This is a genomic window from Curtobacterium sp. YC1 (assembly GCF_016267665.1).
In the GTDB taxonomy this organism is placed as follows: domain Bacteria; phylum Actinomycetota; class Actinomycetes; order Actinomycetales; family Microbacteriaceae; genus Curtobacterium.
Genome location: NZ_CP066341.1, coordinates 2,118,577 through 2,176,247 on the forward strand (window position 1 = coordinate 2,118,577; position 57,671 = coordinate 2,176,247).

General features: G+C 72.8%; 50 protein-coding genes and 1 tRNA gene (2 of these 51 only partly in view). 20 read left to right on the forward strand and 31 right to left on the reverse strand.

The genetic code is table 11. The features are described from left to right. Together I8920_RS09920 and I8920_RS09925 are read left to right on the forward strand one after the other, a co-directional pair. On the forward strand, positions 1-2,326 hold the 3' portion of the coding sequence (locus I8920_RS09920; RefSeq protein ID WP_198656200.1) for a hypothetical protein. 512 nt of this gene lie to the left of the window's left edge; 2,326 of the gene's 2,838 nt are visible here — the last part of the coding sequence; its start codon lies off the left edge, out of view; its stop codon occupies positions 2,324-2,326. Positions 2,327-2,390: 64 nt separating this feature from the next. After that, a complete protein-coding gene (locus I8920_RS09925; RefSeq protein WP_198656201.1) occupies positions 2,391-3,362 on the forward strand; it encodes a magnesium transporter CorA family protein in 972 nt (323 codons plus the stop codon). 109 nt (positions 3,363-3,471) lie between these two features. Here I8920_RS09925 and I8920_RS09930 read toward each other — a convergent pair whose 3' ends face one another. Further along, complete coding sequence (locus tag I8920_RS09930) at positions 3,472-4,623, reverse strand: SLC13 family permease (protein WP_198656202.1); 1,152 nt, start codon at positions 4,621-4,623, stop codon at positions 3,472-3,474. A 93-nt stretch (positions 4,624-4,716) separates the two neighbouring features. On the opposite strand from I8920_RS09930, the gene I8920_RS09935 reads away from it, so the two are divergent. After that, on the forward strand, positions 4,717-4,905 hold the full coding sequence (locus I8920_RS09935) for a hypothetical protein (RefSeq protein ID WP_198656203.1): 189 nt from the start codon (positions 4,717-4,719) through the stop codon (positions 4,903-4,905). 104 nt (positions 4,906-5,009) lie between these two features. Here I8920_RS09935 and I8920_RS09940 read toward each other — a convergent pair whose 3' ends face one another. Beyond that, positions 5,010-6,176, reverse strand: coding sequence for a mechanosensitive ion channel family protein (locus I8920_RS09940; protein ID WP_198656204.1), 1,167 nt, complete (start codon positions 6,174-6,176; stop codon positions 5,010-5,012). Between the two features lie 142 nt (positions 6,177-6,318). Between I8920_RS09940 and I8920_RS09945 the strand changes: the two genes are divergently transcribed. Then, the gene (locus tag I8920_RS09945; RefSeq protein ID WP_198656205.1) at positions 6,319-7,860 is read left to right on the forward strand and encodes an amino acid permease; all 1,542 of its coding nucleotides are present in this window, start codon (positions 6,319-6,321) and stop codon (positions 7,858-7,860) included. A 78-nt stretch (positions 7,861-7,938) separates the two neighbouring features. Next, on the forward strand, positions 7,939-8,241 hold the full coding sequence (locus I8920_RS09950; protein ID WP_198656206.1) for a hypothetical protein: 303 nt from the start codon (positions 7,939-7,941) through the stop codon (positions 8,239-8,241). A 6-nt stretch (positions 8,242-8,247) separates the two neighbouring features. Here the strand turns inward: I8920_RS09950 and I8920_RS09955 are convergent, their stop codons facing one another. The 7 genes from I8920_RS09955 to I8920_RS09985 all read right to left on the reverse strand — a co-directional run bounded on the left by I8920_RS09955 (position 8,248) and on the right by I8920_RS09985 (position 13,304). Then, complete coding sequence (locus I8920_RS09955) at positions 8,248-8,934, reverse strand: PepSY domain-containing protein (protein WP_198656207.1); 687 nt, start codon at positions 8,932-8,934, stop codon at positions 8,248-8,250. 49 nt (positions 8,935-8,983) lie between these two features. Next, positions 8,984-10,345, reverse strand: a complete 1,362-nt coding sequence (locus I8920_RS09960) for a sensor histidine kinase (RefSeq protein ID WP_198656208.1) — start codon at positions 10,343-10,345, stop codon at positions 8,984-8,986. Beyond that, positions 10,338-11,015 (reverse strand): response regulator transcription factor, encoded by a 678-nt coding sequence (locus I8920_RS09965; protein WP_198656209.1) that lies wholly within the window; start codon positions 11,013-11,015, stop codon positions 10,338-10,340. Before I8920_RS09965 ends, I8920_RS09960 begins: the two co-directional genes overlap by 8 nt. Positions 11,016-11,101: 86 nt before the next feature. Continuing rightward, positions 11,102-11,314 (reverse strand): SCO4848 family membrane protein, encoded by a 213-nt coding sequence (locus I8920_RS09970; protein ID WP_198656210.1) that lies wholly within the window; start codon positions 11,312-11,314, stop codon positions 11,102-11,104. A 165-nt stretch (positions 11,315-11,479) separates the two neighbouring features. Continuing rightward, a complete protein-coding gene (locus I8920_RS09975) occupies positions 11,480-12,406 on the reverse strand; it encodes a hypothetical protein (RefSeq protein ID WP_198656211.1) in 927 nt (308 codons plus the stop codon). After that, the gene (locus I8920_RS09980) at positions 12,403-12,867 is read right to left on the reverse strand and encodes an ImmA/IrrE family metallo-endopeptidase (protein WP_198656212.1); all 465 of its coding nucleotides are present in this window, start codon (positions 12,865-12,867) and stop codon (positions 12,403-12,405) included. Before I8920_RS09980 ends, I8920_RS09975 begins: the two co-directional genes overlap by 4 nt. After that, a complete protein-coding gene (locus I8920_RS09985; protein ID WP_198656213.1) occupies positions 12,864-13,304 on the reverse strand; it encodes a hypothetical protein in 441 nt (146 codons plus the stop codon). Before I8920_RS09985 ends, I8920_RS09980 begins: the two co-directional genes overlap by 4 nt. Before the next feature lie 99 nt (positions 13,305-13,403). On the opposite strand from I8920_RS09985, the gene I8920_RS09990 reads away from it, so the two are divergent. Next, complete coding sequence (locus I8920_RS09990) at positions 13,404-14,054, forward strand: YigZ family protein (protein ID WP_198656214.1); 651 nt, start codon at positions 13,404-13,406, stop codon at positions 14,052-14,054. A 105-nt stretch (positions 14,055-14,159) separates the two neighbouring features. On the opposite strand, the gene I8920_RS09995 is transcribed toward I8920_RS09990, so the two are convergent. Next, positions 14,160-14,232 (reverse strand) — tRNA-Lys (locus I8920_RS09995). A gap of 95 nt (positions 14,233-14,327) precedes the next feature. On the opposite strand from I8920_RS09995, the gene bcp reads away from it, so the two are divergent. After that, positions 14,328-14,798 carry a thioredoxin-dependent thiol peroxidase gene (gene bcp, locus I8920_RS10000; RefSeq protein WP_198656215.1) on the forward strand — a complete coding sequence of 157 codons (471 nt, stop codon included), beginning with the start codon at positions 14,328-14,330 and terminating at the stop codon, positions 14,796-14,798. Between the two features lie 78 nt (positions 14,799-14,876). Here bcp and I8920_RS10005 read toward each other — a convergent pair whose 3' ends face one another. After that, on the reverse strand, positions 14,877-15,308 hold the full coding sequence (locus tag I8920_RS10005; RefSeq protein ID WP_198656216.1) for a hypothetical protein: 432 nt from the start codon (positions 15,306-15,308) through the stop codon (positions 14,877-14,879). Between the two features lie 260 nt (positions 15,309-15,568). Between I8920_RS10005 and I8920_RS10010 the strand changes: the two genes are divergently transcribed. Next, positions 15,569-15,817 (forward strand): WhiB family transcriptional regulator, encoded by a 249-nt coding sequence (locus I8920_RS10010; protein WP_022904217.1) that lies wholly within the window; start codon positions 15,569-15,571, stop codon positions 15,815-15,817. A 65-nt stretch (positions 15,818-15,882) separates the two neighbouring features. Here the strand turns inward: I8920_RS10010 and I8920_RS10015 are convergent, their stop codons facing one another. Beyond that, positions 15,883-17,382, reverse strand: a complete 1,500-nt coding sequence (locus I8920_RS10015) for a sensor histidine kinase (RefSeq protein WP_198656217.1) — start codon at positions 17,380-17,382, stop codon at positions 15,883-15,885. A gap of 119 nt (positions 17,383-17,501) precedes the next feature. On the opposite strand from I8920_RS10015, the gene I8920_RS10020 reads away from it, so the two are divergent. Beyond that, positions 17,502-18,017, forward strand: coding sequence for an Rv3235 family protein (locus tag I8920_RS10020; protein ID WP_198656218.1), 516 nt, complete (start codon positions 17,502-17,504; stop codon positions 18,015-18,017). A 69-nt stretch (positions 18,018-18,086) separates the two neighbouring features. Here the strand turns inward: I8920_RS10020 and secA are convergent, their stop codons facing one another. The 6 genes from secA to mtrA all read right to left on the reverse strand — a co-directional run bounded on the left by secA (position 18,087) and on the right by mtrA (position 26,858). After that, positions 18,087-20,870 (reverse strand): preprotein translocase subunit SecA, encoded by a 2,784-nt coding sequence (secA, locus tag I8920_RS10025; protein WP_198656219.1) that lies wholly within the window; start codon positions 20,868-20,870, stop codon positions 18,087-18,089. Between the two features lie 179 nt (positions 20,871-21,049). Beyond that, positions 21,050-21,748 (reverse strand): ribosome hibernation-promoting factor, HPF/YfiA family, encoded by a 699-nt coding sequence (gene hpf, locus I8920_RS10030; RefSeq protein WP_198656220.1) that lies wholly within the window; start codon positions 21,746-21,748, stop codon positions 21,050-21,052. Positions 21,749-21,908: 160 nt separating this feature from the next. Further along, positions 21,909-22,697: a ComF family protein gene (locus tag I8920_RS10035; protein ID WP_198656221.1), complete on the reverse strand. Its 789-nt coding sequence runs from the start codon at positions 22,695-22,697 to the stop codon at positions 21,909-21,911. Positions 22,698-22,792: 95 nt separating this feature from the next. After that, positions 22,793-24,481, reverse strand: coding sequence for a GerMN domain-containing protein (locus I8920_RS10040; RefSeq protein WP_198656222.1), 1,689 nt, complete (start codon positions 24,479-24,481; stop codon positions 22,793-22,795). Continuing rightward, positions 24,481-26,178 carry an MtrAB system histidine kinase MtrB gene (gene mtrB, locus I8920_RS10045; RefSeq protein WP_198656223.1) on the reverse strand — a complete coding sequence of 566 codons (1,698 nt, stop codon included), beginning with the start codon at positions 26,176-26,178 and terminating at the stop codon, positions 24,481-24,483. Before mtrB ends, I8920_RS10040 begins: the two co-directional genes overlap by 1 nt. Before the next feature lie 5 nt (positions 26,179-26,183). Continuing rightward, a complete protein-coding gene (mtrA, locus tag I8920_RS10050) occupies positions 26,184-26,858 on the reverse strand; it encodes an MtrAB system response regulator MtrA (RefSeq protein ID WP_198656224.1) in 675 nt (224 codons plus the stop codon). Between the two features lie 353 nt (positions 26,859-27,211). On the opposite strand from mtrA, the gene I8920_RS10055 reads away from it, so the two are divergent. The 5 genes from I8920_RS10055 to I8920_RS10075 are packed head-to-tail and all read left to right on the forward strand — an operon-like array spanning position 27,212 to position 32,694. After that, entirely contained in the window at positions 27,212-28,471 is a 1,260-nt protein-coding gene (locus I8920_RS10055) for a glycerophosphoryl diester phosphodiesterase membrane domain-containing protein (protein ID WP_198656225.1), read from the forward strand. After that, positions 28,426-29,109, forward strand: coding sequence for a DUF4129 domain-containing protein (locus tag I8920_RS10060; RefSeq protein WP_198656226.1), 684 nt, complete (start codon positions 28,426-28,428; stop codon positions 29,107-29,109). The genes I8920_RS10055 and I8920_RS10060 overlap by 46 nt, the downstream gene beginning before the upstream one ends. Continuing rightward, positions 29,106-30,329: a DUF4350 domain-containing protein gene (locus tag I8920_RS10065; RefSeq protein WP_198656227.1), complete on the forward strand. Its 1,224-nt coding sequence runs from the start codon at positions 29,106-29,108 to the stop codon at positions 30,327-30,329. The genes I8920_RS10060 and I8920_RS10065 overlap by 4 nt, the downstream gene beginning before the upstream one ends. Positions 30,330-30,334: 5 nt before the next feature. Beyond that, positions 30,335-31,342, forward strand: a complete 1,008-nt coding sequence (locus I8920_RS10070; RefSeq protein WP_225558874.1) for an AAA family ATPase — start codon at positions 30,335-30,337, stop codon at positions 31,340-31,342. Beyond that, the gene (locus I8920_RS10075) at positions 31,342-32,694 is read left to right on the forward strand and encodes a DUF58 domain-containing protein (protein WP_198656228.1); all 1,353 of its coding nucleotides are present in this window, start codon (positions 31,342-31,344) and stop codon (positions 32,692-32,694) included. The genes I8920_RS10070 and I8920_RS10075 overlap by 1 nt, the downstream gene beginning before the upstream one ends. Positions 32,695-32,707: 13 nt before the next feature. Here the strand turns inward: I8920_RS10075 and I8920_RS10080 are convergent, their stop codons facing one another. Further along, positions 32,708-33,706 (reverse strand): stage II sporulation protein M, encoded by a 999-nt coding sequence (locus I8920_RS10080; RefSeq protein WP_198656229.1) that lies wholly within the window; start codon positions 33,704-33,706, stop codon positions 32,708-32,710. A gap of 42 nt (positions 33,707-33,748) precedes the next feature. Between I8920_RS10080 and I8920_RS10085 the strand changes: the two genes are divergently transcribed. Then, positions 33,749-34,618: an RDD family protein gene (locus I8920_RS10085; protein ID WP_198656230.1), complete on the forward strand. Its 870-nt coding sequence runs from the start codon at positions 33,749-33,751 to the stop codon at positions 34,616-34,618. A 302-nt stretch (positions 34,619-34,920) separates the two neighbouring features. On the opposite strand, the gene ahcY is transcribed toward I8920_RS10085, so the two are convergent. Both ahcY and I8920_RS10095 read right to left on the reverse strand, forming a co-directional pair. Then, positions 34,921-36,399: an adenosylhomocysteinase gene (gene ahcY / locus I8920_RS10090; RefSeq protein WP_198656231.1), complete on the reverse strand. Its 1,479-nt coding sequence runs from the start codon at positions 36,397-36,399 to the stop codon at positions 34,921-34,923. A 105-nt stretch (positions 36,400-36,504) separates the two neighbouring features. After that, the gene (locus I8920_RS10095) at positions 36,505-36,720 is read right to left on the reverse strand and encodes a DUF3499 family protein (protein ID WP_198656232.1); all 216 of its coding nucleotides are present in this window, start codon (positions 36,718-36,720) and stop codon (positions 36,505-36,507) included. Between the two features lie 59 nt (positions 36,721-36,779). Between I8920_RS10095 and I8920_RS10100 the strand changes: the two genes are divergently transcribed. After that, positions 36,780-37,220 (forward strand): metallopeptidase family protein, encoded by a 441-nt coding sequence (locus tag I8920_RS10100; protein ID WP_198656233.1) that lies wholly within the window; start codon positions 36,780-36,782, stop codon positions 37,218-37,220. Positions 37,221-37,269: 49 nt separating this feature from the next. On the opposite strand, the gene I8920_RS10105 is transcribed toward I8920_RS10100, so the two are convergent. The 5 genes from I8920_RS10105 to manA form a co-directional block, all read right to left on the reverse strand. Then, positions 37,270-38,679 (reverse strand): DUF5719 family protein, encoded by a 1,410-nt coding sequence (locus I8920_RS10105; RefSeq protein WP_198656234.1) that lies wholly within the window; start codon positions 38,677-38,679, stop codon positions 37,270-37,272. Continuing rightward, a complete protein-coding gene (locus I8920_RS10110; protein WP_198656235.1) occupies positions 38,676-41,528 on the reverse strand; it encodes a glycosyltransferase family 2 protein in 2,853 nt (950 codons plus the stop codon). Before I8920_RS10110 ends, I8920_RS10105 begins: the two co-directional genes overlap by 4 nt. 118 nt (positions 41,529-41,646) lie before the next feature. Next, positions 41,647-41,979 carry a WhiB family transcriptional regulator gene (locus I8920_RS10115; RefSeq protein ID WP_442873586.1) on the reverse strand — a complete coding sequence of 111 codons (333 nt, stop codon included), beginning with the start codon at positions 41,977-41,979 and terminating at the stop codon, positions 41,647-41,649. 189 nt (positions 41,980-42,168) lie between these two features. Then, entirely contained in the window at positions 42,169-43,131 is a 963-nt protein-coding gene (gene galE, locus I8920_RS10120; RefSeq protein WP_198656236.1) for a UDP-glucose 4-epimerase GalE, read from the reverse strand. Between the two features lie 63 nt (positions 43,132-43,194). After that, the gene (manA, locus tag I8920_RS10125; RefSeq protein ID WP_198656237.1) at positions 43,195-44,403 is read right to left on the reverse strand and encodes a mannose-6-phosphate isomerase, class I; all 1,209 of its coding nucleotides are present in this window, start codon (positions 44,401-44,403) and stop codon (positions 43,195-43,197) included. A gap of 67 nt (positions 44,404-44,470) precedes the next feature. On the opposite strand from manA, the gene I8920_RS10130 reads away from it, so the two are divergent. Beyond that, complete coding sequence (locus tag I8920_RS10130; RefSeq protein ID WP_198656238.1) at positions 44,471-45,850, forward strand: O-antigen ligase family protein; 1,380 nt, start codon at positions 44,471-44,473, stop codon at positions 45,848-45,850. Here I8920_RS10130 and I8920_RS10135 read toward each other — a convergent pair. Continuing rightward, positions 45,842-46,765, reverse strand: coding sequence for an EamA family transporter (locus I8920_RS10135; protein WP_198656239.1), 924 nt, complete (start codon positions 46,763-46,765; stop codon positions 45,842-45,844). The two genes, I8920_RS10130 and I8920_RS10135, sit on opposite strands and share 9 nt — an antisense overlap. A 73-nt stretch (positions 46,766-46,838) precedes the next feature. On the opposite strand from I8920_RS10135, the gene I8920_RS10140 reads away from it, so the two are divergent. Further along, positions 46,839-47,408 carry a CGNR zinc finger domain-containing protein gene (locus I8920_RS10140; RefSeq protein WP_198656240.1) on the forward strand — a complete coding sequence of 190 codons (570 nt, stop codon included), beginning with the start codon at positions 46,839-46,841 and terminating at the stop codon, positions 47,406-47,408. 27 nt (positions 47,409-47,435) lie between these two features. Here I8920_RS10140 and I8920_RS10145 read toward each other — a convergent pair whose 3' ends face one another. Then, entirely contained in the window at positions 47,436-48,791 is a 1,356-nt protein-coding gene (locus I8920_RS10145; RefSeq protein ID WP_198656241.1) for a hypothetical protein, read from the reverse strand. Between the two features lie 107 nt (positions 48,792-48,898). Between I8920_RS10145 and I8920_RS10150 the strand changes: the two genes are divergently transcribed. After that, on the forward strand, positions 48,899-50,185 hold the full coding sequence (locus tag I8920_RS10150; RefSeq protein WP_198656242.1) for an O-antigen ligase family protein: 1,287 nt from the start codon (positions 48,899-48,901) through the stop codon (positions 50,183-50,185). A gap of 168 nt (positions 50,186-50,353) precedes the next feature. Here I8920_RS10150 and I8920_RS10155 read toward each other — a convergent pair whose 3' ends face one another. Both I8920_RS10155 and I8920_RS10160 read right to left on the reverse strand, forming a co-directional pair. Continuing rightward, positions 50,354-51,100, reverse strand: coding sequence for a polyprenol monophosphomannose synthase (locus tag I8920_RS10155; protein ID WP_198656243.1), 747 nt, complete (start codon positions 51,098-51,100; stop codon positions 50,354-50,356). Further along, complete coding sequence (locus I8920_RS10160; protein ID WP_198656244.1) at positions 51,097-53,583, reverse strand: glycosyltransferase; 2,487 nt, start codon at positions 53,581-53,583, stop codon at positions 51,097-51,099. Before I8920_RS10160 ends, I8920_RS10155 begins: the two co-directional genes overlap by 4 nt. Positions 53,584-53,719: 136 nt before the next feature. On the opposite strand from I8920_RS10160, the gene I8920_RS10165 reads away from it, so the two are divergent. Next, positions 53,720-55,006: a glycosyltransferase family protein gene (locus tag I8920_RS10165; RefSeq protein WP_198656245.1), complete on the forward strand. Its 1,287-nt coding sequence runs from the start codon at positions 53,720-53,722 to the stop codon at positions 55,004-55,006. 222 nt (positions 55,007-55,228) lie between these two features. Here I8920_RS10165 and I8920_RS10170 read toward each other — a convergent pair whose 3' ends face one another. Next, a protein-coding gene (locus I8920_RS10170; protein WP_198656246.1) for a hypothetical protein crosses the window boundary here: on the reverse strand, positions 55,229-57,671 show its 3' portion. 47 nt of this gene lie beyond the right edge of the window; only the last 2,443 of its 2,490 coding nucleotides appear in the window; its start codon lies beyond the right edge, outside the window; the stop codon is at positions 55,229-55,231.

The following is a 57,671-nucleotide window of genomic DNA, read 5'->3' on the forward strand; positions in this document are numbered from 1 at the left end:
CGCCCCGGCCCAGCTGGTCGCCCTCGCCGACCTCGGCCGACTCCACCTGTCCGGCTCGATCGGCCTGCTCGGGTCCGGGTCCGGCGCGCTCGCGGTCGTCCCGGCGCTCGTCCTGACCGCGCAGGTCGTACTCGCCGTCGTGCTCACCCGACGCATCCGCACCCGTGCCCTGGGCCGACCGCAGGTGCTCCTCACCGCCGTGGTCAGCGGCCTCGTCACCACCGTCCTGACGAACGGTGCGGCCGGCCTGTTCGCCATCCGGTTCCCCTCGGTCGCCGGTGCGGCGATCGAGCCGGTGCACGCGGTCGGTGTCGGCAGCGTGCTCGGTGCGTTCGTCATCGGCGCCCTGGCCGCTGCGCTCGCCCGCCCGTCGGTGCTCGTCGGCGGCAACCTGCTGGCCGCACGGCTGCTCGGCACGCTCCGGATCGCCGCGTCGCAGCTCACGCTCGTGGTCGTCCCGGTCGCGCTGGTCGTCGTCGTCGCCGCACTGGTCGCCCAGCCCGAGTACGGGGCGGCCCTGCCGCTCCTGCTCGGCAACGTCGCGGTCGCCCTCACCGCGCTCGGCTTCCTCGGCGGTGTCGGGACGTCCGGCCTCGGCTCGGTCTCGGACACCGCCTCGGTGTTCGGCGGAGCCGGCGGCTGGACGTGGCTGGTCGTGCTGCTCGTCGTCGTGACCTCGGTCGCGGCCGGCCTCGCCCTCGCCGTCCGCCGCAACGACCGCGTCCGGACCACGCTCGACTGGATCGTCACGCCCCTGGTGTGGTTCGCGTTCGGACTGCTGCTGTTCGTGCTCGGCACGGGCATCGTGTCCTACCGGGTCGACGGGGTCAGTTCGGCGGCCGGCGCCGGGTCGGTCGGCGTGGCGCCGTGGACGCCCCTGGTGTTCGCGGTGTGGGGCGGCGCGATCGAGGTCGTCGCACGCTTCCTCGCCCCGGTGCTGCTCCCCCGGCTCGGCGGCGCCGTGGTGCTGCGGACGTCGCGGCTGGTGGGTGCCGACCCGCGCCCGGTCGCACCGACGGTGTCCCCCGGCGCGCCCGGGACGTTCCCGGGCGCTCCGGCGACGGCGTCCCCGGCTGCAGCGGCGGCGGGCCAGGCGCCGGCGTTCCCGGCCGGCTCCGCCCCTGCCGCACCGACCGGCCCGTCCGGGCCGACCGCGCAGGTCCCGCCGACGGACGGCCACTGGACGGGCACGCCGGGCGCAGCCGCGCAGCAGCCGAGCGCGCAGCCGGGGACCGGGCTACCCGGCAGCACGCAGCCCGGGTACGGCGCGCAGTCCGGAGCCGCACAGCCGGGGTACCCGCAGCCCCTGTACCTCGCGCAGCCGGCGCAGCCCTTCATCGGCGGCGGCGCTCCCGCCCCGGCACCGATGTCCCCGAAGGCGAAGCGGATCCTGGTGCGGTCGCTCATCGCCGGTGGCGCCGTGGTCGTCGTCGTCATCGCCGGCGCCGTCACGACGAGCGTCCTCCGCGCGAACGTGTGGGGTCCGGCCCCGACCGTCAAGTCCTACGTCCAGGCGATCGCCAGCGGTGACGCCGACACCGCCGCCGACCTGAGCGAGGTCCCCTCCGACGCGGCGATGCTCGACTCCACCGTGCTGGAGAGCGCGGAGGACCGCCCTTCGGACATCCGCGTCGGTCGCGTCCAGCGGTCCGGTGACAACGCCATCGCCACGCTGAGCTACACCCAGGACGGCGAGAACCGCTCCGGTCAGGTGACGCTCCGCCGGACCGGTACCGCGTTCCTGGTCAAGGACGAGTGGCGGGTCACGCAGCCGCTCGCGCAGACCGTGACGCTGACCGCCACCGACGTGCTCGAGGGCGCGCCGGTGACCATCGGCGGCAAGGAGATCGGCGAGATCACGGACGGCAAGTTCACCTCGCTCGCCTACCCGGGCACGTACGAGATCACGGTCGGCGGGACGGAGTACTTCACCGGGGGCACGCAGGAGCTCGCCGTCGGTGCGGCGACCTCGGGCTACGTCGACTTCTCGCCGAAGGCCACGAAGGCGCTGCAGCAGGACGCCGAGCAGTACGTCGACGACCTGCTCGAGGAGTGCGCGGCGCAGACCGACATCGGTGCGCTGAGCGACTGCCCCTGGTACGGCCCGTACGACGCCGAGGGCTCGGTGCGGTACGACGTCACGACGAAGCCCGAGCTCGAGGTCGAGGCCACGGGTTCCGGTACCGTCCTGGTGACGAGCACCCGTGACGGCGCGGTCGCGTACGACTACACCTCGTACACGGGCGACAGGAAGCACGGCGAGGACACGTTCGTGGTGAACGAGTACCTGAAGGTCGAGGACGGGAAGCTCGTCCCCGGCTACTGAGCGCCCGCGCAGCACGACGGCCGATCCGGGATCCCCGGGTCGGCCGTCTCACTAGGCTGACGCCATGGTCAGGACACGGGCGTGGTGCGACGGGGACGCGGTCGAACAGGACTTCCCCGTCGACCGGGTCTCCGACCTCGTCGGACAGCACGGCACCTTCGTCTGGCTCGACTACACGGACCCCACAGCAGCCGACCTCGAGCAGGTCGAGGAGGAGCTCGGCATCCACGCCCTCGCCGTCGAGGACGCCGTGGAGCACGGCCAGCGACCGAAGCTCGACCGGTACCGGGACAGTCTGTTCCTGGTGGTCTACGACGTCGGCGGGACCGACGACTCCGGCGACCTCGTCACGCACGAGGTGAAGGCGTTCGTCACCCGGCACGCGCTCGTGACGATCCACGGCGCCGACGTCGACACGACGGCGATGGAACGCCGGCTGACGGCGAACGCCGACCTCGCCGAGCACGGCGTGCCCTGGTTGGTCTGGGCGCTGCTCGACGCCGTGGTCGACCACGCCACCGACACCGTCGAGGACCTGGAGCGGCAGATCGACGCGCTCGAGGACGACCTGTTCGAACCCGGCGACCCCCGGGAGCACCAGATCCAGCGGCGCTCGTTCCGACTGCGGAAGAGCCTGGGCCTGCTCCGGCGCCTGGTCGTCCCGACGCGGGACAGCGTCGCGTCGCTGTTGCACGGCGACGCGGAGACGATCGCCGACGGGGTCCGCCCGTACTTCCGCGACGTCGAGGACCACCTGGTGTCGATCGCCGACTCGGTCGAGCAGCTCCGCGACGCCGTGTCGAGCGTCCTCGACACCACGCTGAACCTGGCGTCGAACCGGCAGAACACCGTGATGAAGAAGGTGACGAGCTGGGCGGCGATCATCGCCATCCCGACCGGGGTGACGAGCTTCTTCGGGCAGAACGTGAAGTTCCCGGGCGAGGGCGCCTGGAGCGGACTCGGTGCCTCGCTCGCCATCATCATCGCGTCGTCGCTCGTGCTCTACCGCGTGTTCAAGACCCGCGACTGGCTCTGAGGCGCAGCCTCCACGAGCACGCCGGCGCAGCCTCCACGAGCACGCCGGCGCAGCCTCCACGAGCACGCCGGCGCAGCCTCCACGAGCACGCCGGCGCAGTTCGCCCGCGTCAGAGCTGCAGGGCCAGCACGCCGGCGACCACGGTCAGCGGTGCGACGACGCACCCGAGCGCGATGTACCGCCCCCACGACAGGTGCACCCCCTCGGCCGACAGTCGTGCGTGCCACAGCAGGGTCGCGAGCGACGCCCACGGCGTGATGAGGCAGCCGGCGTTCACCCCGATCAGCAGGGCCGCGTACCGCACGGCCTCATGCCCGGCGGCCGGCTCGAGCACCAGGTAGGCGGGCAGGTTGTCGATCACGTTGGCGGCGACGGCACCGGCCCCGCCGAGCAGCAGGAGCGGACCGGTGCCCGTGCCGCCCTCGAGCGCCTGCACGACCGGGTCGGTCAGCCCGGTGCTGTGCAGCGTCTCGACCACGACGAACAGTCCGGCGGCGAACAGCAGCGTCGACCACGGCACCCGCGACGGACGGAGCTCGGACGGGGACCGCACCGCCGCGACCACGACGAGCACGAGGGCCGCCGCGATCGCCGCGATCCACACGGTCACGCCGGCGGTGAGCGCCACGACGAGCGCCACGAGCACGGCCGACGCCGCCCAGAACGACACCGGGTCGGCCGGGCTCCGCACCGACACGGGCGTGTACCGGCCGAACAGCTGCCGACGGTGGAGGACGAGCAGGACGGCACACGGCACGACCACCCCGGCGACGGCGGGCCAGGCCATCAGCCCGGCGAACGGAAGCGGTCCGCCCAGTCCCATCCGGTCGACGGCGAGCAGGTTGGTGAGGTTCGAGACCGGCAGCAGCAGCGATGCCGTGTTCGCGAGCCAGACGGTGGTGAGCGCGAACGGCATCGGCGGCAGACCCACCCGGCGCGCGAGCGAGATGACGATGGGGGTGAGGAGCACGGCGGTGGTGTCGATCGACAGGAAGACGGTGCAGAGGACCGCGAGCACGACGACCGCGCCCCAGAGCCCGATCGTGCGACCCCCGCCGACCCGCGCGGCGACGTCGGCCAGACGGTCGAACACGCCGGCGTCCGCCGCCAGTTCGGCGACGACGGTCAGCCCGAGCACGAAGCCGAGGACGGGCAGCACCCGCTCCGCCAGAGCGCCGAGGTCGTCGAGGGGCAGGAGTCCGAACACGACGCACACCGCGCCCACGACGAGCAGGGCTGCTCCGATGACCGCCTGACGCACGCGTCCTCCTCCTCCGGGCGCCGGCCCAGGGTGACCGGCGGCGCTCCAATGTATTGGCCGGTAGCGTGGTCGGCACGACGACAGGAGGCCTCTGTGCGCAAGTTCATGTTCAACGGTGCCGTGTGGAGTTCGCTCATCAGCGGCTACAGCGTGCTGCAGACCACGCGGCAGGGCCCGCGTGACTGGCGGCTCGCACTGACGTGGATCGCGTGGCTCGCCACGACGATCGTCGCGATCGGCACGGTCGTCGAGGACGACCGCGCCGTCAAGGCGCGCCAGTAGGCCGGAGCGCGGCAGGGGCCGCAGTCGCGACCCCCTGACGGACGGGAGGCCCGGTGCCAGCTGGCACCGGGCCTCCCGTCCGTCGCACGTGCGGTCCAGGGCGGTCAGCGCTCCGACTCGGGGATGCCGGACGTCTGGATCGGGCCCGTGAAGAGCGCGCCGCGCTCGTCGGCGTCGCCGAAGAGCTGCGAGTCCCCCTCCGCCGCACGGCCGCGACGGCGCAGCGCGGGCGCGCCGGGCTCGGTGAGCTGCACGCGCTGCACCGGCAGAGCGTCGGGGTGGGTCCGCTGGATCCACTCGACCATCTCCTCGCGCACGTAGCAGCGCAGGTCGAACAGGCCACCGGCGTCCGGGGCCGTCACCAGGATGCGCACCCGTACCGTCCCGCCGACCGCGTCGGTGACCTGCAGGACCTTGACCCGGCCGTCCCAGATCGTCGAGGTCGCGAGGATCCGGTCCAGCTCGGCACGCATGTCGGCCGGGCTCACCCGCCAGTCCAGGTCGAACTCGACGGCGCCGAGCAGTTCGCTGCCGGTGCGCGTCCAGTTCTCGAACGGCGTCGACGTGAAGTAGGTGGACGGGAGCACGAAGCGGCGGTCGTCCCACAGGTGCACGACGACGTAGGTCAGGGTGATCTCCTCGATCCGGCCCCACTGCTGCTCCACGACGACCACGTCGTCCACCCGGATCGAGCCCGAGAACGCGAGCTGCATGCCGGCGAACACGTTGCCGAGCGTCGACTGCGCGGCGAGACCCGCGACCACCGAGATGAGCCCGGCGCTCGCCAGGACGCTCGCACCGGCCGCCTCGACGCCGTCGAAGGTCAGCAGGATCGCACCGACGGCGATGATGACGAGCACGGCGATCGTGAGCCGCCGGATGATGAGCACCTGGGTGCGGATCCGCCGTGCCTGCCGGTTGTCCGGGACGTCGATGCGGAAGCGGTGCAGCCCGAGGTCCTCCAGGAAGATCGCCACCTGGCAGGCGAGCCAGCAGCCGACGGCGATCGTCACGATGAGGAAGCCGTGCACGACCTCGTCCCGCCAGGGGTACGCGTCCGGGTCGCGCGGGATGCTCGAGGTGAACGCGATCCACAGCAGCACCACCAGGAGCGTGGTGCGGAAGGGGTGCTTCGTCCGGCGCGAGAGCACACCGGCCCACCGTTCCCGGCGGGCGATGGTCCGCAGCACCAGGTGCAGGACGAGGGCGGCGAGGGCGGTGACGAGCAGGGCGAACCCGATCGCGACGAGGAGTCGGAGGAGGATGTCCATCCCTCCATGCAAGCAACGGACGTCGGCCGCCGTCCAGGAACCCGCCCGAGCGCCGTCCCTGTCGGGTCGCTCAGGCGTCCGGAGCCGACCGGACCGGGGCCGGTGTACGAGCCGGGCCCCGTGCGCATGTAGGTTGTCGCGCATGACAGCGCAGAACGACACGGGCGCGAGCCGCGCACCGGCCAACGACTTCTCGCACGAGCAAGAGGGCTACCAGCACGGCCTGAAGCCCCGGCAACTGCAGATGATCGCGATCGGTGGGGCCATCGGCACCGGACTCTTCCTCGGCGCGGGCGGACGCCTGCACACCGCGGGTCCGGCGCTCGCGCTGACCTACCTGGTCGCCGGGATCTTCGCCTTCTTCATCCTGCGGGCCCTGGGCGAGCTGGTGCTGCACCGCCCGTCCTCGGGCTCGTTCATCTCGTACGCCCGCGAGTTCTACGGCGAGAAGTTCGCCTACGCCGCCGGGTGGATGTACTTCCTGAACTGGGCGATGACGTCGATCGTGGACACCACCGCCGTCGCCATCTACCTGCAGTACTGGTCGGCCTTCACGGCTGCGCCGCAGTGGTTGCTGGCCCTGGTGGCGCTGCTGGTCGTCCTCGCCGCGAACATGGTGGCGGTCAAGGTGTTCGGCGAGCTCGAGTTCTGGTTCGCGCTCATCAAGGTCGCCGCGCTCGTGGCGTTCCTGGTCGTCGCGATCGTCTGGCTGGTCTTCGCGTTCCCGGTCGAGGCCGGCGGCGAAGCGGTCCGCACGGGCTTCATGATCTGGGGTGACAACGGCGGACTGTTCCCGAACGGGCTGCTGCCGGCGGTCATCGTGATCCAGGGCGTCGTCTTCGCCTACGCGGCCATCGAGCTCGTCGGCACCGCGTCGGGCGAGACGCAGAACGCCGAGAAGGTCATCCCCCGCGCGATCAACTCCGTCGTCTTCCGCATCGCGGTCTTCTACGTCGGTTCGATCGTCCTGCTCTCCCTGCTGCTGCCGTACACGGCCTACAAGGAGGGCGAGAGCCCCTTCGTGACGTTCTTCTCGTCGCTCGGCAACCCGCAGGTCGGGTCGATCGTCGGCGGGATCATGAACTTCGTCGTCCTCACCGCCGCGCTGTCCTCGCTGAACGCCGGCCTCTACTCGACCGGTCGGGCGCTCCACTCGATGGGCATGAACGGGTCGGCACCGAAGTGGACCACGAAGATGTCGAAGGGCGGTGTGCCGTACGCCGGCATCCTGCTCACCGCGGCGTTCACCGTCGCCGGCGTCGTGCTGAACTACTTCGTCCCGAAGCAGGCGTTCGAGATCGCGCTGAACATCGCGAGCCTCGGCATCATCACCGCGTGGGGCACGATCATCCTCTGCCAGATGCGCCTGCGGCAGTGGGCCAAGCAGGGACTCGCCAAGGAGCCCTCGTTCAAGCTGCCCGGTGCCCCGGTGACCTCGTGGCTCACCCTGGCGTTCCTGGCGTCGGTCATCGTCCTGATGGCGATCGACTACCCCATCGGGACGTACACGATCGCGTCGCTCGTGATCGTGATCCCGCTGCTCGTGGTCGGCTGGTTCCTGCAGCGCGACCGGATCCTGCGCATCGCCGCGCTGCGCGAGGGCGTCACGGGTCCGTTCCCGATCGGCGTCCGCAACCCGGCCGCCCCGGTCCGCCGCGACGGCGACGGCGACGACGGGGTCTGACCCGAGGATTGTCCCCGGAACGCGAGCCCTGCGGCCGCGCGATGTCAGGAGTCCGGCACCCGTCGCTACGATCGGCGGGTGCCGGACTCCTCTGTCTCCCCCACGCTCGACCTGCAGCTCAGCTGGCGAGGCGCCTACGGTCGTCTCCGGGCGTTCCCCGGTCGCCTCGAGGCGGAGACCGACTACCAGCGTCCGGCGCGCACCGCGGTGCCGATGGACGAGGTGCAGGCCTGGCGGCTGGGGCCGTGCGACGAGGACGCGGTGTGCGTCGAGTTCGTCACCCCGCAGGAGACCTACCGGGTCCTGCTCGACACGCCCGACGAACGCGTCGCCGAGCTGGCGGTCCGGAAGGTGCTCGGACCGCCGCAGCAGGAGGGCTGAGCGGAGTCAGTCGTCAGAGTCGGCGCGGTCGGTGTCGACACGGTCGGTGACGACGTCACCGCTCCCGGCATCGATCCGCACGCTCTGCTTCGTGCCGGACGACTCGAGCACGTCGCCCTCCCAGACGACCGCGCCGGCGTGGTCGTCGAGCCCGATCTCGGTGACGGTGCCGGTGTGCAGGTCACGGAGGGCGTCGACGGCCTGCTGCACGCTCAGGTCGGCGCCGGCGACGAGACGCTCGTGCTCCGCCGTGTCGTCCGCGTCGGCGGCCTCGGTCTGCGGCGTCCCGGCGACCGCGGTGCCGTCGGCGTTCGTGTGCACCTCGTGCTCGGTGCCGTCCTTCGTGACGACGAGGACCTCGTAGGCCGACCCGCCCTGCTCGTGCTCGGCGGACATGACGGTGCCCGAGCCGACCTCGCCGCGCGCGGTCGCGACGGCGGCGAGCAGCGCCTCGTTCGAGGCCGCCGACGTCGCACCGGCACCGGCACCGGCACCGGCACCGGAGGAGGACGAGCCGCTGCCGGACGCCTCGGTGGCCGACGAGCCGGCCGAGCCGGAGCCGACCGAACGGGTGTCGTCGTCGGCGTCGTCGCCGGCGCAGCCGGTGAGGGCGAGTGCCGCCACGATCGGCAGGGCGGCGAACGCGGCGACGCGGCGGGCGGAGGACTTCTGGTGCTGGGTGCGGAGGTTCATGGGGACGAGCATCGCGTCGAGGCGCTGAAGCAGGCCTGAAGCCGGCTGATCAGTCGCCGAGCGCCATGCGCACCACGAAGCGGGCTCCCCCGAGCGGCGACACGGTCACCGAGACGTGTCCGCCGTGTGCCCGCACGGCGTCCCGCACGATCGCGAGTCCGAGTCCGGCACCACCGGCGTCGCGGCTGCGGGCCTCGTCGAGTCGGACGAAGCGTTCGAAGACCCGCTCCCGCGCGTCTTCCGGTACCCCGGCGCCGTCGTCGTCCACCGTCAGGACGGCCGCCCCGTGCTGCGCCACGAGCGCGACGGCGACCCGGGACCGGGCGTGCCGCACCGCGTTGTCGACGAGGTTGCGGACCACCCCGGCGAGCACGCGCTCGTCGCCGCGCACCCGCGCCGCCCCGATCCCGGAACCGTCGACCCGGACGCCGGACCGCTCGCCGTCGTCGTCCTGAGAAGCCGATCGGGCGCGGGCGACGGCGTCGAGTGCGAGGTCGTCGAGGTCGACCGCCCGCCGCGTCGCGAGTCCGCCCTCGTCGAGGCGCGAGAGTTCGAGCAGGCCGGTCACGAGCTCCTGCAGGCGCACCGCCTCGGAGCGGACGACCGCCGCCAGCGCCCCGACGTCGGAGCGGTCCGGGTGCGCTCGGGCCACCTCGGCGTGCTGGCGGATCGACGCGATCGGCGACCGGAGTTCGTGCGACGCGTCGGACACGAACCGCCGCTGGCTCGCCGCCGCGCGGTCGAGCCGGTCGAGCATGCCGTTCATCGTCGTCGCGAGCCGGGCGACCTCGTCCCCGGTGTCCGGCACGTCGACGCGGGCGTCCGGTCGCGCCGCACGGATCGTCTCGACCTCGGTGCGCATCCGTTCCACCGGGCGCAGCGAACGGCCCGTCACGACCCACGTCACGCCGACCAGCACGAGCACGAGGACCGGGACCCCGACGGCGAGCAGGACGACCGCGGTGCGGACCGCCGTGTCGGCCTGCTCCAGCGATGCGCCGTACACGAGGGTGCCCTCGTCGCCGCTCGGCAGGTCGACCCCGTCGGCCACCAGGAGCCACCGTTCGCCGTCGTGCGACCACCGGGACTCGTCGTCCGTCGGGAGCACGACCCCGTCGGTGTCCTCGCCGTGCGCCAGGACGGTCCCGCCGGCACCGACGACCTGCACCAGGACGTCCTCGTACCCGGCGACCACGCCGACGCCGTCCGCCTCGACCTGCGACGACACCTGTTCGAGACCGGCCTCCGCCGTGGCCCGCACCCCGTCGAGGAGCACGGACCGGAGCACGAGGACGAACGCGACGGCGCCGACCACCAGGGCAGCCAGCACGACGGCGCCGGCGCCGAGGGTCGTCCGGGCGCGGACCGAGCGGAACCGCCGCCGGGTCGTGGTCTGCCCGGTGTCACCCACCGTCGGCCGCCAAACGGTACCCGGCACCACGGACCGTCTCGATCGCGGCGCGTCCGAACGGTCGGTCGAGCTTGCGGCGCAGGTGCCCGACGTACACCTCGACGATGTTCGGGTCGCCCTCGAAGTCGACGTCCCAGACGTTCTCGATGACGTCGCGCTTGGAGCGGACCTGTCCCGGGTGCCGGGCGAGGTACTCGAGCACCGCGAACTCGCGGCTGGTGAGCTCGACGGCGACGTCGCCGCGGCGCACGGTGCGCGCGGCGGGGTCGACGACCAGGTCGCCGAGCGTCAGCACGGTCGGACGTTCCCGCGCGCCGCGGCGGACGAGGGCACGGAGCCGCGCGACCAGGACCGGGTGCGAGAACGGCTTCGTGACGTAGTCGTCGGCGCCGGCGTCGAGCGCCTCGACCTGGTCCCACTCGCCGTCCTTGGCGGTCAGCATGAGCACCGGGGTCCAGTCGCCGTCGGCGCGGAGCCGAGCACACACGGCCCAACCGCTCAGGCCCGGCATCATCAGGTCGAGCACGATCGCGTCGTAGCGGAACTCGCGTGCGTGCCAGAGGCCGTCCACGCCGTCGTGCGCGACGTCCACCGCCCAGCCCTCGGCCTCGAGCCCGCGGCGCACGCCGTCGGCGAGCCGGACCTCGTCGTCGACCACGAGCACACGCATGGCGACGATCCTGCCGTGTGCCGCTGAAGCAGCGCTGAAGCGGGGCCGTACCGACACGGAGCGGCCCGCGACCGCGGCCGGTCGGGTCAGACCAGCAGCAGGATCCCGCCGATCACCGACGCGACGGCGATGGCCAGCGCGATGAGCAGGAGCACGAGGTGGACCGTGTAGAACGTCGTCGGCTTGCCGGCCGCGTCACGGGCGCGGGGGTCCGAGGCGACCCGCTGGAAGAAGCGCGGCCAGGTCACGACGTTGAAGACGGCACCGAGGAACAGGACGACTGCGGCGAAGACGAACACGGTCCGATCCTACGCACCGGGCCGGTGGTGCTCGGCCGCCCCCAACGCGGCCGAGTCCCGACCCGGCTGGCCACAGCTCCTGTAGCACCTGCTACAGACCCTACACGGCCCGTCGTGCGGCGTCGAGCACCCCGGTTCCGCCCCGACGCGGCCGGTGCCGGACCGTCAAGCGGTCTCGAGCGCCGCTTCCGCCTCGGCCAGGACCGCCCGCTCGTCCTCGCGCAACGACACCCGGGCGGAGCGCACGCCGTCCGTGATCTCGACGATCCGTCGGCTGAGACGTGTCGCGGGGTCGTCGCTCGCGGGGTACGCGTTGTCGACCCCGAAGCGCTCGTGCAGGGGGCCGAGGCGCCGCAGCGCCTCCTCGACGCGTCGGTCCCGGCGTCGACGGGAGATCCGGTGACCGATGACGAGCAGGAGCATGCCGGACGCCGCGCACAGCACCGCTCCGGGCGTGGTGACGTCGTACGGCAGGCCGAGCGCGTGCGTCAGCTCGAGGTCGCCGACGACGTGGGCCACGTCCATCACGACGACCACCACCATGCGCACGACCCCGAACACCCCGCCGAGCACGAGCGCCCAGAGGCCGACCAGGTCGGTGGTCGTCCGCGCCTCGCGCAACCGCAGCACGCAGATGATCCCCGTCGCGCCGAGCGCCAGCCCCAGGTACACGGTCTGTGCCGCGGCGTAGACGGTCGCCGCCGGGTGCGACCCGGCGTCGAGCATGAACGTGGTCGTGGTGCCCGGCGGGTCGAGCACCACGAAAGCGGTCACGACCACGACGACGACCACGACGAACGACACGGCGATCGCGTTCCGGAGCCACGGCCGTGCGGCGCCCACGGCCTTCGCGACGCCCCACAGCAAGGTGCCGGTCCCGGCGACCATCAGGCAGTCGCTGACGACCGTCACCACGTTGCGGCCACCGAGCAGCGGGTCGAGCCACCGGTACAGCGGGTCGACGTTCGTCACGATGGTCGCAGCGAAGAGCAGGAACGTGAACGCCAGCGTGCGGTCCTGCCCGCGCTGCAGGACGAAGAGCGCGATCGTCCCGACGACGAGCAGCACCGCCATGACGACGGCGACGATCACCCGAAGACCCCGCGGAAGGCGCTCGGGCGGCCGCGGTGCTGACGGATCAGGGTGGCGAGGCGATCGGCGAACACCTCGGCCTCGTGCTCGTACGCGTTCGAGAAGACCCCGCGGGCCAGCGCCCGTTCGACCTTGTACTCCGGCAGGTCGGGGATCACGTCGCGGATGTAGGCCGACTGCGGCGCGTGCTCGTGGTGGCGGTGCAGGACGTGCCCGAGCTCGTGGCCGATGACGAACGACCGGAAGGTCGGCGACGCGGTCGGCGAGATCATCACGAGGTGCGCCCGCTCGAGTGTGGCGACGAAGCCGCACACCGGTTCCGCGGCGAGGAACTGCTCCTCACGCACGACGATCGGCTTGCCGACGACCTGGGCGGCGGCGGCGACGGCCTGATCGACGTCCGACCAGCCCTCGTCGGCACCGCGCTCCCAGAACGCATCGAGCAGGGCGTCCCTGCTCATGCGACGGTCCCCCGCTGCGACTCCTCCTCGAGCACCTCGGCGATGCGCCGCAGTGCCTCGGGCGAGAGCTCGCCGGGGAACGTGCGCGCCGCGAACCCGCTCACCCGCGCGGAGCGCAGGGACCGGACGAGGGCGAGCTGGGCGCCGATCCGCTCCGGCACGGCGCTGTCCTCGAGCAGGAAGCGCTCGTCGACCTCGAAGAACCCGGCCAGCAGACGCAGCAGGTCGGAGTCCCGGTTGCGGCGACCGTCGCCCGACAGCATGTAGGTCCACTTCGCCCGCGAGAGCGACCCACCCCCGGCGGCGACGTACTCCTCGATCGAGGCGAACGGCACCGGTGTCCCGCGCTGGGACTCCTCGAAGTCGAGCAGCAGGTTGAGCCGGCGCGCGAGTTCGGCTGCGTCGAGGGCGCCGCCCTTCGGGTCGTCGGTGTCCATCGCGGGCTCCTCCCCAGCCGTGTCCGCGCGACCCGTCGGCCCGGCGCGTGGACGCCATGGTAGCGCGGGCGCCCACCGCCACGCCGGTACCCTCGGGACGTGCCCCGACGCTTCCCCGCCACCATCGCGGCAGCGGTCGAGCACGAGATCGTCATCACCAAGTCGCGCTTCATCACGACGCTCGCGCCCGTCGACGGCGTGGAGGACGCCGACCGCGTGATCGCCGAGGTCCGACGCCGCCGCTGGGACGCCCGGCACAACTGCACCGCGATGGTCACGGGCGTGCTCGGCGACCAGGCGCGCTCCTCCGACGACGGCGAGCCCTCCGGGACCGCGGGCGTCCCGATGCTCGAGGTCCTGCGACGCCGCGAGCTGACCGACGTCGTCGCGGTGGTCACGCGGTACTTCGGCGGGGTCAAGCTCGGGGCCGGCGGACTGGTGCGCGCCTACTCGACCTCGGTCACCGAGGCACTCGACGCGGCCACGCTCGTCCGTCGTGAGGCGCTCACGCAGGTGCGCTTCGACGTCGACCACGCCGACGCCGGACGGCTCGACAACGTCCTGCGCGACTGGGTCCGGCACCACCACGCGACCCTCGGCCCGACGACGTACGGGCGTGCGGCGACCTTCGAGGTCTGGGTCCCCGCCGACGCCCTCGACGTGCTGCGGGCCGACATGGCTGCGGCGTCGGCCGGGGCCGTCGACCCGGTCGTCGGCGAGGAACGGATCGTCGACGTGCACGCGGACTGACTTCTCGGCTGCTGTGCACCTCGGGCGTGTCCCGCCGTCGGCGCGTGCACGCTCCCGGAACGCACGAAAGCCCCGACTCGATGAGCCGGGGCGTTCGTCCTGCGGTGCACCCCCTCGGACTTGAACCGAGAACCCACTGATTAAGAGTCAGTTGCTCTGCCAATTGAGCTAGAGGTGCATGTTCCGGCTTCCGTGCCGCAACGGGAATCAACAATAGCATGGGTTTCGCGTGCCCACGACCACTCGTCGGCACACGACGCGAACAGGAGCACCATGACCGACCGTCTCGCCGCCGGCGACACCGCCCCCGACTTCACGCTGCCCGACCAGGACGGTGTCGAGCACGCCCTCGCCGACCTGCGCGGCCGGAAGGTGATCGTGTACTTCTACCCGGCGGCGTCCACCCCCGGGTGCACCACCGAGGCGTGCGACTTCCGCGACAACATGTCGTCGCTGCAGGCGGCCGGCTACGAGGTGCTCGGCATCTCGAAGGACGAGCCCGCGAAGCTCAAGACGTTCCAGCACGAGCAGGCGCTGACCTTCCCACTGCTGAGCGACCCCGACCTGACGGTGCACCAGGCCTACGCGGCGTGGGGCGAGAAGAACAACTACGGGAAGATCGTCACCGGCACCATCCGCTCCACGATCGTCGTCGACGAGGACGGCACGGTGCAGCTGCCGCTCTACAACGTCAAGGCCACCGGCCACGTGGCGAGCCTGCGGAAGAAGCTCGGCCTGGTCTGAGGACCGGCCACGCACTGGAGGCCCGGCACCGGTTCCGAGAACCGGCACCGGGCCTCCAGGGCGTCCGGACCGGACCGATCACTCCACCGGGCGCGCGAGCGCGGCCGTCACCGAGCGCGACAGCACGAGGGTGATCCCGAGCAGCGCCGGGATGAGCAGCACCCAACCGACCGCGGCCACCCGGAAGACGCCCTGGAACGCACCGATCGCGACGGCGCCCTGCAGGACCTGCCAGACGATGATCCCGGAGCGCACCCACGACCGCCCCCTCCACAGGCCGTTCAGCAGCGCGCCGAGCCACAGGGCCGCGATCGCCGCGAGGACGGTCAGCGCGATGGCCGAGGCGATACTCGTGGCCGGCGCGACGACGAGCTCGACGACCAGGACGACGGTCACCACCACGAGGGCGAGGAACTCGAGCCCCACCACGACGAGCAGTCCCAGCATCGCCGGCGTGCGGCGTGCGGCGGGGGCGGAGGCGTCCGTGTCGTTCGGGGTGTCGTCGTGCACAGTGATCCTCCAGGATTGCAACCCTTGATTTGGCCCTACCAGTATGGAACGATATTGGAGGTCGTTTGGACGGCACGATGTGGTGTGCGTCTCCCGTGGTTCATCGCTCCTCCCCCGAGCGTCGCGCGGGCGTCAGACTCGCTTCCTGCGGACTCCTCCCCACAGTTGTCCCCGTCATGCCGCATGCATGTCAGCGTTCCGATCCCCCGAACCACGGCCCCGGCCTGCCGTTCGAGCATCGACATCAAGGAGCACCACACATGGACTGGCGTGACCAGGCAGCCTGCCTCACCGCGGACCCCGAGCTCTTCTTCCCCGTCGGGAACACCGGGCCCGCCGTCGACCAGATCGAGAAGGCCAAGTCGGTGTGTGCACGCTGCACCGTCACCGAGATGTGCCTGCAGTACGCCCTCGAGAACAACCAGGACTCCGGTGTCTGGGGTGGCCTCAGCGAGGACGAGCGTCGTGCGCTGAAGCGTCGCGCCGCCCGCGCCCGCCGCGCCTCCTGACCGAGGTCGTCCGACACCACGACGCCCGCCGTCCCTCCGGGGACGGCGGGCGTCGTCGTTCGCGGCTACGCGGCGGCGGTGAGCCAGCGGAACGGGATCGAGATCGTGACCTCGGTGCCGCTGCCCGTCAGGGTGTGCCAGTCGATCGTGCCGCCGAGTTCGCCCTGGATCAGGGTGCGGACGATCTGCGTGCCGAGGCCTGACCCGACCTTGCCCTCTGGCAGCCCGACGCCGTTGTCACGGACCTCGATCTCCAGGTGGTCGTCGAAGCGGCGGGCGACGATCTCGACCTCACCGTCGCGGCCGTCCAACCCGTGCTCGACCGCGTTCGTGACGAGCTCGGTCAGGCCGAGGGCGAGCGGCGTCGCGGCCTCGGAGGGCAGGACCCCGAACTCGCCGGTCTTCTTCGGCTGCACCGTCGTGTTGTGCGACGCGGCGACCTCGGTGACCAGCTTGAGCACCGAGTCGAAGACCTCGTCGAAGTCGACCGTCTGGCTGAGTCCGCTGGACAGGGTGTCGTGCACCACGGCGATCGCGGCGACGCGGCGCATCGCGTTCTGCAGCGCGGTCCGGGCTTCGTCGGAGTGCGTGCGGCGGGCCTGGATGCGCAACAGTGAGGCCACCGTCTGCAGGTTGTTCTTCACCCGGTGGTGGATCTCACGGATCGTGGCGTCCTTGGTGATGAGCTCGCGCTCCTGGTGCCGCAGCTCGGTGACGTCGCGGCAGAGCACGATCGCGCCGATGCGCTCCCCGTGGTCGCGCAGCGGGATCGAGCGCAGGGACACGGTGACGCCCTTCGCCTCGACGTCGGCGCGCCACGGTGCCCGCCCGGTGACCACGAGGGGCAGGGACTCGTCGACGTCGAGCTGCGCGCCGATGAGCTCGGTCGTGACCTCGGCGAGGGACTTGCGCTCGAGCTCGCCCTCGAAGCCCATCCGGTTGAAGGCGCTCAGGCCGTTGGGGCTCGCGAACGTCACGGTACCGGCGGTGTCGAGCCGCAGCAGGCCGTCGCTGGCGCGCGGGGCCCCACGACGCGGGCCGGCCGGGGCGCCGAGGTCGGGGAAGTCACCGGTGGCGATCATGCCGAACAGGTCGTTCGCACTCGCCGTGAAGTTGAGCTCCTGGCGACTCGGGGTCCGCATCTCGTCCTGGTTGGAGTGCCGCGTCACGACCGCGATGGGCCGCTCGGTCGTCTCGGTGCTCTTCGCGCTCAGTCGGCGCAGCACCGGGATCGCCCGGACGCGGGTCGGGGTGTCCTCGTACCAGTCCGGCTCGGCGGAGTCGACGACGCGCGCTCCCGCGAAGCTCTCGGTGACCTGGCCGCGCCACTCCTCGCGGAGCTCCTGCCCGACGATGTCGCGGTAGAAGAGCGTCGCCGCGGAGCTCGGTCGGGCGTGGGCGACCGCGACGAACGAGCCGTCCTCGGCGGTCGGGACCCAGAGCACCATGTCAGCGAAGGACAGGTCGGCGAGGAGCTGCCAGTCCCCCACGAGCAGGTGGAGCCACTCGACGTCTGCTTCGGAGGAACGGCCTTGCGCGAGGACGAGGTCACTGAGGGTCGACACCACGCCAGTCTAGGTCCGGCGCCTTGTGGACAATGCCGCCCTCTCCACAGGCTGACACCCGTCCGTATTCTGCATGTCGTACACATCATACGCTCAAGCCACCGACGGAAGGGGCAGGGGTGGCAGAGCAGGCACGCCGGATCGAGGACACGGCGACGACACGTCCACCGCGGCTCGTCGCGGTGGAGCCGGAACGACCGCACGAGCACGAGTCGGACGGACCGGACCGACGCGACGGGTCGATCGCAGCCGTCGGAGCCGCCACGGCCCCGTCGGCTCCCCCGGACCCCGCCGACCCGGGTGACCCCGCGGCCACGGCCCGCGCGCTCGGCCTCTGCATCGCCGAGGTGCTCACCGGCGCCCGCGAGGTCGACAGCATCGCCCGCTGGATCACCGACGACGTGCACCGACACCTGCAGCAGCGTGCGGCGCTCGCGGCCCGGGCCCGCAGCACGGCCCGTCGGTCCCGCGGCCGACCCGTGCTCCGCGTCGGCAGCGTGGTCGTCTGCCGACCCGCCCGGGGCGTGGCCGAGGCGACGGTCGTCGTGCACACCCGCAGCCACGCCCGCGCGGTCGCCATCCGGCTCGAGGAACGGCACGGCAGGTGGCGGGCAACCGCCGTCGGCGTGCTCTAGCGGTGCCCCCGGACGGACGGGAGGCACGGGACCAGCTGGTCCCGTGCCTCCCGTCCGGCGGTGCCGACGCTAGTTCTTCTTGGCGGCCTGCCGACGCTCGGCCCGGTTGCCGGCCGCGGCGGCCTGACCGGACGCGGTGGCGGCGTTGCCGAAGGCGGAGCCCTGCTCGGGCGCCGCTGCTGCCTCGGCCTCGGCCTGCGCGCGCTGCGCGCGGGCGGTCGCTGCCTGCTCGAGGCGGCCGCGCTCGTCACGGACCTCGACCTCGCCGTCGATGGACGGCGCCGAGTACTCGAGGCCGGAGACCTCGTCCTCGCCGAGGCCCTTGGCCTCGATGACCGCGTTCTCGCCGTCGGACTGCACCTGCACCTCGAGGTTGAACAGGTAGCCCACGGACTCCTCGCGGATCTGCCCCATCATCGTCTGGAACAGGGCGTAGCCCTCGCGCTGGTACTCGACCAGCGGGTCGCGCTGCGCCATCGCCCGGAGGCCGATGCCGTCCTTGAGGTAGTCCATCTCGTACAGGTGGTCGCGCCAGCGGCGGTCGATCACCGAGAGCACGACACGACGCTCGAGCTCGCGCATCGCCTCGTCACCGAGGAGCTCCTCGCGCTGCTGGTACGCCAGCTTGGCGTCGGAGAGGATCTCGCGGGCGAGGAAGTCGCGCGACGCCTTGCCCTTCGAGCCGGCCTCGGTGATGACCTCGTCGATCGAGATCGAGATCGGGTAGAGCGTGCCGAGCTCGGTCCACATGGCGTCGAGGTCCCAGTCGTCGGGCGAGCCCTCGCCGGTGTGGGAGTCGATGACGTCGTCGATGACGGCCTTGAGGAACGACTGCGCGCGGTCGTGCAGGTCGTCGCCCTCGAGGATGTGGCGTCGGTCGCTGTAGATCGCCTCGCGCTGCCGGTTCAGGACGTCGTCGTACTTCAGGACGTTCTTGCGGATCTCGGCGTTGCGGCCCTCGACCTGCGCCTGGGCGGAGCGGATCGCGCGGCCGACGAGCTTGTTCTCGATCGCCAGGTCGTCCGGCACGTTCGAGCGGCCCATCAGGCTCTCGGCGGCGCCGGAGTTGAACAGGCGCATGAGGTCGTCGGTCAGCGACAGGTAGAACCGGCTCTCGCCCGGGTCGCCCTGACGGCCGGACCGTCCACGCAGCTGGTTGTCGATGCGGCGGGACTCGTGGCGCTCGGTGCCGAGGACGTAGAGGCCGCCGGCCTCGCGGACCTTGTCGCCCTCTTCCTCGACGGTCTTCTTGACCTCGGCGAAGACGTCGTCCCACGCGGCCTCGTACTCGTCCGGCGTCTCCGTCGGGGACAGGCCCTTGGCGTGCATCTCCTGCACGGCGAGGAACTCCGAGTTGCCGCCGAGCATGATGTCGGTACCGCGGCCGGCCATGTTCGTCGCGACGGTCACGGCGCCGAGGCGACCGGCCTGCGCGACGATCGCGGCCTCACGCGCGTGGTTCTTCGCGTTGAGGACCTCGTGCTTGACGCCCTTCTTGGCGAGGAGCTTCGACAGGTACTCGGACTTCTCGACGCTCGTGGTGCCGACCAGGACGGGCTGGCCCTTCTCGTGGCGCTCCGCGATGTCCTCGGCGACCTGCTCGAACTTCGCCTTCTCGTTCTTGTAGACGAGGTCGGTCTGGTCGATGCGCTGCATCGGCTTGTTCGTCGGGATCGGGACCACGCCGAGCTTGTACGTCGACATGAACTCGGCCGCCTCGGTCTCGGCGGTACCGGTCATGCCGGAGAGCTTCTGGTACAGGCGGAAGTAGTTCTGCAGCGTGACGGTCGCCAGGGTCTGGTTCTCGGCCTTGACCTCGACGCCCTCCTTGGCCTCGATCGCCTGGTGGATGCCCTCGTTGTAGCGGCGTCCCATCAGGATGCGGCCGGTGTGCTCGTCGACGATGAGCACCTCGCCGTTCATCACGACGTAGTCCTTGTCGCGCTTGAACAGGGCGACGGCCTTGATCGAGTTGTTCAGGAACGAGATGAGCGGGGTGTTCGCCGACTCGTACAGGTTGTCGATGCCGAGGTAGTCCTCGACCTTCTCGATGCCGGGCTCGAGCACGCCGACGGTGCGCTTCTTCTCGTCGACCTCGTAGTCCTCGCCCGGGGTGAGGCGCTTGGCGATCGAGGCGAACTCGGTGAACCAGCGGTTGGCCTCGCCCGAGGACGGGCCGGAGATGATGAGCGGCGTGCGGGCCTCGTCGATGAGGATCGAGTCGACCTCGTCCACCACGGCGAAGAAGTGGCCGCGCTGCACCATGTCCGACGCCTGCCACGCCATGTTGTCGCGCAGGTAGTCGAAGCCGAACTCGTTGTTCGTGCCGTACGTGATGTCGGCGGCGTACTGCTCGCGACGCTCGGCCGGGGTCTGGTTCGCGATGATGCAGCCGGTCGTCATGCCGAGGGCGCGGAAGACGCGGCCCATGATCTCGGACTGGTACGACGCCAGGTAGTCGTTCACCGTGATGACGTGCACGCCGCGCGACGGGATCGCGTTGAGGTAGGCGGCGGTCGTCGCGACGAGGGTCTTGCCCTCACCGGTCTTCATCTCGGCGATGTTGCCGAGGTGCAGCGCCGCGCCGCCCATGAGCTGCACGTCGAAGTGCCGCATGCCGAGCGTGCGCTTCGCCGCCTCGCGCACGGCCGCGAACGCCTCGGGCAGGAGGTCGTCGAGGGTCTCGCCGTTGGCGTACCGCTCGCGGAGCTCCTTGGTCTCGTCGTGGAGTTCCTCGTCGGTGAGGCTCGAGAAGTCGTCCTCGAGGTCGTTGATCGCCGAGGCGTACGCCTTCAGCCGACGGAGGGTTCGTCCTTCGCCGATGCGGAGGACCTTCTCCAGCACGTTTGCCACGTGAGCTCCTTACGAGGTCGTCGCGCGCGACCTGCGCGCCCGATCGACCAGTCATGCTAGCAACCCGCGACCACCGCCGCGCTGTGAGGAGCGCCACTGCCCGATCGGGGGCGGAACGGGTGCGCGCGGCCCGAGGACGGGCCGCGCACACGGTCGCGGAACGGATCCGCGGCGAGGGGTCAGGCGATCGCGCTGACGGGTGCCTCGTCCGCGGGGGCCCGGTCGGCGGACACCTCGTCGAGGCCGATCACGCCGTAGTCCCAGCCCTTGCGGCGGTACACGACGCTCGGACGACGGGTCTCGGCGTCGAGGAACAGGTAGAAGTCGTGCCCGACGAGCTCCATGTGGTACAGCGCGTCGTCGACGGTCATCGGGGCGGCCTCGAACACCTTCTGCCGGATGACGACGGGGCTGTAGACCTCGCTCTCGTCGTCCTCGCGCTGGTCGTCGACCACCGGCACGGCGCCGGTCGCGACGTCCTCGATGAGCTTGCCGTCGGCGGGTACGACGCCCATGCCGTCGAAGGCGTTGCCGGCGGCCTCGGCGACGGAGGTGGGGCGGTGCCGGCCGTGGTGCACCTTGCGGCGGTCGCGTGCGCGACGCAGGCGCTCCGTGATCCGCGCGAAGGCGAGGTCGAACGCGGCGTACTTGTCCGACGCCGCGGACTCCGCCCGGACCAGCGGCCCCGGACCGATCAGCGTGAGTTCCACGCGGTCCTCGCCCTGGCTGCCGCCCGACTTCTCGTTGTGGCGGCTGATGCGCACCTCGAAGGCGAGGGCGCGGTCGGCGAGCACGTCGATCTTCTCGGACTTCTGCTCGACGTAGGTGCGGAAACGGTCGGTGACCCCGACGTTCCGGCCCGTGATCGTCACGTCCATGTGGCGGCTCCCATCCAGTGTCGGCGCGTCGCCTCCGTCCGGCGACCCGAACGCCTTGCCGCGAGGCTAGACCCGTCGACTGCCCGGCGTCACGGCACCACGGCGAGTCCGCCGGACACCCACCGGACGCACAGTCGACACCGGGCGTTCATCGAGACGGTCAGTCGTCGACGCTCGCCACGGCGACGCAGCGGACCACCCGACCCCCGGCGGCCCGCACGGCACGGACGCCCTCGGCCATGGTGACGCCGGTCGTCACGACGTCGTCGACCAGGACGACGTCGCGGCCGGCCACCCCCACGGCCCGGAGCGTCCCGACCGTGGCGGCGACGCGTTCCACCGCCGTGCGCTCCTTCTGCCCGGCGCCCGCCCGGTGCACGTGCCCCAGGCCGGGGCCGGCGCCCCCGGCCCCGGCCCCGGCCCCGGCCCCGGCCCCGGCCGCAGGGTCGGTCGCGCCGCGTCGCACGCGGTGGAGCGCCCGCGTCCGGCGCACACCACCCCGGGCGAGCAGGAGCACCACCGGGTCGAACCCCCGCCGCCGCGACCCGGACCGCGACGGCGGCACGCGGAGCACGACCGCGTCGTCAGGGGCGGCCTGGAGCGCTGCCCGGACGAGTGCACCGAACCGGGTGCCGAGCGGCCGGGCGACGTCGACCCGACCGCGCAGCTTCAGCTCGAGGAGCAGCGTGCGGACGAGCCCCTCGTACGCGAAGGCCGCGTCGAGCCGGACCCCGGCGACGAGTCGCACCCGTCCGGGCCGGGCGGCGAGGGCACGCCGGCACCTCGGGCAGAGCGCCCGGTCGGGCTTCCCGCACCCCAGGCACGCGACCGGCAGGAACAGCCCGAGCACCGCGAGCGCGGCGTCGCGCCACGGCGTCGGCGGCTCGGGCGACGGGCCCGTGGGCGGTGAGGTGGTGGGCGGTGGGGTCGCAGGCAGGTCCGGTGGCACGGCCACCAGCGTGGTGCCGCACCGGCGGCGGCGGTGGGCCGGCCTGTCGGACGGTGGACGGGCCTCCCGGCCGTCCCGGCGGTGGAGGGATGCCGTCAGCGCTGGACGCCGAGCACGTCGGCGGTGACGAGCGTCGTGTCCCACGCGCCGCCGGTCGACTGCAGCACCGACCCGTCCGACATGCGGAGGAGCAGTGCGCCACCCCCGCCGCCGCTGATCGCGGTCGCGCGCCCGTCCGGTCGGGGCAGCGTGCTCGACTTGCCCCCGATCGTCGTCCGCACCACGTTCGGACCGGCGGCGGTCTGCCCCACCGACGCCACGTCGGTGTCGTCGACCCAGGTCGCTCCGACCGCGTTGCCGGTCGCCGCCTGCACGCGCACCGCCGGGCCGAGCGCGGTCGGGGCGCGGTCGGACCCGCGGATGACGGCCATCACGTACAGGCCCGGACCGTCGCCGGTCTCGATGAGCGCCAGTGCCCTGGTGGAGTCGCGCGACAGCTGGAACGACACAAGGTCGCCGCGCGGCAGCGAGGTCGCGACCTGGTGCGGGTCACCGCCCAGCCCGTACGCCGTCACCCGGCGCGTGTCGGACCGCTGGCCCACCCAGACGAAGCCGAGGTCGTCCAGGGTGGGTGCGACCAGGTCCTCGCGGGCGTCCACGCGCAGGCGGTCGTCGCCGCGCACCACGACGGCACCGTCCCGGTTGCCGACCGCGGCGGTGGTGCCGGACGCCGACAGGGCGATGGAGGTCGGGTCGAGCCGGGCGATCGCGTCGCCGACACCGCTGCCGAGCTCGGCCACGTCACCCGTCCCCGTCGCGGCGTAGCCGACCGTGCCGTCGTCCTCGACCAGGGGGCGCGGGTCGACGTCGGGGTTGACCTGCGCGTCCGCGCCGCCGGTGTCGGGCAGCGCCACGGTCGTGCCCTCGAACGTCATCGTCACCGACGAGATCGTGGCGACCGAGGCGAGCGACTTGCTCATCTGCTCCCGCATCCGCACCTTGTCGACGGTGCTCGCGCGCAGGGCGTCGCTGGACAGGTCGACGAGCGCGGTGCCGCTGTCGATCGTCACGGCGTTGAGCGAGAGCTGCGTGCCCTCCGGGAACGACGAGACGACGGCGCCCTTCAGCCAGTCCGCGGGGCCGGCGAGCAGGGCGCTGGCGATGCGCGTGCTCGTCGAGGACCGCGCGAGGAACCAGCGCTGGTCCGGCACGAGGAACCGGTAGGTGGGGTCGTAGAAGTAGAGTGCGTGCGGCTGGAAGACCGACGCGAAGCTCACCGGCGACAGGATGATCCCGTCGGGGGCGTACGCGATGCGCCACTCGCCGTCCTCGCGGACGAACTGGAACGTCAGCGTCGACGAGGTCGGCCGGACCGCCTGGGTGTACTCCCCCTCGGCGTCGACCGTGGCGCTCGCGGTGAGGGTGTACGTGAGCTCGCGGTCGTCGGCGCGCTCGACCGTGCCGCTGCCGTCGCGGATCGTGACGCCCTGCCGCGGGTTCCACTGCTCGGCGAAGCCGGACGCCAGGAACTGCCGGGCGATGGCGTAGTTGTCCTGCGCGCCGGTCGCCGCGGCGACGAACCCGCGCAGGATGGCGGTCTGGTCGGCACCGGTGATCGGCTTGGCCGGCCGGAAGTCGACGCCGGACAGCGACTCGTCCTTGATGGTCTGTCCGGTGCGCACGCCGCCGTCGACCGGGATGGCGGCGCAGGCGGTGAGGGCGAGCACGCCGAGCGCGGCCAGGGCTGCGGCGAGGACACGGCGGAACCGGGGACGGGATCGCATCAGGACTCCTCTCGCACGGCGCGCGGCCCGTCGTACGACTCGTCGAGCTCGGGCAGCGGGATCGCCGAGGTGGCGGTGGTGCCGTGTTCGTTGCGGGGCAGGGTGAGGACGAAGGTCGAGCCCTCGCCCGGCCGCGACCACACGTCGATGCGGCCGCCGTGCAGCTTCGCGTCGCCGAGGCTGATGGCGAGCCCGAGCCCGGTGCCGCCGATCGTGCGCTTGCGGCTCGGGTCGGCACGCCAGAACCGGTCGAACACCCGGGCGGCGTCCTCCGGGGGCATGCCGACGCCGTGGTCGCGCACCGCGATGGCCACGGTCCTGGCGTCGCTGTCCACGACCACCTGCACGGGCCGGGCGTCACCGTGCTCGACGGCGTTGCCGACCAGGTTGCGCAGGATGCGGCGCACCCGCTTGGCGTCGAGCCGCATCGTGGTGTGGCCACCGGGCGTGACGAGCTGGAGCTCGACGCCGGCGCGCTCGGCGAGGGGCCGGAACTCGTCGACGATGTCGGCGGCGAGCGCTGCCGGCACCACGGGTTCGGTGTCGAGCTGCACGGCCTGGGCGTCGTAGCGGGAGATCTCGAGCAGGTCGGCCAGCAGGAGCTCGAACCGCTCCACCTGGGCGTGCAGCAGTTCGGCGGACCGGCCGACCGCGGGTTCGAACGCGTGACGGGAGTCGTAGAGCACGTCGCCGGCGAGCCGGATGGTCGTGAGCGGGGTGCGCAGCTCGTGGGAGACGTCGGACACGAAGCGCTGCTGCACGCGGGACAGCTCGGCGAGCTGGGTGATCTGCCGGCTGACCGCCTCGGCCATCCCGTTGAAGCTGCGGGCGAGCGTCGCCAGGTCGTCCTGCCCGCGCACCGGGATGCGTTCGTCCAGCCGTCCGGCGGCGATCTTCCGGCTCGTCTCGGCCGCCCCGCGGATCGGCACGACCACCAACCGGACCACGAGCGACGTCACGAGGGCGATGAGCACCATGAGCGCGACGCCGCCGATCGACAGGGTCTGCGACACGAAGTCCAGGGTCTGCTGGGCGTCGGACAGGTCGTAGACCAGGTAGAGCTCGTACTGCCCGGCGCTCGGGATCTGCAGCGTCGAGCCGACCGCCAGGCCCGGGACACTGCGCCCGTCGTCGTCGAGCTCCACGGGCTGCAGGCTCAGCCGGCCGGTGTTCTTGCCGACCTCCTTGCGCAGCGCGTCGGTGATCACGGCGTCGGGGAAGTCCTGGCTCGCGATGGTCTGCAGCGTCTGCGGGGTCGACTGGCCCGGGCTGCGTTCGATCGCGATGCTCGTGCCGCCGGGGCTGGTGGTGTTCGACAGGATCGCCTGCTGCGCCTCGTTCTGCAGGGTCTCGAGCTCGGACTGGTTGTTGTCCTCGGCCGCGGTGGCGGCGTCGAAGATGCCCTGCGCGACGATGGTCGCCCGCGCCGACTCCGACTCGATCTGGTCGCGCCGCTGCGAGTAGACGTTGGTCGAGATGCTCACCATGACGGCGGTGCCGATGATCGCCACCGCGAGGCCCGTCGTCATCACCGTGATGGCGACCGAGCGGAACATGAGCGACCGCCGCCACAGGAACGCGATCGGTCGCCAGCCGCGCCGGAGCCACCGACGCATGCGCCGCCGGCCGCGGCCGACGACGCCGATCGAGACGGTGGCGGTGCTGGCCGCACGCGACGGGCGCGTCGAGGGCGGCACGGTGCTCAGGCTCCTCCGGCGCGGTACCCGACGCCGCGGACCGTGGTGACGGTCTTCGGGTTGTCGGGGTCGTGCTCGATCTTCGCGCGGAGCCGCTGCACGTGCACGTTCACCAGACGGGTGTCCGCCTTGTAGTGGTAGCCCCACACCTGTTCGAGCAGCATCTCGCGCGTGAACACCTGGTTCGGCTTCTCGGCGAGCGCGCGGAGCAGGTCGAACTCGAGCGGGGTGAGCGCGATGACGGTGTCGCCCCGCCGCACCTCGTGCCCGGCGACGTCGACCGTGACGTCGCCGACCTGCAGCACGCCGGAGTCGGTGGCGCTCGGACGCAGCCGGGTGCGGATGCGGGCGACGAGCTCCTTCGGGTTGAACGGCTTCACGACGTAGTCGTCGGCGCCGTTCTCCAGCCCGGCCACCACGTCGGCGGTGTCGCTCTTCGCGGTGAGCATGATGATCGGCGTGCCGCTCTCGGCGCGGATGCGCTTGCACACCTCGATGCCGTCGATGCCCGGGAGCATGACGTCGAGCAGGACGAGGTCCGGCTTCGTGGCGCGGAACGCGTCGACGGCGTCGTTGCCGTCGGCGCTGAACTCGGGTTCGTACCCCTCGGAGCGGAGCACGATGCCGATCATCTCGGCGAGGGCCTGGTCGTCGTCGACGACGAGGATGCGCGGTGTCATGTGGTGTGGACTCCGGGTGGCGGTGCGGGGTGCCGGGCGGCACGTGTCCCCACACGATAGCCGAGGCACCGTCAGGCCAGGTTTTCCGCCAGGATGGGGGTGGACCGCGCGCCGCTGGCACGGTCCGACACGACGAGGGGGCTGGAGTCATGTCCGATTGGCACACACCGGGTGCCGGGCAGCAGGGTGGGTCGACCCCACCCGCGTCCGGGTCCCGCACGGGGTACGGCTCCGGGTCGACGCAGGGACCGGGACCCCGGCCTGGAGGCCCGTCCGGCTCCTCCGTGCCGCCACCGCCCGCCCCGGGGCCGGGTCCGTCGGGTCCGGGCCGTCCGCCCCGCGGCCAGCGTCCGGTGATCCCCCTGCGCCCGCTCGGGCTCGGCGACGTGCTGGCCGGCGCGTTCACGGTCTTCCGCCGCAACGCCCGCGTCCTGCTGCTCTGGAGCGTGCTGCTCAGCGGCGTGCTCGGCCTGCTCTCGACGCTGGCCAGCACGTTCGGGCAGCGGGCGCTGCAGTCGCGGATGTTCTCCGCCCTCGACGGCGGCAGCGGTGCCGACTCGGTGCTCGCGGGCACGCTGACGCTCACGGCGCTGATCTCGGTCGTACTGCCGTTCCTCGCCTACCTCGGTCGCGGGTTCCTCGTGGCGCCGGTCGCCGCGGACACCGGGCAGCGGGTGCTCGGCCGGCGGGCGACGTTCCGCGGGCTGTGGGCGCTGCTCGCCGGTCGCCGGTGGTCCGTCGTGGCGTGGATGCTCGTGCAGGTCGGCGCCGGCGTCGTCATCGCGATCGTCGCGGGACTCGTGTTCTTCGGGGTGTTCGCCGCGATGGGTGCGGCCGACTCCGGGACCGGCTGGTTCGTGCTGGCGCTCGTGCTGTTCGTGCTCGGCCTGGTCGTCGTGGTCGTGTGGCTCAGTACGCGCTTCGTGTTCACCGTCCCGACGATCGCGCTCGAGGGCCGACCGGTCTTCGCCGCTGCCGCCCAGTCGTGGCGCCTGACCCGCGGGGCCTTCTGGCGGACCTTCGGCATCCTGCTGCTCGTGCAGGTGATGTTCGGGTTCGCGGCGTCCATCGCGTCGATCCCGCTGACCGTCGGATCGGTGTTCGTCGCCGGCACGTTCGACCCGCTCGGGCAGACGGACTCCGCGTCCGGGGCCGGGGCCGGAGCGGTCGTCGCGGTCGTGGTCGGCAGTCTGCTCGCGATCGCGGTGCAGTGCATCACGGACGTCCTGAGCGCGTCCGTCGTGACGTTCCTGGCGATCGACCGGCGGATCCGGACCGAGGCGCTCGACCAGCGGATCGCGTCGCACCTGGACTCGGGGCGGCCGACCGACCCGTTCGCACCGTCCGAGCCGGTCGCGCGCGCGCCGTGGCCGCCGCAGCAGTCGTGGGCCGGGCAGCAGTGGCAGGCGCAGCAGCAGTGGCCGCAGCAGCAGTGGAACGGCCAGGGCGGCCAGCAGTCGTGGAACGGGCAGCCGGGCCAGCCGCAGCAGCAGCCGTGGTACGGGCAGCCCGGCCAGCAGCAGCAGCCCTGGAACGGCCAGAGCGGCCGGCCCGGCCAGCAGCAGCCGTGGCAGCAGGGTTCCGGGCAGGCACCGCCGGACGGCACCGCGTGACCGCGGTCGACCCGGACGAGGCGCGCCGCCTGCTCGAACGCGAGCTCGACCGCTCCGCGTACGACGGTGCGGAGCCGACGTGGTGGGACCGTGCCTCGCGGGGCTTCCTCGACTGGCTCGGGTCGCTCCGCGCCGACGGTCTCGACTCCCCCGCTGCGGCCCGCACGGCCCTGGTGATCGCGATCGTCGTGCTCGTCGCGGTCGTCGTGCTCGTCGTCGTCGCCCGCGGACTCCCCCGCCGCCGGGCGCGGACCGGGGACGGCGACACCGGCGGGGTCTTCGACGCCGACGACCTGCGGTCGGCCAGTGAGCTGCTCGAGTCCGCGCAGGCCGCGGTCCGGCGTGCCGACTGGTCGGCGGCGGTGCTCGACGGCTTCCGTGCCGTCGCCCGGGGTCTCGGCGAACGCGACCTCGTGCCCGACGTGCCCGGTGCCACCGCCCGCACGATCGCGATCCGCGGCGCGGTGCCGTTCCCCGCTTCGGCGGAGGCCCTCGGCGACGCCGCCACGACCTTCGACGGCGTGCGGTACCTCGGTGCCGACGCCGACGAGGCCGCGGCCCGCCGCGTGCTCGACACCGAGCGCGCCGTCCGACAGGCCCGCCCCGCCCGTGCTGACAGCCCGGCGGTCCCGGCGTGACGGCCGACACCGCGAGCCGGGCGGTCGCTGCCCCGGCGTCCACCACTCGGGAGGGCCGCCGGCTGCGCGTCGGGTTCTGGGTCGCCATCGTGCTGGTCGGCATCGTCCTCGCCGCGCTGACCGCGGTCGTCCAGGGCACCGACCCGGCGGCCCCGCGCCCGCTCGACCCGACCTCGACGACGGCGAGCGGTTCGGCCGCCCTGGTACGGGTGCTCGAGCAGCGCGGCACCGCGGTCTCCGTGACGGACACCGCCGACGGGATCGACGGTGGCACGGTGTTCGTCGACGACTCCGACGGCGTGCTCGACGCCACCGTCGCGGAACGCATCGGCCGCACGGCCCGGCACGTGGTCGTCGTGTCGTCGGGCGGCGCCGGCCTCGAGGCGCTCGGACTCGACGTCGACCCGGCCGTACCCGTCGACGGCGACGACACCGTGTCGACCGCCTCGTGCGGGATCCCGGCGGCTGCCTCCGCGGAGCGGGTGTCGACCGGCGGGTGGGGCTACACCGTGCAGGACCCCGAGGCTGAGCGGTGTGCGCCGACCGGGAGCGGCGGGGCCACGGTGTGGGGGCTCGTGCGCACCACGACCCCGGGCGGCGACGTCACCCTGCTCGGCACCACCTCGGCACTGCGCAACGACACGATCCGGACCGCGGGCAACGCGGCACTCGCCCTCGGCCTGCTCGGCGACGACGACCGACTGACCTGGTACACCCCCGCCGTCGGCACCCCCGATGCCGCCCCGACCCTCGGCGAGCTCGCGCCGCCCTGGGTCCCGGGTGCGCTCGCCCTGCTCGCGCTCGTCGCCGTGGCGGCCGGCGTGTGGCGGGGCCGGCGCCTCGGCCCGCTCGTCGTCGAGCAGTTGCCCGTCGTCGTCCGCGCCGCCGAGACCACCGAGGGTCGCGCCCGGATGTACGCCCGCACCCGCGACCGCACCCACGCGCTGGACACGTTGCGCGTCGCCGCCGTCCGACGCACCGGCCGGCTGCTCGGCCTGCCGCGATCGGCCCACGTCGACGAGGTCGTGCGGTCGGCTGCGCAGGCCACCGGCATCCCGCACACCCGCGTCGGCGCCGTGCTCGTCGGCGGGACCACCGATGACGACCGCGCGCTCGTCGACGGCGCCGCAGCACTCGACGACCTCGAACGCGCTGTCCGGCGCGCCACCTCCGGCGACCGGACCACCCCGTACACCGACCGACCAGGAGCACGACCGTGACCGACATGCCCCCTGCCTCCCCCGAGCACGCCGCGACGGAGCACGACCCCGCGGGCCCCGACCGCAGCGACCTGCGCGACGCGTTCGGACGGGTCCGCTCCGAGGTCGCCAAGGCCGTCGTCGGCCAGGAGGGCGCGGTCTCCGGCATGATCGTCGGGCTCCTCGCGCAGGGCCACGTGCTGCTCGAGGGGGTGCCCGGCGTCGCGAAGACCCTGCTCGTCCGCAGCCTCGCGGCGTCGATGTCGCTCGACACCAAGCGCATCCAGTTCACCCCCGACCTGATGCCCGGCGACGTGACCGGCTCGCTCGTCTACGACGCGTCCACCGGCACGTTCCCGTTCCGCGAGGGCCCCGTCTTCACCAACGTGCTGCTGGCCGACGAGGTGAACCGCACGCCCCCGAAGACCCAGTCGGCGCTCCTCGAGGCCATGGAGGAACGGCAGGTCAGCGTCGACGGTGACGCCCGTCCGCTGCCCGACCCCTTCTTCGTCGCCGCGACCATGAACCCGATCGAGTTCGAGGGCACGTACACGCTGCCCGAGGCGCAGCTCGACCGGTTCCTCATGAAGCTGACGCTCGACGTCCCGCCGCGCGACGTCGAGTGGCAGGTGCTCCGACGTCACGCCGACGGGTTCGTGCCGCGTGACGTGCGATCGGCCGGCATCACGCCGGTGGTCGGCGTCGACGAGGTCGTCCGCGCGCAGCGGGCCGTCCGTGCCGTCGGGGCGCGCGACGACGTGCTCGCCTACATCGTCGACCTGGCCCGTGCCACCCGCGAAGCGCCGTCCGTGCGCGTCGGGGTCAGTCCCCGTGGCGCGACGGCCCTGCTCGCGGCGGCCAAGGCCTGGGCCTGGCTCACCGGCTACGACGCGATCACCCCGGACCACGTGCAGGCGATGGCGCTGCCGGTCTGGCGGCACCGTCTGCGGGTCGCCGCGGACGCCGAGCTCGAGGGCGTCGGTGCCGACGGCCTGCTCCAGCAGGTGCTCGAGCAGGTGCGGGTGCCGATCTAGTGGCGGTCTCCGGCCGGTTCGTCGCGCTCCTCGCCGTCGCGATCGTGCCCACCGTGCTGCTCGCCAGCGCGTGGGCCGGGCTCGCGTGGGTCGGCGTGGTGCTGCTCGCGGCGACGCTCGACGTCCTGCTCGCCGCCGACCTGCGACAGGTCCGGGTGGAGCGTCGGATGCCGCGGCTCGCACGACGCGACAGCACCGCGGACGGCACCCTCGTGCTCGCGAACGACGGGTCCCGCACGGTGCGCGGTGTGGTGCGCGACATGTGGGAGCCCTCGGCGGGCCACCGCCCCCGTCGCCTCCGCATGCAGGTCCCCGGTGGTGAGCGCCGCACGGCCCGGATGCGCTTCACCCCGTTCCGCCGCGGTCGCCGCCGCACCACCGGGGTCGCCGTCCGGTCGTTCGGTCCCCTCGGCCTCGCCGCACGCCAGCGCGTGGTCGCGGCACCCGGCGAACTCGTCGTGACGCCGCCGTTCCGCTCCCGTCGGCACCTGCCCTCACGGCTCGCACGGCTGCGCGAACTCGACGGCGAGACGACCCTGCAGCTGCGCGGCCACGGCACGGAGTTCGACTCGCTGCGTGACTACGTGCGCGGCGACGACGTGCGCTCGATCGACTGGCGGGCGACAGCCCGGCGACAGGACCTGGTCGTCCGCACGTGGCGACCGGAACGCGACCGACGGGTCGTCGTCGTGGTGGACGCCGGGCGCGCCGGTGCGGGCCGGGTCGGTGACGAGCCGCGCCTGGACACGTTCATCGAGTCGGCGCTGCTCCTCGGCGCCCTCGCGGCGGCCGCGGGCGACCGGGTCGACCTGGTGGTCCTCGACGACACGGCGCACGACCGCGTGCACGGAGCCACCCGCGCCGACGTCGTGCAGCGCTTCGGCGAGGCGCTGGCGATGGCCGAACCGGGGCTCGCGGCGACCGACTGGGCGACGGTCCCGGCGCTCGTCGATTCGATCACGACGTCGCGCGCCCTGGTCGTGCTCGCGTCGAGCCTCGACTCGGTCGGTGCGTCGGGCGACCTGCTCGCCGTGCTCCCCCGGCTGGCGCGGCGGCACGCCGTCGTCGTGACGAGCGTCGAGGACCCGGCCGTGCAGCGGATGGCGCGCGGCGGGGTGGACGAGACCACGGCGATCCGCACGTCGCGGGGCGGACGGGTGCCGGGCCTCCCCACCGGCGCGGAGCGCGACGTGTACCGGCGGGCGGCCGCCGAACGCACGCTGCTCGACGCGGACGGCGCGGCCGACGTCGCGCGGCGCTCCGGCGCCGAGGTCGTCCGTGGGACCCCTGCCGACGTCCCCCCGCTCGTCGCCGACGCCTACATCCGGGCGAAGGCCAGCGGTCGACTCTGACGCCGACCGGTCGCTAGCCGGCGACCAGGGCGGTGGAGCCGCGTTCGAACTCCTCGAGGTCGCCGCGCTCCCCCGCCCGGTACGCACGACCGCCGAGCACCCACTGGTAGGCGAGCACCGCGACCAGGGCGACCGTGCCGATGCCGATCTTGATCGGCCACGGCCAGTCCTGACGGGTCACGACGCCCTCGACGATGCCGGACAGCAGCAGCGTCAGGGTGAGTCCGATCGCGATGGTGATGAGGGCACGACCGTCCTCGGCGAGGGCCTGCGCGCGGGTGCGGCCGGGGCCGGGTGCCACCCACGACCAGAAGATCATGAGGCCTGCGCCACCGGCGAGGAACACCGAGTACAGCTCGAGCTGCCCGTGCGGCGAGATGTAGAGGAAGAAGTCGGCCAGGCGCCCCTGCGAGTGCATGATCGCGGCGGACACCCCGAGGCTGACGGCGTTCTGCATGATCGAGAACGGCACGAAGACACCGGTGATGCCGAAGGCGACCATCGTCGCGGCGATGTAGGCGTTGTTCGTCCAGACCTGCGCCGTGAACGCCCCGAGGCCACGGTCCGAGTAGTAGTCGACGAAGTCCTGCGTGGCGTACTGCCGCAGGGCCTCCTGCGTCCCGAACGTCGCCGTCGCGCCGGGGGTCGTCGTGATCCACACGGCGACGATCGCGCCGATCGCCACCGTGGCGAGGGCGACCCAGATGGTCACCCACCGGATCCGGTAGAGCGCCGCGGGCAGCTGTCGGGTGAAGAACAGGGCGACCGCGGTCAGCGGGTCGACGGGGGTGCCGGTGAAGCGCAGGCGGGCCCGGAAGAGCGTGAGCGAGAGCCGGTCCCCGGTCGCGGTGCGCGGTGCGGCGCCCCGGATGCGCGCGAGGTCCGTCGCGGCCTCCTGGTAGCCGGCGACGAGCCGGTCGACGTCGGCACCGGAGGCGTGACGGGCACGTGCCAGGCGGTCGAGCTCCCGCCACCGGTCGCCGTGCACCTCGGCGTAGGCATCCAGGTCCACGTGTTCCCCCTCAGGTCGCGCGATGTCCGACAGAATGATCCCATGCCGAAGCCCCGCACGCCGCGTGACCTCGCCGACGCCCGGTTCTCACGTGACCTGGAGGAGACCGCCGACGAGCTGGTCGTGGGCGAGGGCGTGGCGCTCGACGTCCAGCCCGCCGGGCTCGTGCTGCGGCTCGCCGCGGCCCTCCTGGACGGGCTCTGCGTCCTCGTCCTGTTCGTCCTGGCGTTCTTCGGTGTCTCGCGCCTGTGGCCCGAGGGCATCGAGCCGGCCTGGGGTGCTGCGCTGAACATCGTCCTGCTCGTCGTCGCGCTCGTGCTGGTCCCCGCGGCGGTCGAGACGGTGACGAGGGGGCGGAGCGTCGGACGCTTCGCCACCGGCACCCGGGTCGTCCGGCTCGACGGCGGCGCGATCGGGTTCCGGCACGCGTTCACCCGGGCGCTCGTGGGGCTGTTCGAGCTCTGGATGAGCTTCGGCTCGGTCGCCCTGCTCGTCGCGCTGTTCGGCAGCCGACCGCGGCGCCTGGGTGACCTGCTCGCGGGCACCGTCGTGCAGCACGAGCGCCTGCCGAAGCAGCGCGACCCCGAGGTACGGCTGCCGCCGGAGCTGGAGGCGTGGGCGGGCGTCGCGGACGTCTCGTCGCTGCCGCAGCGACTGGAGAACCGGCTCGGTGCGTTCTTCCGCGGGGCCGCGCTGATGCGGCCCGAACTGCGCGACGCTGCGGCGCAGTCGCTGGCGGCCGAGGTGTCGGCGTTCGCGCACCCGGTGCCGCCCGTGCCGCCGGAGGTGTTCCTGGCCGGGGTCGTCGTGCTGCGGCGCCGACGGGACGAGCGGGCGCTGGGAGCCCGGGCGGCGCTGCTGGCCCGGGCCGGGGCGACGGCCGGGGCACGGCCGCCGGGCTTCCCGCGCTGAGCGGGCGCGCGCCGCGCGCGGCGCGGCGCGGCGCACGGCGCGGCGCGGGCGCGCGCGGTTCGCGCCCCCTGACGGTCGTCGCGCCCCGACTCTCCGGGGCGCGATGACCGCACCGGGGCGCGAATCGATCGCCGGCAGCCGCCGGCGCGGCCGCCAGCCGCCTGCCGGCGGCGGGCCGGTTCGGAAACGGTCCGCACAACCGAAGTGACCCGGCGCCACGCGATCGCGCGGTTCCGGGTCACTTTGGTTGTGCGAACGACAACGCCGCCGGCCGCGCCGCCGCCGGCCGCCGCCTCGCCCGCTCAGTAGCGGTAGTGGTCCGGCTTGAAGGGGCCCTCGACCGGCACGCCGATGTACGCCGCCTGCTCCGGCCGCAGCGCCGTCAACTGCACGCCGAGCGCGTCGAGGTGCAGCCGTGCGACCTTCTCGTCCAGGTGCTTCGGCAGCACGTACACCCCGGTCGGGTACTCGTCGCGCCGGGTGTGCAGCTCGATCTGCGCGAGCACCTGGTTCGTGAACGAGTTGCTCATCACGAACGACGGGTGCCCGGTCGCGTTGCCGAGGTTCATGAGCCGCCCCTCGGACAGCACCAGGATCGAGCGCCCGGTCGGCAGGCGCCACTCGTGCACCTGCGGCTTGATCTCGACCTTCTCGACGCCGGGCAGCGCCTCGAGCCCGGCCATGTCGATCTCGTTGTCGAAGTGGCCGACGTTCGCCACGATCGCCAGGTGCTTCAGGCCGAGCATCTCGTCGACGCCCACGACGCCGAGGTTGCCCGTGCAGGTGATGACCATGTCGACCTCGCCGACGACGTCGGCCAGGCGTGCGACCTGGTACCCGTCCATCGCGGCCTGCAGCGCGCAGATCGGGTCGACCTCGCTGACGATCACGCGGGCCCCCTGCCCGCGGAGCGCCTCGGCCGCCCCCTTGCCGACGTCGCCGTAGCCAACGACGAACGCGACCTTGCCGCCGATGAGCACGTCGGTGGCACGGTTCAGGCCGTCGGGCAGCGAGTGCCGGATGCCGTACTTGTTGTCGAACTTCGACTTCGTCACCGAGTCGTTGACGTTGATCGCCGGGAACTTCAGCTCGCCGTTCCGGAACAGCTCGTACAGGCGGTGCACGCCCGTGGTGGTCTCCTCGGTGACACCCTGGATGTCGGCCGCGATGCGGGTCCAGCGGTCCGACGAGGTCTCGAGCGACCGCGCGACGGTGTCGAGCACGATCTTCCACTCGGCGCTGGCGTCGGCTGCGGCGACGGGCGCTGCCCCGGCGGCCTCGGCGTCGGCACCGGTGTGCACGAGCATCGTGGCGTCCCCGCCGTCGTCGAGGATCAGGTTCGGTCCGGTCCAGTCGGCACCGGCCGCGGCGGCCTCGTCGCTCCAGTCGAAGATCCGGCTGGTGCACCACCAGTACTCCTCGAGCGTCTCACCCTTCCACGCGAACACCGGGACACCGGCGGGGGCGTCAGGGGTGCCGGTCGGGCCGACCGCGACGGCGGCGGCGGCCTCGTCCTGCGTCGAGAAGATGTTGCAGCTCGCCCAGCGCACCTGCGCACCGAGCGCGACGAGCGTCTCGATGAGCACCGCGGTCTGCACCGTCATGTGCAGCGAGCCGGCGATGCGCGCGCCCGCCAACGGCTGCGCCGCGGCGAACTCGTCGCGCAGGGCCATCAGGCCCGGCATCTCGTTCTCGGCGAGACGGATCTGGTGGCGGCCCGCCTCGGCCAGGGTGAGGTCGGCGACGCGGTACGGGACGGCGGTCTGGGCTTCGGTCGACATGCGCACCAGTGTTCCATGCCGGGAGGCGCGGGTCACCAGCCGACGTCGGTGACGCTCCCCGGGCCTCCCGTCCGACCACCGCGACCACGTCGCGGAGGCGAGGCGTCAGTCGGCGTCGCGCGGCAGCGGCTCGCGCCGCACCACCTGCCAACCGCGCGGCACGCGCAGGGCGGCCGCGTGCCGGGCGCACAGGTCGTACCCGTGCGGCTCGACGCGGGTGGACAGCGGCCCGACCACGACCATGGAGTCGGCGTAGTCGTACGTCAGGGTCGACGAAGCGCTGTTGGCACACGCCACCTTGCTGCAGATCCGCACGTCCATGTCGACAGGGAGCCTAGCGGAGCGTCCGACCGACGCCCGTCCGCGCGTACGATGTGGGGATGCGTCGCAAGCCCCGCCTCGTCACCCCGGTCGACCGCGGACGCGGGCGCTCGCGACACGGACGCGGCGGACGCTCGAGCGTCACCGGCCCCGAGCTCGCGCCGGTCGTCACCCGCGCCGAGGCCTTCGACCGCCTCGTCGGCGACAGCGCCCACTACCTGCTCGGGCTCTGGCCGGACGAACTCGCCGGCGTGGTCTTCCAGGTGGCGGACATGCCGTCCGACGCCACCCTGCCGGACGAGCTGCCGCGCTGGCGCATCGACCGCGACGCCCGCCGGGTCACCGTCTTCCGCATCCCGGTCGAACGGGTGACCCGCAGCCCGGAGAAGGACGACACGGACCGTCGGATCGTCGTCGAGACCGCGGTGTTCCGCGCCGTCGGCGAGTTGATCGGCAAGGACCCGTGGGACCTCGCACCGGACCGCTACCGCCACTGGTGACGCGCGGCCGGTCTCGTCACGACACCGCCGCGGTCGGTGGCCGGGCCACTCAGGGGTAGATGCGGACCGGGGTGGAGACGTCGGTCTCGGGGCGGACCGGGAAGCCGGCGATGCCGTCGGGTCCGCGGTACGTGACACCGGCGACGATCCCGTCGGTCCCCGTGAGCGTCAGCTGCTTCGCCGTCTGCACCGGCAGCGTGACCGTCGCACCGGACGGGATCGCGAGCGTCCGTCGCTCGTCGCCGGAGCGCACCGTCACCGAGCGGTCCTCGCGCGTCGGGTTCACGAAGTTCAGGCGGACGCCGTCCCCCGGGGCGATCGCCGTGATCGCGCGGTCGCCGAGCGGCTCGGCCGACGCGAACCAGCCCAGGTCGGTGCCGTCGCCGTTGCCGTCGGTCGGCGTCGTGGTGCGGGCGCCAGCGACGACGGGCTCGGTCGAGGTCACGGTGAAGGAGTACCGGCCGTCCGGGAAGTCGTCGAGCGCGACGTCCGTCACGACCCCGGGCTCCGCGGTCGCGTTGACGGTCGAGCCACCGCCGTCGGCCGTGCTGATGCCGAGCGTCACCCGAGCCGACTTGTCGCCCGGTACGAACAGCCGGACGATGGGCGCGGCGTCGGCGGTGTCGTCGCCGCGCTGCGCCGCCTGGGTGTCGGCGAGCACGACCCCGGGGATCACCTGCGCACGCGAGGGCGCCGCGCCGCCGGAGACGATGTCGTAGCCGCCCGGCGTGAGCGTGCGGACGACGGTCTCCTGCATGTGCGCGACGATCTGCCCGCCGGACGACGTGACGTGCACGACGGTCGATGCAGCGTCCGAGACGAAGCCGGACAGCGGCACGACCTTCTGCGTGTTCGGCGCGACGACGATGCCGGTCGTGCCCGGTGCGCTGACGGTCCCGCTGCCGTCGTGGATCGTCAGGTCGACGGTGGCGTTCACCTCGGTCGGGTTCGACAGCGTCACGAGGCTGGTGCGTCCGGTCTCGGTCGAGCCGCCGACGAGCCAGGTGGACCGGCTCGGGTCGTCGCACGACGCTGCTCCGGCGCCGACCAGGTCGCCGCTGGAGACGCTCTGGTAGCTGCTGCCGGCGACCTGCGGGGTGGTCTCGCCCGCCGGTGCCGTGAGCAGACGGGGGTCGCTCCCGCCGGTGGTCGACGGGTCGAGCGCCGAGCGGTCGACCGTCGAGCCCGTCGTCGCCGTCGCGATGGTGGCCGAACCGACCGTGCTCGCGGTCGTGGCGTCGTTGCCGGCATCGTCGGACAGCCGCAGGGCGCTGCCGGCACAGACGCGCTCGGCGGCGGCGGGCACCGGCGTCACGGTGCGTCCGGCCGGCCGGCCGGGGTCGGACTCCGTGCCGAAGGCGTGTGCGGCGGTGACGGCACCCGCGGCGACGACCACGGCGACCGCGGTGGCGGTCCCGCGGACGACCCACCGACGGACGGAGGCGGGGGTGGGGCTCATTCGTCTCGCTCCTCGTCGAAGGTGGTGGCGGGCTCCTCGGCCTCGATGACGTTCGAGGTGGCGCGGCGTCGGCGGGGCGCGGTCGGCACGGCGAGCAGGGCCGCGGCCCCGAACACCACGCCGAGCACGACCAGGTAGAGCACGTGGGTGGCCTGGGTGGCGGCCGAGCCGGTGCGCACGCGGTCGACCTCGCCGTCGTAGTGGAACAGCTGGCCGGTCGCGGTCTCGCCGATGGCCGTGAACCGCGCGTCCTGCCCGATCGCCCCGGCGGCACGGTCGTGCACCGCGCGGGCCTCGGGGTCGTCGCCGGCGTCGTCGATGAGCACGAAGCTCACGCCGAGTTCCGCGAGCGCCGGACGCGGGTCGTACCCGCTGCGGCTCGCGAGGTTGCCGGCCAGCGTGGTCAGACGCGCCCCGGACTCGCTCAGACGCAGAGCCGTCGCGTCGAGGGTCGACTGGTCGTCGAGCGTCGAGCCCTGCCCGCGCTCGAGCGTGACCGCGAGCGAGCCGTCGTCCTGCGGCACCACGACGAGCGTGCCCACGTCGGGGTTCGCCTGCGCCTCGGCGTTCACGTAGGCGCTCAGCACGCGGCCGGTGGTCGGCTCGATCGTGGCGTTGCCGAGGTAGAACGCGGCGAAGGCCGGCGCGACGGCGACCCCCGTGAGCACCGTCGCGGCGAGACCCGCCACCGGCGCGGCCTTCGGCAGCACGTCGATCCCGATGCATGCGGCCACGACCAGGGCGAGCCAGTACACCGAGAGCCCGCTGCCCGGCCACACGATCGTGGTCGTCGAGCCGACGCCCGTCACCGTCACGTGCGTCGCGGCGAACGCGGTCGCGAACCCGAGGAGTGCCACCACGAGCGCGGCGCCCGCGACGGCCCAGCGGTGACCGAGCATCGCACCGATGGCGGCGGCCGCCACCGGCAGCGCGAGCACGGCCATGACGACCGGGAGCACCACCGCGGCGATCGCCAGGCCGCTGGTGACGGGCAGCCAGCCGCTCCAGTCGGGCAGGGGCTGGCCGATCGCCAGCTGCAGCGCGGACGGCGCACGGGTCGCCGACGGCACACCGGGGTCGGCGAAGACGGCGAGCAGGTTGCCCCTGGCCGCCTGCGCGAGCACCAGCGGCAGGAAGAGCACGACGGTGGGCACCGGGATGAAGACCCGACGGTGCGCGCGCCGCCAGCCGACCAGCAGCGCCACGAGCCAGCAGACCAGCAGGACCGGCAGCAGCGACGGCGCCGAGGCCGCGACGACGGCGAAGAGCAACGAGGCGCCGGACGCCCACGCCCACGAGCGGTGCGCCTCGAGGACGGCGAGGAACAGCCACGGAAGGACCACGTGCGCGATCGCGGCACCGAGGTGGCCCGTCGTGACCGCCCCCACGAGCGACGGGGCGATGGCGTAGAGCGCCGCGCCGATGACCGGCACCCAGGTGCGCGTCGTGACCTTGCGGACGGCGAACCAGGCACCGAGGGCGGACAGCGGGAACGCCACGAGCATCACGAGCACGACCGCGGTCGACGGCGACCAGAAGACGATCGAGCCGAGCACCGCGAGGACGGCGGCGAACGGGTCGGACGGGCCGGTGAAGCCGGTACCGAGCGAGTGCCAGCCGTAGCCGACGTTCTGCCAGAGCTGGCCGGGGGTGGCGCTGAGCGGCAGGAGACCGCCGCCCGTCAACGCCGGCGAGCCGAGCAGCGGGTAGAGGGTCACGACGCTCAGTACCGCGGCGGCCAGGACCACCCAGATCCCGCCGTCGCCCAGGAACGACGCCCGCGCGATCGGGGCGTCCTCGACCCGGGCGAGTTCGGCGTCACGCGTGGTGGTGCGGTGCTCGTGCAGGCGTCGCCAGCTCACCCGCAGGGGTTCGATGGCCGCCCACCCGAGCTTCTGGGTCCGCGCCAGGTTCTTCCGCGCCCGGCCCGTGCCCCCGCCGAAGGCGACGGCGAAGGCGGCTGCCAGCTCGGGCACGACCGCAGCGGGGTGCTTCGCGACCAGGTGCCCGAGGGCACGACCGACCGCGAACGGTACGAGGGTCAACCAGTGCAACCACAGCAGGCCGACGGGTGCGTAGACCATCCGCCGGTGCAGCTGCGCCTGCCGGTGGATGCGGACGCGCCGGGCCTCGGACACGCGCTTGCGCCCGAACTCCTCGATGGGTCCGGCGCTGGTGACCCGTGCCTCCGGCACGAGGGCGACCCGGTGCCCGGCGAGCCGGACCCGGGTGCAGAAGTCGAGTGCGGCGTCGACGTCCGGCAGTGCCGGGTCGAACCCGCGGAGCTCGTTCCAGACCGAGCGGCGCACGAGCATGCCACCGGCGCTGACGGCGAGCACGTCGGTGTTGCGGTCGTGCTGTCCCTGGTCGAGTTCGTCCTGCACGAGCACGACGGACCGGCCGAAGCGGGTCGTGCTCTCACCGAAGGCACGGATGCGCGAGGGGTCGTCGTCGGCGACGAGCTTCGGCCCCGCGACGACGACCGACGGTGCGATCTCGACGGCGGACAGCAGGTCGGCGAGCGCGGTCGGTGCCGGCGCATTGTCGTGTCCGAGCACCCAGAGCCACTCGTCGACGGGCTCGTCGGTGGCGGCCGGCGGGGCGGCGCGCTCCCCCTGGCGCACGGCGTCACCGAACGCGACACCGGCCGGCAGCCGGACGAGCCGGGCGGACCCGCCGAACGACAGCTCGGCGGTCGACCCGTCGGTCGAGCCGACGTCGACGACCACGAGGTTCTCGGGGTGGCGCGTCTGCGCGGCGAGCGCGTCCAGGGTCCGGTCGAGGTGGTCGGCCCCGTTCGCGGCGACGAGGATCGTGGTGACGCGGGGCTGGGAGACGCTGGGCTGCATGACGGGCGTCACTCTACGGTCTGGAGGCCCGGGGTCGGCTGCGCAGGGCGGCGCGCCGTGAACCTCGGGGTGCGCTCCCCAGGCGCGCCCTCGCAGGGCGCTGGCGCGCCGTGGGCGCTCAGGCGCGTTTCCGCAGCTTCCGGCGCTCGCGCTCCGACAGCCCGCCCCAGATCCCGAAGCGCTCGTCGTTCTCGAGCGCGTACTCGAGGCACTGCGCACGGACCGCGCAGGACGTGCAGATCTTCTTCGCCTCGCGCGTCGAGCCGCCCTTCTCGGGGAAGAACGCCTCCGGGTCGGTCTGCGCGCAGAGCGAGTCGACCTGCCACGCGAGCGGGTTCTCCTCGTCGTCGGAGTCCGGTCGCCGGACACCCGGGACGCCGAGCGCCACGGGGTCGACGTGCCAGTCCTCCGGAACTCCGGCGCGGAAGTCGGAACCGTTCACCCTGATCACCCCTGACGTCTCGATGACGAACCACGACGGATTGCCGTCGTTGCCTGTAATTACAGCGGTGTCATTCGCTGGAGTCAAGTCGCGGATCATAGAAGGCACTGACCGCTTCGGCGTGTCATGTCCCCCGTTTGGGCGTGTCGCACTGCGTCGGTCGACCTTCCGGGGGACAGCGGGCCCCGTCCTGCCGGCTCAGGAGGCGCGGCGCCGCGCCTCCCAGGCGCTCGAGACCATCTCGTCCAGGGTGTGCCGCATGGCCCACTCGAGGTCGCGTCCGGCCGCCTCGCCGGTGGCGACGATGCGCGCCGGGTCGCCGGGTCGGCGGGGTGCGACCTCCGGCTCGAAGGCGATGCCGGTGCCGGCCGCCATGGCGTCCATGATCTGCCGGACGCTCACGCCGTCGCCGCTGCCCAGGTTGTAGGCGCGGTCGAGCGGCTCCCCCGCCTCGAGCTTGCGGGCCGCCACGGCGTGCGAGTGGGCGAGGTCGGCCACGTGCACGTAGTCGCGCACGCAGGTGCCGTCGGGGGTCGCGTAGTCGTCGCCGTTGATCCGCGGGGTGCGGCCGGCGAGCAACGCGTCGAACACCAGGGGGAACAGGTTGTGCGGGCTGGCGTCGTACAGGTCCGGCTCCCCCGAGCCGACGACGTTGAAGTACCGCAGCGACGTCGTCGTGAAGCCCGCCGCGACCTCCATGTCGCGCAGCAGCCACTCGCCGATGAGCTTCGACTCGCCGTAGGGCGACTCGGGGTTCTTCGGCGTCGACTCGACCACCGTCTCGACGTCCGGGGTGCCGTACACGGCGGCACTCGACGAGAACACGGCCTTCGTCACGCCGGCGTCCGCCATCGCACGGAGCAGGGTCGCCGTGCCGGTGACGTTCTGCTCGTAGGTGTGCAGCGGACGGTCCACCGAGACGCCGGCGTACTTGTACCCGGCCACGTGCACCACGCCCGTGACGTCGTGCTCGCTGAAGGTGCGCGCGAGGAGCTCGCCGTCGAGGATCGTGCCCTCGACGAACGGCACGTCGTCGGGTACGAAGGCCCGGAAGCCGCTCGAGAGGTCGTCGAACGCGACCGTGTCGATGCCCGCCGCGCGCAGCGCGCGGACGACGTGGGACCCGATGTACCCGGCACCGCCGGTGACCAGCCAACTCATGGTCGCCACGCTAGCGGACGACGACGACGCCCCGGTGGCGAGGCCCGAGCCGGTCCTGTTCGGTCAGGCCCCGGTGGCGATGAAGACGGTGGAGGTGACGCCGTCGGACGAGTCCGCCTCGACGGTGACGTCGCCCTCGTCGGGGGTGATGAAGCAGGACTCACCCCTGCGCAGCAGCGTCGCCGACCGCGACCCGACGAGCGTGACGACGCCCTCGGTGCAGATCGCGATGGACGGCCCCGACAGCGGAGCGACCCCGCCCGTGCTCAGCCCCGCCGGACGACCGTCGCCGCTGACCCGCAGCAGTGCGAAGCCGACGCCCTGCGGCGCGAACCGGTCGACGCCGGGTCCGACGTGCTCCGGCTCGAGCACCGGCGCCGGGTACGCGGTGAAGTCGAGCACCCGCAGCAACTCCGGCACGTCGACGTGCTTCGGCGTCAGTCCGCCGCGGAGCACGTTGTCCGACGGGGCCATCAGCTCGATGCCCAGGCCGTCGAGGTAGGCGTGGATGTTCCCGGCGGGCAGGTACATGGCCTGACCGGCGGACAGCGTGACGCGGTGCATGAGCAGGGAGACGACGATCCCGGGGTCCCCCGGCCAGCTGGCGGCCAGGTCACGCACGGTGCGGGTGTTCGGGGTGAGGTGGTCCTCGTCCGTCGCGGCAGCGAGGTCACCGGCCGCCTGCACCACGGCGAGCGCCGACTCGTCGGCCGTCTCGAGCCACCGGACGGTGTCCTCGAGACCGTGCAGCAGGTGCACCTCGAGCGGCCCGAGCCGACCGGTGCCGGCGTCGAGGGCACGGACCTCGGCCAGGGTCTCCTCGACCGGACGGAAGCCGCTCAGCGCCTCGAACCGGTCGCTCAGCGCGACGACGAGCTCCGGCTTGGGGAACGGGTCCTTGTAGTTCCGGGCGGGGTCGTCGATCGCGACGCCCGCACGCTCCTCGCGCTCGTACCCCTCCTCCGCCTGCTCCGGCGTCGGGTGCGCCTGCAGCGAGAGCGGGGCCGCCGCCGCGAGCACCTTGAGCAGGAAGGGCAGCCCGGTGCGGTCGGCGCCGAGCGCGGTCTCCGGCTCGTCGGCGATCCAGTCACGCAGGGTGTCCGCGCCGCCGACCATGGCCGGGTTGACGACCACGCTGGGACTGCCGGCGTGCGCGCCGAGCCAGAGCTCGGCCTGCGGGGCGCCGGTGACGGTGCGACCGAGGAGCTCCGGGATCGCCGTGACCGAGCCCCATGCGTAGTCGCGGGGGGTGTTCGTGATGCCGAGGAACATGGGCGAGAGCCTACCGGCGCTGCCGACGGGACTCCTGCTGACCGCGACCGGCCGGTAGCCTGGCGTCGTGACGAACACCTGGCCGCTGGCACGCGGGACCGTACCGGAGCGCGAGGCGTTCGCCTTCGGGGCGACCACCCTGTTCGTGCTGTTCGCGGGCGACGCCGTGCCGAACACCCTGACCTGGGTCGGCGCCGGGTTCCTGTGGGCGGCGGTGGCCGTGTGGGGCGTCACCGTGCTGGTCCGGGCGAAGCCGCCGCTCGTGCGCACCCCGTGGGCGCTGTGGGCGTTCCTGGGCTGGTGCCTCGTCACGCTGATCTGGTCGCACTGGCGGTTCGCGACGCTTCCGAGCCTGTTCGTGCAGGTGGTCTGTACCGCGGTGGCCTTCGCCATCGCCTCGACCCTGACGTGGCGCCGGATCGCGGACGCACTGAGCCTGGCGCTGCGCTGGGTCCTGCTGCTCTCGCTCCTGTTCGAGGCCGTCGTCGCGGTGGTCGTGCGGCACCCGATCGCGCCGATCTGGACCGACTACGGCGATGCCGACATCCCCGACGCGTTCTACTTCTCACGCGCCGAGCTCTTCACCGGCGGCCGGATCCAGGGGCTGCCGGGCAACGCGAACCTGCTCGCCATGGTGGCCCTGCTGGTCGCGATCGTCGTGGCGGTGCAGTTCGCCGAGGGCCGGTTGCGTCGGAACCAGGCGATCGGCTGGCTCGTCGTCGCCGGGCTCGGGCTCGTCCTGACCCGTTCCTCCACGGTCCTCGCCGCCGCTCTGGTGGTCGTCCTCGTCGCCCTGGCCGCCGTCGCGATCCGCCGGGTGCCCACCGAGCGCCGCACGCCGCGCTACCTGCTGCTCGCCGCCGGTGCCGCCGTGGTGGCCGTGGCGGGCGTGCTGCTGCGCGGCCCGGTGTCCGAGCTGCTCGGCAAGGGCTCCGACGCCACCGGTCGGGGCGAGATCTGGGCGAAGGTGCTCGGACTGATCGACCAGCACCCCGTGGTCGGGTGGGGCTGGATCGGCTACTGGTGGCCCGGCATCCCGACCCTCGCCGACCTCGCCCACCGCAAGGGCGTCGTCTACCTGCAGGCGCACGACGCCTACCTGGACGTCTGGATGCAGACCGGCATCGTCGGCCTGGTGCTCTTCGCCGTCTACGTCGTCACCACGCTCTCGCGGTCGTGGGCCTGCGCCACCCGCATCGGGTACGACGCGGCGCTCCGCCCGCGCACGTTCGACCCGGTGTCGCTCCTGCCGCTGCTCGTCGTCGTCGCCCTGCTGGTGCAGTCCGTGGCCGAGTCGCGGTTGCTCTACCAGGGCAACTGGGTGCTGTTCGCCCTGTTCGCGATCAAGACCCGCATCGTGCTGACCGGCGAGGAGCCCGTCTCGGCCGGTGACGGCCCCCGGACGCCGCCCGCGGCGCGTGCGTTCCGCTGGGCCGGCTCACGCTGAGGCGCCGCTCCCGCTGACCCGCTCAGCACGGACGAAGGCGATGCCGACGAGGACGAGCAGTCCCCCGGTCAGCTGCAGCGCCGCCAGCGTCTGGCCGAGGAGGATCCAGGCCGACACCGCTGCTGCGACGACCTCGAGCAGACCGGCGAACGAGGCGAGACGACTCCCGAGGAGCCGGGACGCGACGATGCTCGTGGCGTACGCGAACGCGGTCGCGACGAGTCCGATGACGAACGTCGGCAGCCACCAGGGCACCTGCCGGCCGAGGACCTCGACCGGCGTCACGGCAGCGGAGAGCTCGACGACCCCGAGCACGCCGAGGACGCCGAGGAGTGCGGCGCCGACGAGCAGGCTCGCAGCCGCGAACGCCACGCTCGAGACGTCGCCCGGCGTGCCGGCCGAGACGACGAAGTAGACGGCGAGGCAGACCGTCGCCCCGGCAGCCAGGAGCACGCCGAGGGGATCGAGCGCCTGCCCGCTCGGTGACACCACGAGCAGGAGCCCGGCGATCGACGTGCCGGCGCCGATCAGCACGACCGCCGCCGGGCGGCGACGCCGGAGCACCCAACCGGTGAGCACGAGGAGGACCGGGGCCGTGTACTCGATCAGGATCGCGGTGCTCACCGGGATGTGCTCGATCGCCGAGAAGTAGCACAGCTGCGTGCCGACGACCCCGAGGGCGGCCATCGCCAGGACCCGCCACCGCGCTGCCCAGAGCGCCCGGTACCGGCCCCGCTGCGTGGACACCGCGAACGGGAGGAGCACGATCCCACCGATGGCCGCCCGGACGGCGACCGCTGCGCCCGGCGTCCACCCGGAGTCGAGGAGCGGTTCGACGAACGGGCCGGACAACCCGAAGGCGACGGCGGCCGCCACGGCGCTGAGCAGCCCCGTCGACCGCGGTGTCCGTGTCACGATGAGCACCTCACGTCATGATTGAACGGGCTGTTGCCCCTGACGGTACGCTCGGCATTCGTAAGGAGTCAAAATGTTCTTTGCCCCTGACACGGACGAGGCGCTCGCGTTCGACGTCGCGCTGATGAACACCGTCGCCGGTGCGTCGCCCTCAGGTCGTGACGAGATCGCCGACCCGGGCCAGCTCGCCGGGTTCGTCGACCGGTTCCGGTTCTCCGGACGGGTCGACGGGGACGCCGCCGAACTCGATGCCGTCCGATCGGTGCGCACGCTCCTGCGGTCGGCCTGGACCCTCCCCCCGGACGAGATGGTGACGTTCGTCAACGACGTCCTCGCGACACGGGATGCGCGGCCGCGGCTGACGCGGCACGACGGAACGGACTGGCACCTCCACGCGACGTCCGCGGACACGGCGCTGGCGGACCGCATCGCGGTGGAAGCGGCGATGGCCCTGGTGGACGTCGTCCGCTCCGGACGGACCCGACGGCTCCGGGCGTGCGCCGCCACCGACTGTGACGGGCGACTCGTCGACCTCTCGAAGAACGGTTCGAGACGGTTCTGCAGTGTGCGCTGCAGCAACCGCACGAACACGGCGGCGCACCGGGCGAGGAAGGCGACCCGGGCTGCTGGCACGGAGGGCTGAGCGCGCCCTCGACCCACGGCTACCCGGTCAGCGCATCAACCACGCGCAGGCCACCGGCGACGACCACGGGTTCGACCGCACCCGCGCGACCTGCAGGGTCGGGTCCGCTCGGCAGGCCTCCGCGGCCGCGGGCAGCTGCTCGGCCCACACCGGTCCGTCGCTCCGCCGCGTGTCCGCCGGGGCGACGTGCAGGACGGCAGCGGCCACGACGGCGGTGACCACGCACCAGCCGGCGAGCGCCCCGACCAGGCGACCCGCGCCTCCCGTCCGTCGCGCCGCACGCGACCAGCGTCCGGAGTCGACGAGCGCGGCGGCGGCGACCACCACGGCGCTCACCAGGAGCAGGCCGGCGGCCGCGGCGTAGCGCTGCGGCGGCGGGCCGGCCATCGCGGCGACCGGGGCGGACCAGCGGGTGCCGGAGCCGCCGTTGGCGACCAGGGCGGCGGCCCAGACGGCGACGGACGCCAGGGTGAGCGCGACGACCATCCACCGGGTGCGTGTCGGGGCGACCACGACAGCTGCCACCAGGACGACCAGGAGCACGACGGCGGGGACGAGGACCACCGCCCAGCCGCGTGCGACGACGGCGCTCAGGACGGCGCCGAGGTGCGGGTCCCACGAGCCGGCCACGGGTCGGAGCAGGTAGCCCGCCAGCACGTCGCGCAGGGCGGGCACCACGGGGGTGAGCGCACGGGGGCTGGTCAGGGTCGTGGTCCCCTGCACGGCGAGCCCCACGATCGCCGTCGCGGTGACGGGCAGGGCGAGCAGGCGGCGGTGCCGGCCGGTCTGGTCGGTGTCCGGCGCCGCCCATGCCAGGAGCAGCAGCGGCAGGAACAGGACGGTCAGCGGTTCGGTGAGGACGGCTGCCCCCGCGACCACGGCGAGCGCGGCGGCTCCCCACCACGAACGCGCCCGGTACGCGAACACCCAGGGCACGAGGACGAGCAGGTACCAGTGCAGGTTGGCGGCGTTGCCGCTGATCTCGCGGGGTGCGAGCGGCAGGACCACGGGCACCGCGGCGAGCACGACCCGGAGCGACGCGGGACGGACGGTGTCGCGGGACAGCACGAACACCAGCGCGCAGACCCCGCCGACCAGCAGGCACGACGTCAGTGCGACGACCTGGGCGTAGCGGGCCGCCGGCAGCGCGTAGCCGAGGTCGACGACCAGCCGCGGCACCAGGTGCACGTAGCCGGCGTACGGGTGCAGCAGGGTGTCGATCGGCCCCATCGCGATGCGCTCGCGCAGGAAGACGCCGCCGTCCTCGGCCCAGACGGTGTTCCGGGGCACGGGGCCGAGTCGGTACCAGGCCAGGGCGGCCGCGAGCAGACCGAGGACGAGCGCGACGAGGGGGACGCCGGCGACCCTGCGCACGAGGTCCATCCGGTGAGGATAGTTCTGAGATCGCGCATCGTCGATACAGCCACTCCGCGATGTGGTCGGCTCGTCCCGGGGTCGTGCGCCAAGATGGACGGGTGACGGACGGCCGGGTGAGCAGACACGTGCTCGGGCGCCGGTACCTGTCCGCCTGGATCGGCTTCTCGGCCGGTGGACGGTTCAGCCAGGCGCTCGCGACGGTCATCGTGCTGTTCGGGTTCGGACAGCCGACCGTGCAGGCCCTGGTCGGCCGGGCCGGCACGTGGGCCGTGCTCCTGACGCTGTTCGTCCTGGCCGGGCTGAGCCTGCTGGGGCAGCGCTACCGCATCGAGTGGCACGGGGTCCTGCCCCTGTCGCTGCTCGCGTTCGTGGGGTACTGCGCCCTGAGCGTGCTGTGGAGCGAGTACTCCTGGTTCGCGCTCCGGGGCCTCGTGCAGACCGTCTGCTTCATCGGGCTCGGGTTGTACCTGGCGCTCGGCCGCGACCTGGTGCAGGTGATCCGGGCCTCCGGCGACGCGTTCCGCATCCTGCTCGTCACGGCCCTCGGGCTCGAGGTCCTGTCCGGCCTGGTCCTCGACGTGCCGTTCCCGGCGTTCGGCATCCGCGGCGACATCGCCTACGGCGGGCCGATCCAGGGCATCGGCGGCACGCGCAACTTCATGGGGTTCATCGCGGCGATGGCGCTCGTGACCTTCGTCGTCGAGTTCCTGACGCGGTCGGTCACGGTGTGGCGCGCCGTCGCGTCGACCTCGCTGGCCGTCATCGCCCTGATGCTCGTGCAGTCCCCCATCACCGGGCTCGCGATGATCGCCCTCGCCGTCACCGCCCTGGCGCTCTGGTCGCTCCGGCACGCGCGACCGGCGACACGGCCGGTGGTCAACGCCGTGCTCGGCGCGGCGGTGCTGCTGACGCTGGTCGTCGCGGTGCTCGCCCGTGGTCGGCTGCTCGCCGAGATCGGCGCCGCGGGCGGCACGGCGACCCGCACCGACCTGTGGTCACAGATCCGGGTGCTCGTCGAGCGCTACCCGATCCAGGGCTGGGGCTGGGTGGGCACCTGGCCCACGGAGCCCGTGGTGCCCTACGTCACCCTGATCGACCCCGCCGGGGCACGCTTCACCTCGGGGCTCAACGCGTTCGTCGACGCCTGGCTGCAGATCGGGTTCGCCGGCACGATCATCCTGGGCGTCACGGCGCTGCTCGCGTTCGCCCGGGCCTGGGTGACGGCGACGACGTTCCCCGGGGTGGCGTACGTGTGGCCGGCCGCGGTGCTCGTGCTGCTGGCCGTGACGAGTACGGCGGAGAGCTACCTGCTGCACGGGGCCGGCCTGATGTTCTTCGTGACCGTGCTCGTGGTGGCCGCTCGACGCCGGTCGTGGCGGCGGCACCTGCCGCGCTCGTAGCGCGCGCTGCGCGCGACCCACAGACGGCCGGGAGGCCCGTCACGGCCCCGCACCGCGCCTCCAGGCCGTCACGCCGGACGTTCCGGGCCCGCGCATCGTGAGCAGGAACGGTCGCCCACACGGACGCGACCCGACCGTTCCTGCTCACGAAGCGAGCGAGCGCGAGCGCTACGGGCGGGTGCGGCGCCCGAGACGGCGCTGCAGCCCCCACTGGGTGACGCGGAGCATCGCCTCGACGACGATCGAGCGGCTCATCTTCGACACCCCGTGCACGCGGTCGCGGAAGCGGATGGGCACCTCGACGATGCGGCCACCCAGGGCGTCCACCCGCAGGGTCATGTCGACCTGGAAGCAGTAGCCCTTCGAGTCGACCGAACCGAGGTCCATGCGCGCGATCGCGGTGGAACGGTAGACGCGGTAGCCGGCGGTGATGTCCCGCACGTCGAGGCCGAGCACCCACCGCGCGTAGGTGTTCGCACCGCGGCTGAGCGCCTGGCGACGCAGCGGCCAGTCGACGACCGATCCCCCCGGCACCCAGCGGGAGCCGATGGCGAGCTGGACGTCGTCGGAGGACGCCACGGCGTCGATGAGGGCCGGCAGCCGGTCAGCCGGGTGCGAGCCGTCGGCGTCCATCTCGACGAGCAGCGGGTAGCCGCGCTCCAGACCCCAGCGGAAGCCGGCCACGTAGGCCGTGCCGAGGCCGAGCTTGCCGGCGCGCTGCAGCAGGTGCACCCGGTCGTCCTCGGCGGCCATCGCTCGCACGATGTCGCCCGTCCCGTCGGGGCTCCCGTCGTCCACCACGAGCAGGTGGACGCCGGGAGACGCCGTCAGGACGGCGGACGCGATGGTCCGGATGTTCTCGGCCTCGTCGTACGTCGGGACGATGACGAGGGCCGTGGTCTCGCCCGGGGTCACCGGTTGAGTCGCCGCTTGACCTTGCCGGCGACGCTGCGCGGGCCCTCGGTGCGCAGGTAGTGCACGGCGCGGCCGAGGTCGTACCGGACGCCGGAGAGCTTCTTGCGCTCCGGGACCCGCACGCGCATCGTGTGCGGCGCGAGCGTCGTCGTGGTGTCGCGCACCGACTTGTCCGCCGCGCGGATCGGGTTGCGGCAGAACTCGACGAGCGGGGCGAGGACGTTCTCCCACGTGAACTGCTCGCGCACGCGGTCGACGTTCGCGATGAACTGCGTGCGGGCCTTCTTGTCGAACAGCGCCGTCTCGAGCGCCGCGGCGAGGCCGTCGACGTCCTGCTCGTGCACCGCGATGCCGAGCTTCTCCTCGGCGACCAGGTCGCCGAAGGAGTCGCCTGCCGTCGTGACGATCGGCAGGCGCGCCCACAGGTAGTCGAGGATGCGGGTGCGGAACGAGAACGTCGTCTCGAGGTGCTCGTAGTGCGTCGAGACGCCGGCGTCGGCCTCGAGCAGGTAGGCGCCGCGCTCCTCGTACGGGATCCACTGGTCGTTGAAGAAGACGTGCTTGCCGGTGAGGCCCAGGGCGTCGGCCTCGGCCCGGACCTTCGCGACGATGTCCATCTCGGGCACGTCGGGGTTGGGGTGCTGCACGCCCATGAAGAAGAGCTTGACCGACGGACGGTGCTCGGCGAGCTGCGCGATCGACCGGACGAGGGTGATCGGGTCGAACCAGTCGTAGATGCCACCGCCCCAGACGACGAGCTTGTCGTTCTTGCCGATGCCGGGCATGACGCCCTTGACCCGCTGCTGGTCGTGCACCGGCGGGGTCGAGGACAGGCCGAACGGCACGACGCCGATGAGCGAGCGCAGGTCGGCGTCGCGCGAGTAGGTCCGGGCGTTCACGCGGCCGGAGCCGGCGAGCTGGCCGAGCCAGAACATCCGCTGCCGCTCGGACGCGCAGATGAAGTAGTCGCCGAGTTCGAGCTGGTGGTTCAGGGTGTCCGATGCGTCGAGGATCTGGCGGTTCCACTTGTCGACGTCGTCGCTGCGGCCCTGCTCGAGCTGCTCGAGGTGCAGCGGGTCGTACACGTCGACGACCAGGATCTTGCTCGTCGACTCGAGCACCGGGAACAGCCGGAGCGCGTGGCCCTGCACGATGATGACGTCGGCCCAGCCCTCGTGCTCGACCATCTGGCGCGGGTGGCGGTGCGGGACCGTGACGACCTCGTAGGACGGGTCGATCTGCGACGAGCGGGTCAGGCTGACGACGCGCACGTCGTGCTCGGACGCGAGCTGCTTCGCCATCTGGGTCGCGCGGATCGCCGGGCCGGCCATCTTCGCGCCGATCGAGTCCCCCGTGATGATGAGCACGCGGCGGCGGGTGCCGACCTCGAGCACGCCCAGGGAGTGCACGATCTTGTCGTAGCCGGCCAGGTAGTTCTCGATCGGGTAGGCGGGCTCGTCGCGGTTGCCGAACAGGCGCAGGAGCTCGCGGTCCGAGCGCACTCGGGTGGCCTGGATCGCGCGACGCGACTCGGTCATCGACGGCAGCTGCTCGACGAACTGGTCGACGCCGTAGATGCCGGCCATGCTCGTCTTCGGCACCGGGATCGTGGGCACGCTGTCGTCACCCGGGTTGCGCAGGTCGAGCTCGGTGGAGTCGAGCTCCCCGCGGCCCACGGCACGGCGGACGGCGAGGGCCAGCGACCCGGGCAGGGCGGCTGCGAGCTGCTCGTCGCCGAGGTTCTTGTAGAGCGTGAACAGCGCGTTCCGCTCGAGCAGGTAGGTCTCGCGGAAGTCGCCGAACTTGTTCATCGACGCGTGGTGCTTGTGGAACGCGACCGACTTCGGCTGGTACCGGAAGCGCCAGCCGAGCAGGTTGAGGCGCCAGCCCAGGTCGACGTCCTCGTAGAACATGAAGTAGCGGTCGTCGAAGCCGTCGAGCTGCTCGAAGAGCTCGGCGCGGATGAACATCGCCGCACCGGTGCCGAACAGCACGTCGGTCTCGCTCTCCCAGCGGCCGGTGTCCGGGGACCCGGCGAAGGGCTTGTAGCCCATGCCGTACCAGGTCATCGCCGCCTCGGTGAAGTCGACGTTGACGCCCTCCCAGTCGAGCACCTTCGACGCGACGGCGCCGATGTCGGCACCGGACGCGAACGTCGCCATCGCCTCGCGCACCCAACCGGTGTCCGGACGGGCGTCGTTGTTGAGGAACGCGACGACCTCGCCGGAGGACTTCGCGACGCCGAGGTTGCAGCCGCCGGTGAACCCGAGGTTCGCGCCGGCGTCGATGAGGGTGAAGTCGAGCTCCGAGGCCTGCAGCCGACCGAGGTGCTCCGGGCCGGAGCCGTTCTCGACGACGATGACCTCGAGCTTGTCCTGCGGCCAGTCCTGCTTGCGGAGTTCCGCGATGCTCGTCAGGGTGTCGTCCGTGCCCTTGTAGTTCACGAGGATGACGGACACGACTCCCGGCTTGCGCTCTGTCACGCGGGTTCCTCCAGCAGCTGCCGCGCGGAGCGCGGGTCGATGGCTCGGCCGCGGGGTGCCGCGGACCGATGACACCCTACAAGGCGCGCCCCGCCACTCCCCTGTGGCGGGCGACGATTCGTGCAGAATGGCGTGCGTGACCGCCGTGATCCCGAGCACCCCCATGTCCTCCCCCCTCCGCGAGGAGTACGCGGCCATCGCGGCCGGCGAGCACGCAGAGGGGCCCCGAGGCACGATCCGCTTCGCGGTGTCGACCGCCGACCCGGACGAGGGCAAGGGCGACCTGTTCGTCGCGCTCGGCCTGGCTCGCGCGCTCCGCGCCGCGGGCTGGGGCGTCGCGATGTGGCCGCTCGAGCGCTGGGGCGAGGCGGTCCCCGCGGACACCGCCGTCGTGGTCAGCATGATCGAGTCGTTCGTGCCCGGGTACGTGCCCGCGGCGACGGCCCTGGTGGCGTGGGTGCGGAACTGGACCGCGAAGTGGGCGGCCCTGCCGTACCTGGACGAGTTCGACGCCGTGTGGACCTCGTCCGGGATCGCCCGTGACGCGGTCGCCGCGACCTACTCCGGCCCCGTCGAGGTCGTGCCGATCGGCGTCGACACCGAGCTCTTCACCACCGACGCACCGGCTCCGCGCGAGCGCACCGACCGCGCGGTCACGACCGTCAACTTCTGGGGCGTCCGCCGTCGCGTGCAGGACGTCCTGGCCGGGGTCGCCCCCGCCGAGCCGATCGTGTGGTTCGCCGCGAACGTCGACCACGTCGAGGCCTCCGCCGGCGTCGAGCTCCGCCCCGCCGTGTCGTACTTCGCCCTGCCCGAGGTCTACCGCGCCGCCGGGTTCGTCGTCGACGACGTCATCGCGCCGGCCGCCGAGTACGGCACCCTGAACTCCCGCCTGTACGAGTCGCTCGCCTCGGGGGCGCTGCCCGTCACCGACTGCGCGCTCGGACTCGACGAGCTCGGCCTGTCCGAGGTGCCCGTCTTCGACGACGCGGCCTCGCTCGAGCGGGCGCTCGCGATGCCGCGCGAGGAGCGCACCGCCCTGGTCGACCGCCTGCGCGCCGTGGTGGTCGAGCGGCACTCCTTCACCGCTCGCGCCGAGCAGGTGGGGCCGTCGCTCGACGCCGCCGTCACCGCGGCCTCCGGCCGGACCGGCGAGCGCGGGGCGTTCCTGCGCTGGGCGACCGCGCAGCGCGAGACGCTCCGGCAGGCCGAGCACGACCGTGACGTCCACCTGGCCGGCGTGCACGACATCAACGCGCGCCTGGTCGCGTCCGAGCAGCAGGTCGGTGCGTACGACACCGCGCGGCGCGCGGCCGAGGCGGAGCGCGACCAGATCGCGGCCCGCTTCCACGGCCTGACCCGGTCGCCCGAGTACCGGCTGCTGCACGGCGTGGGCCTGATGGCGCGGCGCGCGCGCCGCTGACGGCGGTCGTCGCGGCTCGCTTCGTGAGCAGGAACGGTCGAGTCCGCCCGCCGGACCCGACCGTTCCTGCTCACGATCCGCGTGCCGGTCACGCAGCCCAGGACGGACGGGAGGTGGGCCCCGCCAGCCGGTACCGGCGCACCGCGCCAGCGGGGTGACGGCCGAGACTGGAGGGACGGTACCAGCTGGTACCGGGCCTCCCGTCCGTCGTGTGGTGACCGTCTACTGCACGGTGACGGTCTTCGTGCCGAAGCTCTTGTAGGTGCCGCTCGGCAGGTCCTGGAAGTACACGCGCACGGTGTGCGTGCCCTTCGACAGGCCGGTGAACGTCCGCGCCAGGCCGACGTCCGAGCCCCAGTCCGGGTGCGCGGCCTGCACGTCGGTGCGGATCGCGTTCGCGGTGCCGGGCGAGACCGCCTTGCCGTCCAGGTGGATCTTGTACTTGACCGGGTCCCAGACGTCCGGGTCGATCGCCCAGCCGGCGACCGAGATGGTCCCCTTGCCGCCGGTGGCCGTCTCGTACTTGCCCGTGACGGAGCCGGTCTTCCCCGTCTTGCCGGTGGTCGGCGGGTCGGTCACCGTGACGCTCTTCGTGCCGAAGCTCTTGTACGTGCCGCTCGGCAGGTCCTGGAAGTACACCCGGACGGTGTGGGTCCCGGCCGTGAGGTCCGGGATGGTCAGGGACAGACCCACGTCCGAGCCCCACGCGGGGTGCGCGGCCTCGACGTCGGTCCGCTTGGCCTTCGCGACGCCCGGGGCGATCGCGACGCCGTCGACGTGGATCTTGTACGCCACCGGGTCCCAGACGTCGGGGTCGATCGCCCAGCCGCGCACCGTGGCGCTGTGCACGCCGCCGGTCACCGACTCGTAGGCGCCCGTCACCGAGCCGGTCTTGCCGGTCTTGCCGGTGTCCCCCGACGTCGGCGGGGCGGTCGTCGCGCTCGCCACCGTCACGGTCTTCGTGCCGAAGCTGACGTACTTGCCGCTCGGCAGGTCCTGGAAGTAGACGCGGACGGTGTGCTTGCCGGCGCTCAGGCCGGTGAGCCGGAGCGTGAGTCCGACGTCGGAACCCCAGTTCGGGTGGTTCGCCTGCACGTCGGTGCGGGTGGCGTCCGCGACACCGCTGTCCGTGCTGACGCCGTCGACGTGGATCTTGTACTTGACGGGGTCCCAGACGTCCGGGTCGATCGCCCAGCCGCGCACCGTGGCCGTGCCGACGCCGCCGGTGACGGAGTCGTACGAGCCGCGCACCGAGCCGGTCTTGCCCGTCTTCCCGGTGGTCGGCGGCGTGACCGTGACGGACTTCGACGCGACCTTGACGTACTTCGTGCCCGGCTTGTCCTGCACGTACAGCGTCACGGCGCGCTTGCCGGCGGTGATGCCGCCCATCGTCTTCGCGAAGCCGAGGGTGGTGCCGACGCCCGGGTAGACCTTCGCGACGTCGGTGCGGGTGCGGTCCGCCGTGCCGGTGGCCTTGCTCACGCCGTCGACCAGGATCTTCCACGCGCCGGGCTTGGACGAGTCGGGGTCGAGGACCCAGCCGCTCGCCGAGATGGTGCCGGCACCGCCGGTCACCGAGTCGAGGACGCCCTTCGGCGGCGCGCTCGTGACGGTGCGGGTGTAGCAGCCGAGCAGCGTGTTCGCGCCACGCCCCTGGTTGATGGCGTAGGTGCAGACGGAGTGCTTGCCGAGGCTCAGCCCGGTCAGCTCGGCCTCGAACCCGTGCTTGGTGTTGTTCGCGCCGAGGGTGCCGGCCAGGTCGCTGCGCGTCTTGTCCGCCGTGACCGTCTTCTCGCCGGCGCCGTCGACGTAGAAGGCGACGCGCAGGGGCGCGGTGGTGTCGGGGTCGGCGGCCCAGCCCTTCACGGTGAGGGTCGAGGTCGCGGTCGCGGTGACCGAGTCGACGTCGCCGGTCGGGCTGCCGTTGCCGGTCGCCGAGCCGAACCAGTCGGTGTACATGCGCCAGAAGTTGCGGTTGCCGTAGGCCGAGCAGCTGTCACCCGAGCCGTACAGGTTCGACATCGCGGCGCTGTTCGGCGTGTACGGGGTGTAGATGTACAGCCCGGCGGTGGCCTGGTTCTTGATGTAGACGTTCTTCCGACCGCAGGCGGCGTTCGGGTTGAGCAGGATCGCGTTGGTGCGGCCCGCCTGGTACGCCCACGAGGTCGGGGTGGCCTGGTAGCGCTTGAACTGCAGCCCCGCCGCGTAGACCTGCTGGGCGAACCCGCGGTAGGCCGGGTCGCACGGTGCGGTGTCCGGGCAGGCGAAGCCGGTCGCGTGCTGGTACATCCACGCGGTCGGCCGCGAGGTCGAGACGATGCCCTGCTCCTTCTCGAGCAGCACGAGGAGCGCCTTCTGGCTGATGCCGCACGCGGCGCCGACCTGGGCGATGATCGTCGCCGCCGACTTCTTGCCGCCCGCGATGGCCTTGCAGCGGCCGGAGACCGCACCGATCGTGTTGACGTTCTGGGAGAAGTCCTGCAGGCAGACCGGACCGCCGCTCTGCTGTCGGCAGTTCGGGGCGACGCTGTCCAGGAACGACTGCACCGACGTGGCGCTCATCGCGGAGCCGTTGTAGAAGGCCGCGTCGCTGATGATGTTGCCCGGGTCGAAGTCCGAGGCCACCGCGGCCGAGGCCGTCTGGGTGGTGGTCTGCTCGGCGAGC

Excerpts from the sequence above, each read along its gene's own strand:
- I8920_RS09925 (WP_198656201.1), top strand. The coding sequence starts at position 2,391 with ATGGTCAGGACACGGGCGTGGTGCGACGGGGACGCGGTCGAACAGGAC.
- I8920_RS09940 (WP_198656204.1), bottom strand. The coding sequence starts at position 6,176 with ATGGACATCCTCCTCCGACTCCTCGTCGCGATCGGGTTCGCCCTGCTC.
- I8920_RS09945 (WP_198656205.1), top strand. The coding sequence starts at position 6,319 with ATGACAGCGCAGAACGACACGGGCGCGAGCCGCGCACCGGCCAACGAC.
- I8920_RS09955 (WP_198656207.1), bottom strand. The coding sequence starts at position 8,934 with ATGAACCTCCGCACCCAGCACCAGAAGTCCTCCGCCCGCCGCGTCGCC.
- I8920_RS09965 (WP_198656209.1), bottom strand. The coding sequence starts at position 11,015 with ATGCGTGTGCTCGTGGTCGACGACGAGGTCCGGCTCGCCGACGGCGTG.
- I8920_RS09980 (WP_198656212.1), bottom strand. The coding sequence starts at position 12,867 with ATGAGCAGGGACGCCCTGCTCGATGCGTTCTGGGAGCGCGGTGCCGAC.
- I8920_RS09985 (WP_198656213.1), bottom strand. The coding sequence starts at position 13,304 with ATGGACACCGACGACCCGAAGGGCGGCGCCCTCGACGCAGCCGAACTC.
- bcp (WP_198656215.1), top strand. The coding sequence starts at position 14,328 with ATGACCGACCGTCTCGCCGCCGGCGACACCGCCCCCGACTTCACGCTG.
- I8920_RS10010 (WP_022904217.1), top strand. The coding sequence starts at position 15,569 with ATGGACTGGCGTGACCAGGCAGCCTGCCTCACCGCGGACCCCGAGCTC.
- hpf (WP_198656220.1), bottom strand. The coding sequence starts at position 21,748 with ATGGACGTGACGATCACGGGCCGGAACGTCGGGGTCACCGACCGTTTC.
- I8920_RS10040 (WP_198656222.1), bottom strand. The coding sequence starts at position 24,481 with ATGCGATCCCGTCCCCGGTTCCGCCGTGTCCTCGCCGCAGCCCTGGCC.
- mtrA (WP_198656224.1), bottom strand. The coding sequence starts at position 26,858 with ATGACACCGCGCATCCTCGTCGTCGACGACGACCAGGCCCTCGCCGAG.
- I8920_RS10070 (WP_225558874.1), top strand. The coding sequence starts at position 30,335 with ATGCCCCCTGCCTCCCCCGAGCACGCCGCGACGGAGCACGACCCCGCG.
- I8920_RS10085 (WP_198656230.1), top strand. The coding sequence starts at position 33,749 with ATGCCGAAGCCCCGCACGCCGCGTGACCTCGCCGACGCCCGGTTCTCA.
- ahcY (WP_198656231.1), bottom strand. The coding sequence starts at position 36,399 with ATGTCGACCGAAGCCCAGACCGCCGTCCCGTACCGCGTCGCCGACCTC.
- I8920_RS10095 (WP_198656232.1), bottom strand. The coding sequence starts at position 36,720 with ATGGACGTGCGGATCTGCAGCAAGGTGGCGTGTGCCAACAGCGCTTCG.
- I8920_RS10100 (WP_198656233.1), top strand. The coding sequence starts at position 36,780 with ATGCGTCGCAAGCCCCGCCTCGTCACCCCGGTCGACCGCGGACGCGGG.
- I8920_RS10105 (WP_198656234.1), bottom strand. The coding sequence starts at position 38,679 with ATGAGCCCCACCCCCGCCTCCGTCCGTCGGTGGGTCGTCCGCGGGACC.
- I8920_RS10110 (WP_198656235.1), bottom strand. The coding sequence starts at position 41,528 with ATGCAGCCCAGCGTCTCCCAGCCCCGCGTCACCACGATCCTCGTCGCC.
- galE (WP_198656236.1), bottom strand. The coding sequence starts at position 43,131 with ATGAGTTGGCTGGTCACCGGCGGTGCCGGGTACATCGGGTCCCACGTC.
- manA (WP_198656237.1), bottom strand. The coding sequence starts at position 44,403 with ATGTTCCTCGGCATCACGAACACCCCCCGCGACTACGCATGGGGCTCG.
- I8920_RS10140 (WP_198656240.1), top strand. The coding sequence starts at position 46,839 with ATGTTCTTTGCCCCTGACACGGACGAGGCGCTCGCGTTCGACGTCGCG.
- I8920_RS10145 (WP_198656241.1), bottom strand. The coding sequence starts at position 48,791 with ATGGACCTCGTGCGCAGGGTCGCCGGCGTCCCCCTCGTCGCGCTCGTC.